52 protein-coding genes and 1 pseudogene (1 of these 53 running past the window's edge) are annotated in these 55,889 nt (G+C 69.6%); 15 read left to right on the forward strand and 38 right to left on the reverse strand.

Going from position 1 to position 55,889, the window contains the following annotated elements; translation table 11 throughout:
* Window positions 1-155: 155 nt before the first annotated feature.
* The 9 genes from GXY35_06955 to GXY35_06995 form a co-directional block, all read right to left on the reverse strand.
* Window positions 156-1,754 carry a PQQ-like beta-propeller repeat protein gene (locus GXY35_06955; GenBank protein ID NLW94311.1) on the reverse strand — a complete coding sequence of 533 codons (1,599 nt, stop codon included), beginning with the start codon at window positions 1,752-1,754 and terminating at the stop codon, window positions 156-158.
* A gap of 315 nt (window positions 1,755-2,069) precedes the next feature.
* Window positions 2,070-3,623 carry a PQQ-like beta-propeller repeat protein gene (locus tag GXY35_06960; protein NLW94312.1) on the reverse strand — a complete coding sequence of 518 codons (1,554 nt, stop codon included), beginning with the start codon at window positions 3,621-3,623 and terminating at the stop codon, window positions 2,070-2,072.
* 533 nt (window positions 3,624-4,156) lie between these two features.
* A complete protein-coding gene (locus GXY35_06965) occupies window positions 4,157-5,758 on the reverse strand; it encodes a 4Fe-4S binding protein (protein NLW94313.1) in 1,602 nt (533 codons plus the stop codon).
* A gap of 91 nt (window positions 5,759-5,849) precedes the next feature.
* Window positions 5,850-6,779: a DUF362 domain-containing protein gene (locus GXY35_06970; GenBank protein ID NLW94314.1), complete on the reverse strand. Its 930-nt coding sequence runs from the start codon at window positions 6,777-6,779 to the stop codon at window positions 5,850-5,852.
* 68 nt (window positions 6,780-6,847) lie between these two features.
* Window positions 6,848-8,410, reverse strand: coding sequence for a hypothetical protein (locus GXY35_06975; GenBank protein ID NLW94315.1), 1,563 nt, complete (start codon window positions 8,408-8,410; stop codon window positions 6,848-6,850).
* Between the two features lie 81 nt (window positions 8,411-8,491).
* On the reverse strand, window positions 8,492-8,926 hold the full coding sequence (locus GXY35_06980; GenBank protein NLW94316.1) for a biopolymer transporter ExbD: 435 nt from the start codon (window positions 8,924-8,926) through the stop codon (window positions 8,492-8,494).
* Window positions 8,923-9,543 (reverse strand): MotA/TolQ/ExbB proton channel family protein, encoded by a 621-nt coding sequence (locus GXY35_06985; protein ID NLW94317.1) that lies wholly within the window; start codon window positions 9,541-9,543, stop codon window positions 8,923-8,925. Before GXY35_06985 ends, GXY35_06980 begins: the two co-directional genes overlap by 4 nt.
* Before the next feature lie 22 nt (window positions 9,544-9,565).
* Window positions 9,566-10,336, reverse strand: a complete 771-nt coding sequence (locus tag GXY35_06990; protein ID NLW94318.1) for a hypothetical protein — start codon at window positions 10,334-10,336, stop codon at window positions 9,566-9,568.
* Between the two features lie 15 nt (window positions 10,337-10,351).
* Entirely contained in the window at window positions 10,352-12,475 is a 2,124-nt protein-coding gene (locus tag GXY35_06995) for an APC family permease (GenBank protein ID NLW94319.1), read from the reverse strand.
* Between the two features lie 231 nt (window positions 12,476-12,706).
* Here GXY35_06995 and GXY35_07000 point away from each other — a divergent pair, with 231 nt between their 5' ends.
* Entirely contained in the window at window positions 12,707-14,068 is a 1,362-nt protein-coding gene (locus GXY35_07000; protein NLW94320.1) for a NupC/NupG family nucleoside CNT transporter, read from the forward strand.
* Between the two features lie 28 nt (window positions 14,069-14,096).
* Here GXY35_07000 and GXY35_07005 read toward each other — a convergent pair whose 3' ends face one another.
* The 6 genes from GXY35_07005 to GXY35_07030 form a co-directional block, all read right to left on the reverse strand.
* Window positions 14,097-15,464, reverse strand: a complete 1,368-nt coding sequence (locus GXY35_07005) for a hypothetical protein (GenBank protein NLW94321.1) — start codon at window positions 15,462-15,464, stop codon at window positions 14,097-14,099.
* Window positions 15,465-15,484: 20 nt separating this feature from the next.
* Window positions 15,485-16,483: a DUF4931 domain-containing protein gene (locus tag GXY35_07010; GenBank protein ID NLW94322.1), complete on the reverse strand. Its 999-nt coding sequence runs from the start codon at window positions 16,481-16,483 to the stop codon at window positions 15,485-15,487.
* A 125-nt stretch (window positions 16,484-16,608) separates the two neighbouring features.
* Window positions 16,609-16,917: a hypothetical protein gene (locus GXY35_07015; GenBank protein NLW94323.1), complete on the reverse strand. Its 309-nt coding sequence runs from the start codon at window positions 16,915-16,917 to the stop codon at window positions 16,609-16,611.
* A gap of 85 nt (window positions 16,918-17,002) precedes the next feature.
* Window positions 17,003-17,818, reverse strand: a complete 816-nt coding sequence (locus GXY35_07020; protein NLW94324.1) for a TonB C-terminal domain-containing protein — start codon at window positions 17,816-17,818, stop codon at window positions 17,003-17,005.
* Window positions 17,819-17,826: 8 nt separating this feature from the next.
* Complete coding sequence (locus tag GXY35_07025) at window positions 17,827-18,252, reverse strand: biopolymer transporter ExbD (GenBank protein ID NLW94325.1); 426 nt, start codon at window positions 18,250-18,252, stop codon at window positions 17,827-17,829.
* 16 nt (window positions 18,253-18,268) lie between these two features.
* Window positions 18,269-18,958, reverse strand: a complete 690-nt coding sequence (locus tag GXY35_07030; GenBank protein NLW94326.1) for a hypothetical protein — start codon at window positions 18,956-18,958, stop codon at window positions 18,269-18,271.
* Between the two features lie 179 nt (window positions 18,959-19,137).
* On the opposite strand from GXY35_07030, the gene GXY35_07035 reads away from it, so the two are divergent.
* Genes GXY35_07035 through GXY35_07045 form a run of 3 tightly spaced genes read left to right on the forward strand, consistent with a single transcriptional unit; the run spans window position 19,138 to window position 21,579 of the window.
* Complete coding sequence (locus GXY35_07035; protein ID NLW94327.1) at window positions 19,138-19,974, forward strand: TIGR02757 family protein; 837 nt, start codon at window positions 19,138-19,140, stop codon at window positions 19,972-19,974.
* The gene (locus tag GXY35_07040; protein NLW94328.1) at window positions 19,971-20,600 is read left to right on the forward strand and encodes a hypothetical protein; all 630 of its coding nucleotides are present in this window, start codon (window positions 19,971-19,973) and stop codon (window positions 20,598-20,600) included. The genes GXY35_07035 and GXY35_07040 overlap by 4 nt, the downstream gene beginning before the upstream one ends.
* 13 nt (window positions 20,601-20,613) lie before the next feature.
* On the forward strand, window positions 20,614-21,579 hold the full coding sequence (locus tag GXY35_07045) for a hypothetical protein (GenBank protein ID NLW94329.1): 966 nt from the start codon (window positions 20,614-20,616) through the stop codon (window positions 21,577-21,579).
* 42 nt (window positions 21,580-21,621) lie between these two features.
* Here the strand turns inward: GXY35_07045 and GXY35_07050 are convergent, their stop codons facing one another.
* Window positions 21,622-21,858, reverse strand: coding sequence for a DUF962 domain-containing protein (locus tag GXY35_07050; GenBank protein ID NLW94330.1), 237 nt, complete (start codon window positions 21,856-21,858; stop codon window positions 21,622-21,624).
* Window positions 21,859-21,942: 84 nt separating this feature from the next.
* On the opposite strand from GXY35_07050, the gene holA reads away from it, so the two are divergent.
* Window positions 21,943-23,124, forward strand: a complete 1,182-nt coding sequence (gene holA, locus GXY35_07055; GenBank protein NLW94331.1) for a DNA polymerase III subunit delta — start codon at window positions 21,943-21,945, stop codon at window positions 23,122-23,124.
* Here the strand turns inward: holA and dnaA are convergent.
* A complete protein-coding gene (gene dnaA / locus GXY35_07060) occupies window positions 23,114-24,433 on the reverse strand; it encodes a chromosomal replication initiator protein DnaA (GenBank protein NLW94332.1) in 1,320 nt (439 codons plus the stop codon). The genes holA and dnaA overlap by 11 nt on opposite strands.
* Before the next feature lie 342 nt (window positions 24,434-24,775).
* Between dnaA and GXY35_07065 the strand changes: the two genes are divergently transcribed.
* The 4 genes from GXY35_07065 to GXY35_07080 all read left to right on the forward strand — a co-directional run bounded on the left by GXY35_07065 (window position 24,776) and on the right by GXY35_07080 (window position 27,830).
* Window positions 24,776-25,447, forward strand: a complete 672-nt coding sequence (locus GXY35_07065) for a hypothetical protein (GenBank protein NLW94333.1) — start codon at window positions 24,776-24,778, stop codon at window positions 25,445-25,447.
* Between the two features lie 67 nt (window positions 25,448-25,514).
* Window positions 25,515-26,321 carry a hypothetical protein gene (locus GXY35_07070; GenBank protein NLW94334.1) on the forward strand — a complete coding sequence of 269 codons (807 nt, stop codon included), beginning with the start codon at window positions 25,515-25,517 and terminating at the stop codon, window positions 26,319-26,321.
* Window positions 26,314-27,027: a hypothetical protein gene (locus tag GXY35_07075; GenBank protein ID NLW94335.1), complete on the forward strand. Its 714-nt coding sequence runs from the start codon at window positions 26,314-26,316 to the stop codon at window positions 27,025-27,027. The genes GXY35_07070 and GXY35_07075 overlap by 8 nt, the downstream gene beginning before the upstream one ends.
* Window positions 27,024-27,830, forward strand: coding sequence for a hypothetical protein (locus GXY35_07080; protein NLW94336.1), 807 nt, complete (start codon window positions 27,024-27,026; stop codon window positions 27,828-27,830). The genes GXY35_07075 and GXY35_07080 overlap by 4 nt, the downstream gene beginning before the upstream one ends.
* Before the next feature lie 20 nt (window positions 27,831-27,850).
* Here the strand turns inward: GXY35_07080 and GXY35_07085 are convergent, their stop codons facing one another.
* The gene (locus GXY35_07085) at window positions 27,851-28,282 is read right to left on the reverse strand and encodes a hypothetical protein (GenBank protein NLW94337.1); all 432 of its coding nucleotides are present in this window, start codon (window positions 28,280-28,282) and stop codon (window positions 27,851-27,853) included.
* A gap of 81 nt (window positions 28,283-28,363) precedes the next feature.
* On the opposite strand from GXY35_07085, the gene GXY35_07090 reads away from it, so the two are divergent.
* Window positions 28,364-29,800 carry a M20/M25/M40 family metallo-hydrolase gene (locus tag GXY35_07090; protein ID NLW94338.1) on the forward strand — a complete coding sequence of 479 codons (1,437 nt, stop codon included), beginning with the start codon at window positions 28,364-28,366 and terminating at the stop codon, window positions 29,798-29,800.
* On the opposite strand, the gene GXY35_07095 is transcribed toward GXY35_07090, so the two are convergent.
* Window positions 29,751-30,431 carry an LON peptidase substrate-binding domain-containing protein gene (locus tag GXY35_07095; protein NLW94339.1) on the reverse strand — a complete coding sequence of 227 codons (681 nt, stop codon included), beginning with the start codon at window positions 30,429-30,431 and terminating at the stop codon, window positions 29,751-29,753. The two genes, GXY35_07090 and GXY35_07095, sit on opposite strands and share 50 nt — an antisense overlap.
* A 186-nt stretch (window positions 30,432-30,617) precedes the next feature.
* Between GXY35_07095 and GXY35_07100 the strand changes: the two genes are divergently transcribed.
* From GXY35_07100 to GXY35_07115, 4 genes are all read left to right on the forward strand, one after another.
* A complete protein-coding gene (locus tag GXY35_07100) occupies window positions 30,618-31,304 on the forward strand; it encodes a metal-dependent hydrolase (protein NLW94340.1) in 687 nt (228 codons plus the stop codon).
* Between the two features lie 85 nt (window positions 31,305-31,389).
* Window positions 31,390-32,625, forward strand: coding sequence for a hypothetical protein (locus tag GXY35_07105; protein ID NLW94341.1), 1,236 nt, complete (start codon window positions 31,390-31,392; stop codon window positions 32,623-32,625).
* 41 nt (window positions 32,626-32,666) lie between these two features.
* Window positions 32,667-33,185, forward strand: a complete 519-nt coding sequence (locus GXY35_07110; GenBank protein ID NLW94342.1) for a hypothetical protein — start codon at window positions 32,667-32,669, stop codon at window positions 33,183-33,185.
* A gap of 43 nt (window positions 33,186-33,228) precedes the next feature.
* The gene (locus tag GXY35_07115; protein ID NLW94343.1) at window positions 33,229-33,633 is read left to right on the forward strand and encodes a hypothetical protein; all 405 of its coding nucleotides are present in this window, start codon (window positions 33,229-33,231) and stop codon (window positions 33,631-33,633) included.
* Here GXY35_07115 and GXY35_07120 read toward each other — a convergent pair.
* The 19 genes and pseudogenes from GXY35_07120 to GXY35_07210 all read right to left on the reverse strand — a co-directional run bounded on the left by GXY35_07120 (window position 33,569) and on the right by GXY35_07210 (window position 54,980).
* Complete coding sequence (locus GXY35_07120; GenBank protein ID NLW94344.1) at window positions 33,569-34,738, reverse strand: radical SAM protein; 1,170 nt, start codon at window positions 34,736-34,738, stop codon at window positions 33,569-33,571. The two genes, GXY35_07115 and GXY35_07120, sit on opposite strands and share 65 nt — an antisense overlap.
* Window positions 34,739-34,927: 189 nt before the next feature.
* On the reverse strand, window positions 34,928-35,509 hold the full coding sequence (locus GXY35_07125; GenBank protein NLW94345.1) for a hypothetical protein: 582 nt from the start codon (window positions 35,507-35,509) through the stop codon (window positions 34,928-34,930).
* Window positions 35,506-37,143 carry a type IV pilus assembly protein PilM gene (gene pilM / locus GXY35_07130; GenBank protein ID NLW94346.1) on the reverse strand — a complete coding sequence of 546 codons (1,638 nt, stop codon included), beginning with the start codon at window positions 37,141-37,143 and terminating at the stop codon, window positions 35,506-35,508. The genes GXY35_07125 and pilM overlap by 4 nt, the downstream gene beginning before the upstream one ends.
* Window positions 37,140-38,432, reverse strand: coding sequence for a general secretion pathway protein GspK (locus tag GXY35_07135; protein ID NLW94347.1), 1,293 nt, complete (start codon window positions 38,430-38,432; stop codon window positions 37,140-37,142). Before GXY35_07135 ends, pilM begins: the two co-directional genes overlap by 4 nt.
* A 26-nt stretch (window positions 38,433-38,458) precedes the next feature.
* Window positions 38,459-39,259, reverse strand: a complete 801-nt coding sequence (locus GXY35_07140) for a prepilin-type N-terminal cleavage/methylation domain-containing protein (protein NLW94348.1) — start codon at window positions 39,257-39,259, stop codon at window positions 38,459-38,461.
* 42 nt (window positions 39,260-39,301) lie between these two features.
* The gene (locus GXY35_07145; protein NLW94349.1) at window positions 39,302-39,739 is read right to left on the reverse strand and encodes a prepilin-type N-terminal cleavage/methylation domain-containing protein; all 438 of its coding nucleotides are present in this window, start codon (window positions 39,737-39,739) and stop codon (window positions 39,302-39,304) included.
* 431 nt (window positions 39,740-40,170) lie between these two features.
* Window positions 40,171-40,278: pseudogene (locus GXY35_07150) on the reverse strand (prepilin-type N-terminal cleavage/methylation domain-containing protein).
* Window positions 40,250-40,621 (reverse strand): type II secretion system major pseudopilin GspG, encoded by a 372-nt coding sequence (gene gspG / locus GXY35_07155; protein NLW94350.1) that lies wholly within the window; start codon window positions 40,619-40,621, stop codon window positions 40,250-40,252. The pseudogene GXY35_07150 and the gene gspG overlap by 29 nt, the downstream one beginning before the upstream one ends.
* A gap of 46 nt (window positions 40,622-40,667) precedes the next feature.
* On the reverse strand, window positions 40,668-41,888 hold the full coding sequence (gene gspF, locus GXY35_07160; protein NLW94351.1) for a type II secretion system inner membrane protein GspF: 1,221 nt from the start codon (window positions 41,886-41,888) through the stop codon (window positions 40,668-40,670).
* Between the two features lie 49 nt (window positions 41,889-41,937).
* On the reverse strand, window positions 41,938-43,668 hold the full coding sequence (gspE, locus tag GXY35_07165; protein NLW94352.1) for a type II secretion system ATPase GspE: 1,731 nt from the start codon (window positions 43,666-43,668) through the stop codon (window positions 41,938-41,940).
* Window positions 43,669-43,699: 31 nt separating this feature from the next.
* The gene (locus tag GXY35_07170) at window positions 43,700-45,775 is read right to left on the reverse strand and encodes a hypothetical protein (GenBank protein ID NLW94353.1); all 2,076 of its coding nucleotides are present in this window, start codon (window positions 45,773-45,775) and stop codon (window positions 43,700-43,702) included.
* Window positions 45,776-45,804: 29 nt separating this feature from the next.
* The gene (locus GXY35_07175; GenBank protein ID NLW94354.1) at window positions 45,805-46,344 is read right to left on the reverse strand and encodes a hypothetical protein; all 540 of its coding nucleotides are present in this window, start codon (window positions 46,342-46,344) and stop codon (window positions 45,805-45,807) included.
* The gene (locus GXY35_07180; protein NLW94355.1) at window positions 46,341-47,060 is read right to left on the reverse strand and encodes a hypothetical protein; all 720 of its coding nucleotides are present in this window, start codon (window positions 47,058-47,060) and stop codon (window positions 46,341-46,343) included. The genes GXY35_07175 and GXY35_07180 overlap by 4 nt, the downstream gene beginning before the upstream one ends.
* Window positions 47,061-47,097: 37 nt before the next feature.
* A complete protein-coding gene (locus GXY35_07185; protein ID NLW94356.1) occupies window positions 47,098-47,655 on the reverse strand; it encodes a sigma-70 family RNA polymerase sigma factor in 558 nt (185 codons plus the stop codon).
* Entirely contained in the window at window positions 47,642-49,867 is a 2,226-nt protein-coding gene (locus tag GXY35_07190) for a tetratricopeptide repeat protein (GenBank protein NLW94357.1), read from the reverse strand. The genes GXY35_07185 and GXY35_07190 overlap by 14 nt, the downstream gene beginning before the upstream one ends.
* Window positions 49,868-49,911: 44 nt before the next feature.
* Window positions 49,912-51,399 (reverse strand): matrixin family metalloprotease, encoded by a 1,488-nt coding sequence (locus tag GXY35_07195; protein ID NLW94358.1) that lies wholly within the window; start codon window positions 51,397-51,399, stop codon window positions 49,912-49,914.
* 111 nt (window positions 51,400-51,510) lie between these two features.
* Window positions 51,511-52,626, reverse strand: a complete 1,116-nt coding sequence (locus tag GXY35_07200) for an NAD-dependent epimerase/dehydratase family protein (protein ID NLW94359.1) — start codon at window positions 52,624-52,626, stop codon at window positions 51,511-51,513.
* Between the two features lie 127 nt (window positions 52,627-52,753).
* Window positions 52,754-53,701, reverse strand: a complete 948-nt coding sequence (locus GXY35_07205) for a glycosyltransferase family 2 protein (GenBank protein ID NLW94360.1) — start codon at window positions 53,699-53,701, stop codon at window positions 52,754-52,756.
* 10 nt (window positions 53,702-53,711) lie between these two features.
* Window positions 53,712-54,980 carry an AmpG family muropeptide MFS transporter gene (locus tag GXY35_07210; protein ID NLW94361.1) on the reverse strand — a complete coding sequence of 423 codons (1,269 nt, stop codon included), beginning with the start codon at window positions 54,978-54,980 and terminating at the stop codon, window positions 53,712-53,714.
* 113 nt (window positions 54,981-55,093) lie between these two features.
* Here GXY35_07210 and GXY35_07215 point away from each other — a divergent pair, with 113 nt between their 5' ends.
* Window positions 55,094-55,889, forward strand: the 5' portion of a protein-coding gene (locus GXY35_07215) for a glycosyltransferase (GenBank protein ID NLW94362.1). Its footprint extends 152 nt past the window's final position; only the first 796 of its 948 coding nucleotides appear in the window; its start codon is at window positions 55,094-55,096; its stop codon lies beyond the right edge, outside the window.

Below are 55,889 nucleotides of genomic sequence, written 5' to 3' on the forward strand. Positions count from 1 at the left end.
GTTACGTGCGATGCCCCGCCTCTTCATGGAAGCACCTCACTCGATGCAATGCCGCAGTCTCGCTTCGCGGGGCACACGTTAGTGTGCCCTGCGATAGTATCGGGGTTTGCCTGCCCGCCATGCCCATCCGGCAAGGCGTATGGCAGGCGGGGGATTTATCTTACCTTCAGCTCCTCTTTGTCCACGGTGCCGAAGTAGACGAGGTTGTCGGCGGAGGTGGTCTTCGTCATATCCACCGCGCCGCCTTCCAGTATGTAGGTCCCCGTCGCGATGCCCGAGAAGCTCGCCGAGAGCGCCAGGTAGTCCCGGATGGGCTCGGCCGTCAGTATGGTCCCCGCCTCGAAGCCGAGGTACGGCACCGGCGAGGCCGTGAACCCGACGCCGGACTGGTAGTAGAGCGTCGAGCCGTCCGCCATCAGGATGCGGACGAACGGGTAGCACGGCACGGTCAGCGGCCACACGTCCGCCGTGACGGAGATCGAGTCGGCCGTCCCGTACTCCGCCTTGTCAGCCGTCAGGTCGATCGGCGGCGTCGCGGTCGGCTCCGGCGGCACGGGCGTGGCCGTGCGCGTCGGCGTGCTCGTCGGGGTGGGCGTGATGGTGGGCGTCGGTTCCTCCCTCAGGCAGTAGACCCTGTTGTCGTTGGAGCCGATGTAGATCATTCCGTCGCTCCCGATGGCGGGGGAGGAGTCGATGTCGTAGCCCGTGGCGAAGGTCCAGAGGAGCGTCCCGGATGAAAGGAACGAGTACACCTTGCCGTCCCAAGCCGCCGTGCACACCGTATCGTCGCTTCCCAGCGCGGCGGAGGAGCTTATCCCCTCGCCGATGTCGTAGCTCCACGAGAGCGCGCCGGACGGCGCGAGGGCGTAAAACCTGTTGTCATATGAACCGACGTAGATCATTCCGTCGCCGCCTATGGCCGGGGACGCATACACCTGCGCCTGCGCCCGGTACGACCACAGGAAGACCCCCGAGGGATCGAAGGCGCGGAGATGGCCGAAGGTATCTCCGTCGCCGTTGTCACCCACGTAGACATTCCCGTCCGTCCCGATCGCGGGCGAGGAGAAGTGCGCCGAGTTGGTCGCATAGTGAGACCAGGAGAGGCCGCCTGACGCGGTGAATGCGTACAGGCGCGAGTTGTGGTTGCCGATGAACACCCTCCCGTCCGTCCCGATGGCGGGGGAGCAGTAGAACCAATACCCCGTGAGGTAGCTCCAGGCGAGTGCGCCGTTCGATTCGACGGCGTATGCCCTGTAGTCCTGCGAACCGAAGAAGACCTTGCCGTCCGTTCCGATCGCGGGCGAGGATTCGACGTCGTCGCCGGTGCGATAGCTCCAGGCGAGGGAGCCGGAGGAGTCGACGGCGTAGAGGCGGTTGTCGTCGGAGCCGACGTGGACCCGTCCATCGTGACCTATCGCGGGCGAGGATGTGACGTCGTAACCCGTAAGGTAGCTCCAGCGGAGCGTCCCCGCGGAGTCGAACGCGTAGAGATGACTGTCGACCGCCGCATCATCGGCGTCGCCGGAACCGACGTAGATGGATCCGTCCGTCCCTATCGCGGGCGAGGAGAAGATCCAGCTTGCGGTCTGATAGCTCCATAGAAGCGCCACGGAGGAAGGGAACGCGTACGCGCTCCTCCCGGTATGGAGGAGGTTCCCCCTGAACATCGGCCACGCGGAGTTTGCGAGCTCAGCGGGGAGGGGGGACGACACGGCGAGCGGGACGAGCGCGATGAACGGCACAAAGCGTTTCATGCGAATGGCTCCTTTCCAGGCGTGGGCGATTCGCGGACCCGCGTCCATCCTCGGCGCCGACGGCGCCGTCCAGCCCCGTCGTCCCCCATCGGCGGGGGAGGGAACGCGGGTGAGCGACCGCCTGCGCCTCCTCCGGAGCAGAGCCTTAAGGCTCCGCACATTTTTCCCTCCTGCGGCGCAAAGCCGCGGGGAGGGCTGTTCACTCCCGCGCGACGGGACGGGCGGTTGCGGACTTCCTCGCCTCACCCGTCTGTTTACACGGGACAAAGGCCGGAATCCGAAGCCTCCGCTCCAATGCACACCGTGGGGGGACTCTCATCGAACCTTCAGCGCCTCCCTGTCCACGGTGCCGAAGTAGACGAGGTTGGAGGCGGAGGTGGTCTGTGTCATATCCACCGCGCCGCCTTCCAGTATGTAGGTCCCCGTCGCGATGCCCGAGAAGCTCGCCGAGAGCGCCAGGTAGTCCCGGATGGGCTCGGCCGTCAGTATGGTCCCCGCCTCGAAGCCCAGGTACGGAACGGGTGAGGCCGTGAACCCGACGCCGGACTGGTAGTAGAGCGTCGAGCCGTCGGCCATGACGATCCGCACGAACGGGTAGCACGGCACGGAGAGCGGCCACACGTCCGCCGTGACGGAGATGGCGCCCGTCGTCCCGTACTCCGTCTTGTCCGCCGTCAGGTCGATCGGCGGCGTCGCGGTCGGCTCCGGCGGCACGGGCGTGGCCGTGCGCGTCGGTGTGCTCGTCGGCGTGGGCGTCGGGCCGAGGCAGTAGACCCTGTTGTCGTTCGACCCGAAGTAAATCCTTCCGTCCGATCCCAGTGAGGGGGACGCATACACGTGTCCCGCCGTCTCGTAGCTCCAGGCGAGCTTGCCATTCGACTTGATGGCGTAGAGCCGGTTGTCCTGCGAGCCGACGTAAACCCTGCCCCCGCTTCCCAAGGCAGGCGAGGATATATCTATGGCCGCGCCGGTTCGATAACTCCAGTCGAGCGTCCCCTTGGGGTTGAGCGAGTAGAGGCGGTGGTCATTCGAGCCGAAGTAGCACCCCGCCCCGCTCAAGATGGCTGGCGAGGACCAGATGGCTCCTTCGGTCCGATAACTCCAGGTGAGCTTGCCGGTGGACCTGAGCGCGTAGAGGCAATTGTTCTCCGATCCGATGTAAACCCTGCCGTTGGTCGCGATCGCGGGCGAGGAATACACAGCACTGCCTGTCGCATAGGACCAGGAGGTGAGCCCGTCGGCAGGATCGCACGCGGTGATGATGCCTGCGTCCGTCCCCAGGCAGATCGGGCCATCGGGTATAATAGCGGGGGAACTGTACAGGTCGTGTGTCTTGCCTCTGCCCCACATCCTTTCTCCCGCGGGCGTGAACGCCCGGAGCCAATTGTCCTTTGAGCCAACGTAGATGGTCCCGTCGCTGCCGATCACCGGGGAGGATGCAATAATGTCATCGGCGAGGAAACTCCAGGAGAGCATGCCGTCGGACTTGAAGGCGTAGAAACGGTGGTCGCCGGATCCCGTGTAGACGGTCCCGTCGCTCCCGACCGCAAGGGAGGATTCGATCTCCCCCCCCGTCACGTAGCTCCAGGAAAGCGCACCCGCCGGGGTGAATGCGTAGAAACAGTTGTCCATGGAGCCCACGTAGACCTCCCCCCCGCTCCCGAACGCGACGGAGGACCATACGCTATCAGCGGTCGTGTAACTCCAGGAGAGAGTCGGGACGTTGGGGCCGCCGAACGTGCTCAAGCCCGTGTGCCGCGCGTCGTGCCGGAACATCGGCCACGCAGACGAGGCGGGCTGGGCGGAAACCGGGAATGCGAGGGAGAGAATGAGGAGGAGGGGAAGGAGCACTGCGATGACGGTTTTCACCACGGCACCTCCTGTCTAAGACGGCCATGCGCCTCGACCGCCATTGTGCGATCGCCGCTACACCCGTTCACCATACATACCTCACTCGATGTAATGCCGCAGTCTCGCTTCGCAGGGCACAGGTAAGTGCGCCCTGCGATAGTATCGGGGTTTGCCTGCCCGCCATGCCCATTCGGCAAGGCCTATGGCAGGCGGGGGATTTATCTTACGGTCAGCTCCTCCCTGTCCACCGTGCCCCAGTAGACGAGGTTCGAACGCGAGGGGCACGGGTCTCACGGTGCGATCACCCGGCGGCACACGTAATCATTCGCGAAGGCACCATGGAAATGCTATACCCGAAATACCCGCCGGTCAATCACCCGCGGGGGGGGATTTTTGAGGGGGTGCCGGGGGAAGCCGGGAGGCGTGACAGGCGGCGGACGGAGCGTACATCGCGCGAACTGTAACGCTTTTCCGGTCGGCGTAGCCGGGGACGGCGCTCTCGACGCCCGTCGGGCGAACGTCCGCGGAAACAGTTGCAGACGGCGTCTCGGCTACTCCGCACGAGACTCGCCGAGGGAATAGACCCGTATCGCCGCCTCGCCTTCGACCGGGCAGATGTGCTCGCAGCGGCCGCAGCCGATGCACTTGAACGTGTCCACGGCGGGACGGCCCACCGCGCCCCCGGCCGCATTCAGGCCGAGGCCCGGGCCGACGTCCTCGGTGATGGCTTTCGGGGAGACGGGGCAGACCTCCTCGCAGGCGAGGCACGGCATCCCCTGCGACCACGGGATGCATCTCGTCCGATCCACCACCGCGGTGCCCAGTTTCACCGGCCGCACCTGTCCGGACCCTTTCTTCTCCTCGGGCGTCAGCCGCCTCAGCGCGCCCGAGGGGCAGACCTGTCCGCAGAGCGTGCACGAGTAGACGCAGTAGCCGATGCGCGGGATGACGCGGGGCGTCCAGATCCCCTCGACTCCCGCCTCGAGGATCGTCGAGTGGATCGCGTTCTTTGGGCAGATGCGCGTGCATGCGCCGCACCGCAGGCAGGCGGCGAGGAATCGCGGCTCGGGCAGCGCCCCCGGCGGGCGGATGAGGCGGGCGCGGTTCGTGCGCCCGCGGGAGAGGCGGAGGAGGGGGATCGAGAGGAGGCCGCCCCCGATGCCCGCGATGAGCGCCCGGCGCGCGAGGTCGGGCCCGCGCGCGTCCGCGTCCTCGCGGAAGCCGAAGCCGAGCGCGTCCTCCGGGCAGGCGGCCTCGCAGTTGAGGCAGAGGAGGCACTCGGGCCCCCGCCACGCCGCCGCTCCTTCCGGCGACGCCCCCCCCTGGCAGAGGAGCGCGCACCGGCCGCACGTGGTGCAGCGCGGGTGTCTTTTGAAGAGGCGCACGGGCGAGCATTTCGAGAGGAGGCCGAGGAGGGCGCCGAGCGGGCAGAGAAACCGGCACCAGGCCCTCGGCCATACGAGGTTCGCGGCGAGGACGGCGGCGAGGAGCAGGCCGGTGAACAAGGCGGTCCGGTGGAAGACGATCTCGCCGACCAGTTCCCGGCGCTCGAGGAATGCGAACGCGGCCTCCGCCGAATCCGCGAGGTGCGGGAGGCCGGAGTCCGCGGTGGCGGAGAGGAGGCGCGCGGCGAGGAGGTGGACGGCCGGGAAGACGGAGAAGACGAGCCCCCGGGCGAGGATGCAGAGCGGGTCCAGCGCGGCGGGCTGGAGCGACGCGAACGCCCCCGCAACGAGCAGGGCGGCGAGGAGGCCGTACTTCATCGCCTGCGCGGGAAGGTGCGAGGCGCGGGCGAGGCGGCCTTTGCGCTGCGTCCGGGGGGCGAGACGCCCGCAGGCCTGGTTGAGCGCGCCGAGCGGGCAGACCCAGCCGCAGAAGAACCTCCCCAAAAGGAGCGTCGCCGCGGCGGTGACGAGCGCCCAGAGGAAGGCGGGGCGGATCGCGCGCGTGGAAACGAGGAGGCCGAGGGCCGCGAACGGGTCGAAATCGAGGAACCTCCCCGCGGCGGAAGGCGCCGCGACGTCCGGGGCGCCGAGATCCATCGCGTCGGACGCGTAGCGGGCGCGGAAGACGAGGGCGAGGAAGAGCAGGAGGAACGCGGCCTGCGAGAGCCGCCGCAGGCGGCGGAGGACGACGGTGCGGGAGCGTTTCATCGCAGGGGATTGACGGGTCGCTTCGCCGCGCCTCCGTGGGCGATCCGGGATTGCCGCATCATTGACGGACCCCCGCACGGCGGCGCGGGACTCATACGCGGGCCGTCTTGAGGGCCGCGTACTCCGTGGTGCCGAGGCCGCGCTTCTGCCCGAGGCCGAGGTAGCCGACGTCCGCGGCCTTCAGGCCGAGGAGCGAGGCGGCCCACGCGTCGAGGGCGACCTGGTCGGTCCCCGCGGCGACGATCCCGGGGTGGGTCAGGTCCTCCGCCCGCCCCCCGCTCGGGCCGTTGCGCAGCATCACCCGCGTGGCGTCGAGGACGACGAGCGTCGGTTGCGCGAAGGCGGCGAGGTCGGCGATGGTCTCGTGGATCTTCCGGTGCAGTTTCCCGCGCCGCCCCCCGACGATCCCGTAGAGGTTCTTCATCGCGGCGGTGAGCTTGCTGAGCCCGTGCTGCTTGACGACGGGGACGTTGATGAACTTGTCCGCCTCGAGGAGGGGGACCATCACCGGCCAGGTTCCGACGTCCCCGCCGACGGCGGTGTCGCGGAATGCGCGCGGGCCCTGGACGACCACCTTCGCCCCGGCCTTCTCCGCCGCGGGCCCGATCCCGCTCACCGCGAGGCAGCGCCGCGGCTCCTCGATGATATGGTCGAAGACCACGACCTCGCGCGCCCCCGCCTTCAGCGCCAGCTCCACAAGCGCCGCGACGATCTCCGGGTGCGTGTCGGCGCCGAGCTCGGGGGTGCTGTCCCAGGAGATGTTGGGCTTCAGGGCCACCCGGTCGCCCTTGGCGACGAAGCGCCCCATCCCGCCGATCGCCTCGACGGCGGCCCGCGCCTGCGCCCCCGGCGAGGAGCCCTTGGCGAGGGCGATCGCGGGAAGGGAGGGGGCGGGGGGGACGGAGAAGGAGAGGCGGCCCGGCGCCGCCTCCGACGCCGCCCGGAGCCATTTCGAGGAGGGGAGGAGCGCGAACCCCGCCGCGAGGCGGGCGCTCCACGAGAGGAACTGGCGCCTGTTCATCGTTTCACCCGCGGGCGGATGCGCGCGAAAGGCCCGGCGCGGCCGGCGCCTCGCCTCTCGCGCGGGGATCAGTCTCGCGCCTTCTCCGCGGCCGCCCTCTCCGCGGGGCCGGGCGCGGGATCCTTCGCGTGCTCGCGCTCGAGTTCCGCGCAGATCCGCTCCTTGAGCTCCATGCACTCCGCGCTCGTCTTGGCGAGGGAGGGATCGTTCCACATCGCCTCGAACTCGGCCAGGAAGTCCGTGACCAGCTTCCGGTCGGCCTCGCCGCGGACGATCAGCAGATTCTCGAGGTTCTTCGTCTCCGCGTAGTTGGACCAGTTGTAGGAGCCGGTGACGAGCGTCTCCCCGTTGATGATGGCGGCCTTGTGGTGGAGGAGGCTCGACTTGGGGTGGAAATGGTCGTAGTCGGCCTTGCCGCGCGCCGGCTCCCACGAGAACGAGGGGAACCATTTGTACTTCAACTCGATGTTCGGGAGCGGCTTCTGCCGGTACTCGCTCATGACCTGCTTGAACTCGCTCTCGACCGACGCGTTCCGCTCCTCCGGGTCCTTGATGAACGCCCTCCGGCGCTCGGCGACCGCGCGGTAGGCCTCGACCTTCCCCGAGGCGATCGCCTCGATGTCGGGCACCACGGATGTCGGTTCGCGGAAGAGCTGGCTCAGATTGGCGATGATGCGGATGCGGACGGAGGGGTAGTCCCGCGCGATGCGGAGCAAACTGTCGGCGAGGGTGGGCGAGGTGAAGGAGAAGGTCATTATGTCGATCGCCGCCGGCGCCCCTTTCTGCGCGCGCACGACCGCCTCGGAGAACGTCTCCTTGACGTACCTCTCGAGGCGCTCCACGCTGTTGAAACGCGACTCGATGCCCCCCGCCGCGCGGGCGGCGGGGGCCGGGGGCGCGGCCGCGGCCCGCTCCGGGGGCGCGTCGGCCCCGTCGTGCGGGTTGTGGACCCACTTCCCCATCGCCCAGAGGCGCTCGAACTCCGCCTGGTACTCCGCCGCGGCGCGGGGGTTGTTGAGGAAGAAGAAGCGGTCCTCGGCGTACTTGACGTTGGAGCCGATCTCGATATTGGCGCTGCCGGTGAAGACGTGCGCGCCGTCGACGACGCCGAACTTCTCGTGCATCGTCTTGAACGGGAGGCCGGTCGCCTTCTCGGCGAGGACCGGATCGATGACCTTGGCCTCGATCGGCAACCGGTCGGCCCTGATCTTCTCGATCACTTCGTTGATGACGGGGACGCCGTCCTTGTCCTTGATCGACTCGTCGAGGAAGAGGCGGACCTTCACCCCGCGTTCGATCGCCCTGACGATCGCGGCGTGCTCGCCGGTGTAGACCCCGTACAGGTAGCAGGCGATGTCGATCTTCTCCCCGGCGCGGTTGATCAGGTCCATCAGCGGGAAGCTCAGATCGCCGGGGCGCGTCGAGAAATTCTTTCCGTCGCGGTCGAGTATGCGCACCTTCTTATTGTAGTTGACCGGCGAGTAGCCGCAGAACGGCGACATGAAGACGAAGTTGCCGGTCTCGGGCGGCGGCGGGGGAGGGACCTTCACGACCTCCGCGGCCGGCGGCGTCGCGAGGCCGGCGGCGGATGACAGGAGCAGAACGGCGAACGTCAGGACGGGTATGCGCATGGTGCAGGCCTCGGGTGGATAACGTAAAAAGAATACCCTCCGCGTCACGCAGGGTCAAGGCCCAAACGGCGCGTGCGCCCCTCACCTTCCCCGCCGCGCGGCGGCCTTCTCGTGCTCCGTGGCGAGGATGATGCGGCTGATCCCCGCCTGGAGGGCGGTGTCGATGACCTGGACGATCGCGTCGTAGCGGACGTCCCGGTCTCCGTTGATGACGATGGAGGAGTCGCCCGCCGAGGCGGAGACCTCGGCGAGGCGCGCGCCGAGCGCGGCGCCGTCGTCGGGGAACCGGTAGCGCCGCTCCTCGAACGCCACCTCCCCCGCGGCGTTGACGGTGACGGTCACCGTGCGCGGGGGTTTCTGCGCGGTGACGGTCTTGGGGAGGCGGACCTGGATGCTCGACTGGTAGATGACCGGCGCGGCGACCATGAAGATGAGCAGGACCCCGAGGGCCACGTCCGTGAGCGGCGTGATGTTGATATCCGCGATCAGCTTCGCCCCCCGCGCGCGCCGCCTCATCGTTCCTCCGCCTCCATCGCCTCCCGGACCTCGGAGGCGCAGAGCTCCATGTCGGAGACGAACAGGTCGATCCTCCGGACGAAGTAGTTGTACGCCACCACCGCCGGCACCGCCACCACCAGCCCCGCCGCGGTGGTCAGCAGCGCCTGGGCGACCCCGGCGGTCACCGCGTTCATCGCCTCGCCGGAGCCCTGGGAGACGTCCCCGAACGCCTGTATGATGCCGAGCACCGTCCCGAGGAGCCCGAGGTACACCGCCACGCTCCCGATGGTGCCGACGATGCTGATGCGGCGTTCGAGCAGCATCGTCTGGAGCTCGATCTCGCGCTCCATCGCGACGGCGGCGCCCGCGCCGGGGCGCGAGAGCCCGGCGGCGGCCACCCGCGCGAACGGGGCGGAGACCTTGGCGCAGACGGCGAGGGCCTCGTCGCGGCCACCCTTCCGCAGCGCCTTGACGAGGGCGGCGACGAACGTCCTCCGCGTGACCGGGGAGTTGATCCAGTAGCAGATGGAGCGCTCCACGATCACCGCCAACGACAGGACGGAACAGCCGAGCAGCAGGTACATCGTCGGCCCGCCCGCCCGCACCAGCCCGAGTAGTCCGTGTCCCTGAAACATACGCCGCGCCTCCCTTTCTCGGTCAGAAGTCGATGACGGTGATCTCCGGCCTGCAGAAGATCCGGACCGGCGCGTAGAAGGTCCCGATGCCCGGGTTGACGTAGAGGGGGCCCGCCGGGGTCCGGAAGAGGCCCTTGTCGTAGCGCCCCGTGCCCCACGGGAGAAACGGGGCCCCCCAGAACGGGATGCGGAGCTGTCCGCCGTGCGTGTGCCCGGCGAGGATGAGGGAGAAGCGGTGCCCCTTCGCCAGGTCGGCGAAGGCCGGGTAGTGCGTGAGGAGGAGCCGCTTTTCGCGCCCGGCGGCGGGGATGAAGCCGGCGTCGTGCCCCGCCGCGCCGACGATCGAGAGCGCCCCGTCCAACCCCTTCACCTCCCGGTCCACGAGCCACGCCCCGCCCGTGGACTCGAACGCCTCCGCGACCGGGGCGAACGACGCGGCGCACCAGTAGTCGTGGTTCCCGGGGACGCCGTAGAGGGGGACGCGGACGCCCCGCAGGATCTCGAGCGCCTCCGCGAGGTACCGCTCCTCCTCGACGATGTCCCCCGTGAAGCAGGCGAGGTCGGGCGCGCACGCGTTGAGCATCCGCACGACGCCCTCGAGCAGCGCCCGGTCGCCGCGGTAGTGCAGATCGGTGAAGTGGGCGAGGCGGCACGTCGGTTTCTTCCCCGGGATCCTGAGGCGCCGCACGGCGACCCACTCGGGTTCGATGAAAAGCGCGTCCACGATGCAGACGGACGGCAGCGCCAGAAGGGCGAGGCGGAATGCCCGTTTCGCGCCGATGCCGCCGAGCATGACGGTGCCCCTCTCTCAGACCCGTATGGGGACCACGAAGAACGGGATCCCGAGGTGGTGGAAGTTCTTCTGCACGGAGAAGATGACGTGGTTGTGGAGCCACCGCGACACGAACGAGTCCTGCGGGAAGACGAGCCGGCCGCCGAAGAAGACGGACTGCGGGTACCGCGCATGGATCATCGTCGCGGCGCGCGTGACCTCGTCCACGACGTCGGTGCCGAGGCACGGGAAGCCGTCGGCCCAGTAGCCGCGGGCCTTGACATAGGCGACGTAGCGATCGAGGTCCTCGCGCACCTTCGCCTGAAGGCGCTGGATGTCCTCCGGCCCCTTGAAGATCCCCGTGTCCACCATCCCGACCTGCACGAAGATGAAGTTCCTGAACGAGTCGCCGAACAGCCGGAACACGTTGAACAGGGTGTGGAGGCCCATCCCGCTGAATCCGTTGACGAGGAGCACCGCCGTCCTCGCCTGCGGGTCCGTCGGGCGGCTGACGGGGGCCCGCCCCGGGACGACCTCGACGCTCTCGCACTCCGCCGCCGCGACGAGGGAGTCGAGGCTGCGGAGCAGGCGCGCCGTGCTCCGGTAGTGCCGCTTGATGAAACAGACCGCGATGACCAGCGTCCCGGTGACGAGGATCGTGATCCAGCCGCCCTCGTTGAACTTGACCACGGTGACCGAGACGAGGATGGCGAGGCAGAGCAGGAGCCCGGTGCCGTTGACGAGGAGCTTGCGCATCCGGCCCCGCTCGCTTCGCGCACGCCACCAGTGCCTCACCATGCCGAGCTGCGAGAGGACGAAGGTGATGAAGACGTTGATGCTGTACAGGACGACGAGGAACCGCACGGAGCCGCGGGTGAGCAGCATCAGGAGGAGCCCCGCGCCCCCCATCAGCAAGATGCCGTTCTGCGTCACGAACCGGTCGCTGAGCATCGCGAAGCGCATCGGCACCCAGCGGTCGAGCGCCATACTGGCGAGGACGCGCGGCCCGTCGAGGAAGCCGGTCTGGGCCGCCACGAAGAGGATGGCCGCCTCGGCGACGAGCGTCAGGAGGACGAAGGCGTAGCCCGCCCGCCCCCAGCCGGCGGTGATCTGCTCGAAGAGGATCGCGTTCAGCGTCTTGCCCGGCTGCTCGCCGACCCCGCAGAGCAGGTAGGCGGTCATCAAACCGAGGACCATGAAGGCGAGCGAGACGGCCATGTAGCGCATCGTGCGCTTCCCGGTCTGGACCTTCGGCTCGCGCAGGATGGGGAGGCCGTTCGAGACGGCCTCGATGCCGGTGTAGGTCCCCGCGCCCATGCTGTAGGCGCGGAGCATCAGGAGGAGCATCCCCGCGAGGCCGAACTCGCCGATGGCGCCGCCGACCTCCGCCCCGGTCCGCTGTGCGAACGCGGGAAGCGCGGCGACGTTCGCCGCGACGGCCCAGAGGATGGCGAGGGCGTGCGTGGCGATGAAGACGAGGAAGACGGGGACGAGGGGCAGGATCGCCTCCTTCGCTCCGCGCAGGTTGAGGAGCGTCAGGACGACGACGCCGGCTGTGGCGAAGAGGATCCGCGCGGGGTACCAGGAGGGGGGGAGGAAGCTGAAGACGGCGTCGGCGCCGCACGCGACGGAGAGGGTGATGGTGAGGACGTAGTCCACGAGGAGCGCGCATCCGGCGACCATCCCGGCCGCCGGCGAAAGGAGCCGGCTCGCGACGAAGTAGCCGCCGCCCCCCGTCGGGAAGAGCTCGATGATCTGGGAGTAGGAGGCGCTGATGACGAGGACGGTCGCGGCGGAGGCGAGGGCGACGAAGACGGCGAGGTACGGGCGGCCGCCGAGCGCGAGGAACGCCTCCTGCGGCCCGTAGCAGGAGGAGGAGAGGCCGTCGGCCCCGAGACCCACCCAGGCGAAGAAGGCGACGAGGGAGACCCGGTGGAAGATGGCCCGGTCGCGGGGGCTGTAGGCCGCGCCCACGAGGATGCGCCTGAACCGCTTGAGCAGGGATTGGCCGGGTTCCAAATGCGCGGTGCCTTTCGGGGTGCGAATGTAGGGACATTCTAGCAGTCGCGGGCGAGGGGTGTCAAGAAGGGGGGCGCGGACGGGGGGCGACGGCGTTCCCGCATAAAGGCAGGGGCGGGGATGACGGCGCTTCTCCTTCATGCCCGCGGACGCGGGAATCCGGGCCCATGCGCCGTGAAGCCGGACCCCTGCGTTCGCCTCGATGACGAGACGGAACGGAGGGTCCCCTCGAAATCGCAGGGTCCCCATGGGACAGGGAGGGTTCCGCCGCCGGCCCCGTGCGCCCGCGCCCGTTTTAAAGGGCTTGCCTCGCGAGGGGCGTGCCGCTATCATCTTCACGTCGACTCGCTTCCGGACGAAAGGAGAGGGGGAATGGAGAAACTGATCAGTCTGACGGGGATGTTAGTCATCCTCGGCATCGCCTACCTGATGTCGAACAACCGCAGCAAGATCAGCCTCCGGGTGGTCGTCTGGGGGACGCTGCTCCAGCTCTTCTTCGCCGTCCTCGTCCTCCCGAACAGCCCGTTCAACACGGGCGTGAAGGCCGCGCTCGGCTGGCAGATGGGCCCCGGCGAGTGGTTCTTCAGCGTGATGAACGACGCCATCGTCAAGCTGCTGAGCTTCACCATCGACGGCGCGCGGTTCGTCTTCGGGAACCTCGTGAACAACAACGTCCCGCTCGGCATGGGCGAGCCCGGCAACGCCCCCCCGGGGCCGCTCCCCGGCGCCGTCGCCAGCATCGGCGCCTACTTCGCCTTCTCGGTCCTCCCGACGATCATCTTCTTCTCCGCGCTGATGACGGTCCTCTACCACCTCGGCGTGATGCAGAAGGTCGTGGCCTTCGTCGCGTGGATAATGAAGCGCTGTTTGCGGACGAGCGGCGCCGAGACCCTCTCGGCCTCCGCCAACATCTTCCTCGGCCAGACGGAGGCGCCGCTCGTGGTCAAGCCGTTCGTCGAGGAGATGACGCACTCCGAGCTGATGTGCATCATGGTCGGCGGCTTCGCGACCGTGGCGGGCGGCGTGATGGCGGCCTACGTCGGGATGCTCAAGGACTACTTCCCGGACATCGCCGGGCACCTGATGAGCGCGAGCATCATGTCGGCGCCCGCGGCGATGGTGATGGCCAAGATCATCTACCCGGAGACCAAGGAGCCCAAGACCAAGGGGGGCGCGAAGCTCTCCGTCCCCGAGACGAACGCCAATATCATCGACGCCGCGGCGAACGGCGCGGCGACCGGCCTCCAGCTCGCGCTCAACGTCGGCGCGATGCTCATCGCCTTCATCGCCCTCATCAGTCTGGCCAACTTCGGCGTCGAGAAGGTCGGCTCCCTCGTCAACCTCGTCCTGGGGACCTCGCTGAAGATCGACCTCCAGACGATCTTCGGCATCGTCAACGCCCCGCTCTGCTGGATCATGGGGGTCCCCTGGGTGGACTGCGTGACCATCGGGACGCTGCTCGGGGAGCGGCTCGCGATCAACGAGTTCGTGGCGTACCTCCACCTCGCCGACCTCGCGGCGAAGGGGATCCACCTCCAGTACCGGAGCTACGTCATCGTGACGTACGCCCTCTGCGGCTTCGCGAACTTCAGTTCCATCGCCATCCAGATCGGCGGCATCGGCGCGCTTGCGCCCGCGCGCAGGCACGACCTCGCGCGGCTCGGGCTGAAGGCGATGTTCGGCGGGCTGCTGGCGTCCTATATGACCGGCACCGTGGCGGGCCTCTTCGTCTGACAAAGGCGGCCCGGACAGATCGCGCGGCTCAGTTCGGCGCGACCCCGGCGGCGAGGAGCCGCCGCGCGACGTCGGCGAGCATCCCGGGCTGCCCCCGCGCCATCTTCCCCATATCGATCGCCTCGGAGTGGCTCACCCGGTTCGTCGCGTACTGGCAGAGGAAGAGGCCGTTCCACAAAACGAGCGCGGCGGTGAGCGCCGCGGCGAGCCAGCCGAGGCGCCGGACGCAGAGCCAGTCGAACGCGGCCGCGAGGCCGAGCGCGAAGAGCGGCAGGCAGTTGTCGAAGCGCCGCGCCCCGAACCCCGTCCCCGCCCACCAGTCGTCCACGACCGAGTTCAGGTAGAGCTGGAGCAGGAAGGCGGCGAGCAGGGACCAGCCGAGGAGCCGCTCCCCGCGGACGAACAGCGGGAACCCCAGCGCGCCGAGGGCGAGGGCCGGCGTCCACGAGAAGAGGCCGTGCCGGGAGGAGAAGAGGACGCTCAGGATCGCGGGCCTCCCCCAGTGCAAAAACCCCCCGCCCTGCGGGATGGTGATCCAGGAACCGCACGAGACCTTCCACGCGTACGCCTGCGGAAAAAAGGCCAGCGCGGCGAAGAGGAGCGTCAGGGCGGCGCTCGCCGTTCCGCGCCCCTTGCCGCCGTCCCGCGCCCCGGAGGCGGCGCCCGCGAGCGGGACGAGGAGGAAGATGAGGTTCTGCGTCCTGACGAGGCCCGCCAGCCCCGCGGCGAGGCCGAGGGCGCACCAGCCGATCAGGCCGCCGCGCTCCCGGACCCGGAGCCAGAGGAGCAGGAAGAGGCAGACGGAGAAGAAGGAGAGGGCGTGCGACATCGTCGGGTAGAGGAACAGGTACGCCGGCAGGAACGAGGCGAGCCAGACGGCCAAAACGGCCAGGAGCGAGGGGAGGGGGGGGAAGAAGCGGGCGCAGATCGAGAAGAGGAGCAGCGCCCCCAAAAAGCAGTAGACGTGCGTGCCGAGGGCGACGGCAAGGGCGTACGGGTGCGAGTAGCCGTCGGCCTCGATCCCCGGCACGGCCGCCTGCAGCCCCCGCGCGGTAACGTGTCCGAGGGCGAAGAACGGCGTCCAGAGGAGGGCGGAGCCGACGGGGGTGTGGTTCCACGCGTAGCCGGTGGGGGTTTTCAGGATCTCGACCGACTCGCGGCTCCCGGGGTAGTTGAAGCAGCGCTCGAGCTCGTTCGCGGTGTCGAGGTCGCGGTCGAACCAGGCGGAGCGGAGCCACGCGTAGAGGCGCGCGCCGTCGCCGTGGACGATGGTGTCGCGGTGGACCATCCGCGCGGCCCTGCCGGAGGCGACGAGGCGGGCGGTGCCGACGTTGAAGGCGGCGAGCATCGCCGCGAAGACGGCGGCCAGCGCCAGCGCGGCCCTGCCGTTGGGCATCGAACGCCGCCTCTCCGTCCTCACCCGCCGACCCCCCGCAGGAACGCGGCGCACTCCTCGGGCGCTGCGGTGTTGATGAACATCCCCGTTCCGATCTCGAAGCCCGCCGCCTGCGTGACCCGCGGGATCACCTTGGCGTACCAGTGGAGGAACGGCGCCTCGCGGCACTCCCGGGGCGAGGAACGGATGACGTAGTTGTAGTCGGGATTGTCGAGCCCCGCCCACAGGCGCCGGATCACGAGGCGGAGCAGGTCCGCGAAGTCGCGGGCCCCGGCGTCGTCGATGCCGCCGAACGAGGGTTGGTGCTCCCGCGGGAGTATCCAGGTCTCGAACGGCGTCGCGGCGGCGAACGGCACGAACGCGGAAAAGGATTCGTTCTCCGCGACGATCCGCTCGCCCGACCCGCGCTCCTCCTCCAGCATCCGGCAGAAGACGCAGGCGCGGCGCGCGCGCCAGTAGCCGAGCGGTTCCTCGATGCGGTGGACGAGGTGCGTCGGGACGATCGGGACGCCCGCGATCTGGGCGTGCGGGTGCGCGAGCGAGGTGCCGGCGCGCGGGCCGTGGTTCTTGAACGGGATGATGAGCTCCACCCGCGGATCCCGCTCCATCGCCCGATGGCGCTCGCGGTAGAGGAGCACGACCTCGCGCATCTGCGCGGGCTCGAACAGCGGCTCGGGCAGGTTGTGCAGGGGGGTCTGGATCACGACCTCGTGGTACCCGGCGGCCCCCATCGCGCGCGTGTACTCTCCGCCGCGCGCTGCGAGGTTCTCCGAGGCGGAGAAGGCGCCGTAGGCGTTTTGAACCACGCGGACCCTCCACGCCGCGCCCTCTCCCGCCTGCGCCAGCGTCGGGGGCGTCATCGCCTCGTTCCCCGGGCAGAACGGGCAGGTCGACAGGCGCGCGGGCGGCGCGGGTCCCCCGGGGCCTTTCCCCCGCGAGAACTCCTCCGGCCTCTTCGCGCGCTCCGCGGCGAGCACGACCCACTCGCCAGTGGCGAGGTTGCGCCGCAATTCAGGCATGGGGCACCGAAGCATCGTCCAAGCGGTTCAATCCGTTCAAACCGCGAGATGGTCCCTGCGGGACGGCGATGCACACGTCCGCCGCTTGAACGGCGTGCACTGTTGGAACCGATGCGTCATGGGTATCATTCCAGGTCGAACGGGCTCGGCGGCCTGCCGACGTCGCCGGACTCCTCGACCTCCTTCTTCTTCTCCTTGAAGGCGCGCTCGAGGCGCTCGAACTTGTGCCGCTCCTTCTCCTGCGCCTCGCGGAACATCCGCTCGCGCTCCGCCTCTCCCTCCTTGAACGCCTTCAGCCCCTCCGAGAGGGCGTCGCCGCCCTCCGGCATCTCCTTCGCCTCGAAGCGCCGGACGACCTTTCCGTTCTCCGTGTCTACCTCGAGCATCCCTTTGCAGAACGGGCAGTTGACGTACACCGTGCGCGCGCGGGCCATACCCTCGCCCTCCTGTCCCCGGGTCCTTCACACAAGGATAGCATAACGGTGGCGCGGCGGGTCGCCGGGGCGCGGGAGCCGCCTCTCACTCCTCGGGCACGGGGACGAAGGTCATCACCACCTCCAGCGACTCTCCGGTGAAGTCGTCGGGCAGGGGCGGGAGCGGGGAGGAGTCCTTGATCGCCTGCAGCGCCGAGGCGTCCAGCACCCCGATCCCCGACCGCTTCTCCACCCGCGCGTTCGACACGGCGCCGTCCCGCGCGATCGCGAATCGTATCACCGTCGTGACGTTCTCCTTGTCGGCGGGGGTCTTGCTCGGGGGCTGCCACGCCTGGTAGATGAGCGAGGCGACGGCGTCGTTGTAGGAGACGTTGAGGAAGTCGCCCGTGTTGAGGAGCCCGGCGATCCCCTGCTCGGCGACCTTGCCCCGGGAGGCCTGCGCCAAAAGCTCCTGCGCCTTGTCGGGCTCGACCCACCGGCTCTTCGACTCCTCCTCGATCTTCTTCAGCTGCTCCTTGATCTTCTCGGCGACCGTCTTCTTCGAGAACGCCGGTTTCTTCGCCGGTTTCTTCTCCGGCTTCTTCGCCGGCTGCTTCTTCTCGGGCTTCTTCTTCGGCGCTTCCTTCTTCCGTGGCTCCTCCTTCTTTACCTTGACCGCCTCCTTCTTCGGCCGGGGCGGGGCGGCTTTCGGGGGGGGCGCGGCGGGGACGCCCGCCGTCTTCTTCATCGTGACGGTTGCGGGGTCGATGAGGGCGAAGGTGTAGATCTTGTGCTCGACCTTCCTGCGCCGCCGCAGGGTGCAGTTCGGGATCGTGACGACGAGGACGAGGCAGAGGAGATGGGCGGAGACCGAGAGGACGAGGTTTTGGATGCTCCTGGAATGCGCGGGATCCCGGCGCATGGCGCACCTCATCTCTCCGGCTTCGCCACGGTGGCCATCCCCATCCGCGCGATCCCCGCGTCGGTGATCCGGTCGATCACCTCCATCACCGAATTGTAGGAGAGGTCCTTGTCGGCGCGCAGGATGAGGGTGGTTTCGGGGGCGCGGGAGGCGATCGCCTTCAGGCGCGTCTCGAGCTCCTCCATCGTCACACGCTCGTTGTCGAGGTAGACGCGCGACGAGCCCTCCACGTTCTTCACGTTCACCGTGAGGCTCTCGGGCTCCGCGATCTTCTTGGCGCTCGTCTCGGGGAGGTTGACGTTGATCCCGTATTCGACGATGGGCGAGACGAGCAGGAAGAGGATGAGCATGAAGAAGATGACGTCGATCATCGAGGTGAGGTTGATGTCGGCGAGGGGCGCGAGACGCGTCTGCGAGGAGCGTCTTTTTTTCATCGGGGGGCCTCCCTGCTCAGCGGGCGAGGAGTCGGCGCCGCATCGCGCCGAGCAGCTCCCCGGCGAAGTCGTCCATCACCGCGGCGATCTGCCGTATCTTCGAGAGGAAGATGTTGTACATCGCGACCGAGGGGATGGCGACGAGGAGGCCCACGACGGTCGTGATGAGGGCGCCCGCGATGCCGGGGGCGACGATGAGGAGCGACGGGCTCCCCGTGGCGGCCATCGCGTTGAAGGCGTTCATGATGCCCCAGACCGTCCCGAGGAGGCCGAGGAGCGGCCCCACCACGGCGCAGATGGCGAGGATGATCAACAGCCTCTCCATCGAGGCGGTTTCGGACGAGATGGTCCGCTGGACGGCCTCGTCGATCTCCTCGATCTGGGGCTCCGTGAGGAGGCCCCTCGCCTGGTCGAGTTCCTCCCGGTCGCCCGCGTGGCGCTTCGCCTCCTTGACACCCGCCAGGTACATCTTGAACGTCGGGCAGAACGCGGCCTGTTCCTTGGGGAAGCGCTGGGAGAAGACGTGCTCGCGGTCCCTGCGGTACTGCGCGAGGAACACCTCTGAGTTCCGCTCCACGGCCCGCAGGTAGCGCCACTTTTCGAGGATGACGAACCAGGCGAGGATCGAGAGGGCGAGGATGACGAGCGTGATGATCTGCCCGACGAGGTCCGACGTGACGAAGCTCTGGATGAGGGCGCTGTTCATACGTTTGCGTCTCCGGTCTGGTGGGGGCTGGGCGAACTCCGCCGCCCGGGGAAAACGATGGGGGGCACCGTCTTTCTCTTGCGAATACGGTAGCGAACGGCCACCGCGCTGTCAAGGGGGCCGACGCGGCGCCCGATAAAGCGGCTGCCCGTCGCGGGCCCGGTGTGCTATCATTCGGCATGGCCGCGGCGCCCGTGAAATCGCCGGCGCCTCCGGGCGCCGGCATCGGGGAGGCGCTGGAGGCGCTCTATCGGCGCCACAACGTGCGCCCCGCGATCGCCTCGGACCCGGTGCGGTTCGTGCACGGGCTCGACCTCCCCGACCGGGAGATCGCCGCGCTCGTCGCCTCGTCGCTCGCGTACGGGCGCGTGGAGGGGATCCTGCGCAGCGTGGCGCGCGCCCTGGAACTGATCCCCTCGCCCGCCGCGTTCCTGCGGCAGTCGTCGCGCGCCTCCATCCGCAGGGCGCTGCGGGGGTTCCGGCACCGGTTCACCGGCGCACACGACCTCGCCGCGATGCTTTGCGGCGCCAAGGCCGCCGTCCTGCGGCACGGTTCGCTGGAGCGCTGTTTCGCCGCCCGGCTGAAACCCGGAGACGAGACGGTCGTGTCGGCGCTCGGGGCGTTCGTGGAGGAGATCGCCCCGCGGAAACGGAGCGGGGGGTTCAGTCTCCTGCCCCCGCCCGCCCGCGGAAGCGCCTGCAAGCGGCTCAACCTGTTTCTCCGGTGGATGGTGCGGCGCGACGAGGTGGATCCCGGCGGGTGGATCCTCGTGCCGGCGTCGAAACTCGTCGTCCCGCTCGACACGCATCTGCACCGGATATGCCGGGCGCTGGGGTTCACGGGCCGGAGGGGGGCGGACCTTCGAGCGGCCCTCGAGGCGACGGCGGCCTTCAGGAGGCTTGTCCCGGACGACCCGGTTCGATACGATTTCACACTAGCGCACCTCGGGATGCGCGGGGATGCGGCGCGCGTCGTCGCCGCGATGGTCCGCGGGCGCGGGGAGGGGGACGGATGAGCGAAAGGGTGCGGTTGCCGGAGCTTCGGCGCGGCCTCTCGCGGTGGCCGCGCGGCCGGAAGATCGAGTGGTACTTCAACGACCGCCTCTCCCGCTGGCTCCTCGACAGCGTCGAGGCCGAGATGCAGGCCAAACAGCACCAGACCGCGATGCATCTGATGCTGCTCGGCATCGAAATCCTCAGCGGTTTCCGGGAGGGGCGGCGCCCCGACCTCGGAACCTTCGTCGCGTTCATCGATCGGTACATGAGCCCCGCCTTCCGCGCGCGCGCGCGGAATCCGCTGCTCGGGCGGGGGATCGCCCCCACCGAACTCGACGGGAAGGCGCAGCTCACCGCCGCCGAGCTCCTCTGGGCGTCGCTGCGGGCGGGGTATCGGGACGGCTGCGCGGCGTTCCCCGGCGCGTCGGTCGCCGCGCGGTCGCACTACTACGTGCGGCACTACGCGCGGATCGGCCTGCGCGTGGATATCCGGTCGTTCCGCAGCGATTTCCTCTCCGCCTTCCGGGCTTACTACGCGGACGTCTACAGCGACTACCTCGTGCGGCAGCGTTTCCTCGCGCGTTTCGACCAGCTGTTCGGCGGGGGGAAGACGGCGAGACGGACTACGGAGAAAGGGAAACGGTGAAAGGAATCCGCGCGTGAGAGACAGGATACTGGAGAGCGTCCGGCCGATCGTGGAGGATATGCGGCACCTGGAGATCGATCCGGAGCGGGTGGGGGCCTTCTGCCGCGAGAGGCCGGCGAAGGGGATCGCGCTGCCCGACTGGCGCAAAGGGTTCATCTACCCGTGGGAGGACGAAGGGGCGGCGGAGTTCTTCCTCCTCTTCAACTGCGTCAACTTCGCCTTCTGGGCGAAACCGGGCGCGGAGAAATGGTGGATCGACTACAAGGGGAGGCGCCACGACGGCGCCTACGGGTTGATGGGCGCCTTCACGCGCGCGATCGAGGAGAGGGTGCCGATACTCGAGGGGCGTTTCCTCGCCGAGATGACCGCCGAACGCCTCGGAAACATCCTCAGGGGCGGCGGGGAGCTGGTCCTCTTCCGCGAGCGGGTCGAGATCCTGCGCGAGGTGGGGCGGGTGCTCGTGGCGCGGCACGGCGGGAGGTTCCGAAACCTGCTCGCCGCGGCCGGCGGCAGGGCGGTCGGCCTCGCGGAGCTGCTGGTGCGCGAGTTCCCGTCGTTCAACGACGCCTGCGCGGTGGAGGGCCGGGAGGTCCTCTTCTACAAGCGGGCGCAGCTCGCCGCGGCGATGGTCTACCAGCGCTTCCAGGGGAAGGGCCCCGGCGCGTTCCCCGACGTGGACCGGCTGACGGTCTTCGCCGACTACAAACTGCCCCAGGCGCTCCGCCGGCTCGAGGTGCTCCGGTACCGGCCGGGCCTCGCCGCCAAGGTCGACGGGCAGATCCTTATCCCCCCGTGCAGCCGGGAGGAGGTGGAGATACGCGCCGCCACCATCTGGGCCTGCGACCTGATACAGCGGGGGTACGCGGCCCGCGGGCAGCGGGTGGATTCCGTGGCGCTGGACGCGTTCCTCTGGCTGCTCGGGCACGAGAAGGTGGAGGGGGAGAAGCCGTACCACCTGACGGAGACGATCTACTACTAGGGGCGGGACGGGCGACGCCACACGGCGGCCGGGAGGCGAGGCTCACCGCCGGCGGAGCAGTTTCTCGACGAGCAGTTGCTCGCCCGCCTTGTTCCCTTCGATCGCGTGGCCGAGGAACTGGAGCGCGTAGCCCGCGACGAAGAGCCCCGCGGCGGAGAGCCACCAGCGGCAGAGGAGCGCCGGGATCGCCGCGACGGTGAGCGGTATGCCGGCGAGATGCAGGAGGAGGTTGCGCCGATTCGTGTGCCGCACGGCCCAGCGCGCGTAGATGGACGCCATGGGGGACTCCTTTTTTCCCCATGATAGCACAAGGCGCGGGCGGCGGCCCAGCGGGTTGCGGGCGCCTCCCCGGGGGACGGGCGCATGGGATTTCCCGCAAGGAAGAAACTGTCCGGCGGATGGGCGAGGCGGGGCGGCGAATCCCCCCTCGAGGTCGCGCGGCGCGCGCTCGCCCTGCCGCGCGAGGGGCCTCCCCCCGTCTGCCTGCTCCACGGCGAGGAGGGGTACCTCGTCGAGGAGACGGCGCGCCGGCTCGCCGAGAAGCTCGTCCCCAAGGCGCAGCGCGAGTTCGGCATCGAGATCTTGAGCGGGCCCGGGGTCACCGCCGCCCAGCTCTCCGGCGCGCTCGGCTCGACGCCGCTCTTCGGCGCGGGGCCGCGTGCGGTCTGGGCCCGGGGGTGCGGGCTGCTCCGGGCGCGGGATCGCAGCGAGGCGGTCCTGCGCCTGGTGCCCGACAAAGGGCAGGGGATCACCCTCCTGATCACCGAGGAGGAGGTGGACGCGCGCCTCGCCTTGTACAAGGAGATCGCCCGGCGCGGCGCGGTGTTCAGGTTCGACCGGCTCTCCGACACCGACGACGCCCACCTGCGGAGTCTCCACGCCCTCGTCTCCGAGCGGCTGAAGGCCGGCGGGCACGGGATGGAACGCGACGCGCTCCTCTACCTCGTGCAGCTGGTCGGGACCGATCTCCGCGCCATCTTCGCGGAGATCGAAAAGCTCCAGCTCCACGCCGCGCCGGGAGCGAAGATCGGGAAGGGCGATATCGACCTGTTGGTCTGCCCCTCGCGCGAGTCGACGGCGTTCCAGCTCGCCGACGCGGTGACCGAGGGGGATCCGAAGCGCGCGCGCCTGCTGCTGCAGCAGGTGCTGCGGGGCGGCGTGCACCCTCTGGCGGTGCTGGCGACGCTCACCCAGCGCGTGCGCTTCCTCCTCCAACTGAAGGCGCTGCTGGACGAGGGGGGGGTGCGCGCCGCGTCGACCTACCCGGCGTTCAAGGCCGCGTTCGATCGGCTGCCGGATGCGTACCGCGAGGCGTACAAGGCCGCGGGGAAGAGGTATCGCGCCTACAGCATCTTCGGCCAGCACCCGTACGTCGTATTCAAGATGGCCGGGGCGGCGCGCAGGGGCCCGGCGTCGCGGCTGCGACTGCACCTCGACGCGCTCGTGAAGGCGGATGCCGAGCTCAAGCGGGAGGGGCGGCGGGCGCCGAGGGTGCTCGAGGACCTGGTGGCGGTGCTCTGCGGCGGGGGGGCGGTCAGGACCTGATCGAGGTGACGAGACCGTCGACCATCTCCCGGGCGTCCGCGTTCCGCCGGAGGAGCTCCTCGATCGCGGCGCAGGCGTGCATCACGGTGGTGTGGTCGCGTCCCGCGAAGGCGGCGCCGATGTCGGCGTAGGGGGAGTTGACGAGGCGCCGGCAGAGGTACATGGCGACCTGGCGCGGGAAGACGACCAGCCGGCTCCTGGAGGGCCCGAGCAGCGTGCCCAACCGGACCTGAAAGTGGGCCGCGACCCGCTGCTGGATCCCCCGCGTCGTGACGCACTGCGCGTCCCCGCCGAAGAAATCGTTCCTGAGCAACGCGTCCACCGCCTCGCGTTCCGGGACGCCGTCCCCGAACGATGCCCGCGCGGCGATCCTGTTGAGCGCCCCCTCCATCCGCCTGACGTTGGTCCTGATCTCGCTCGCCAACAGCATCAGCACGCTCCGCGGCAGCAGCATCCCCGCGCGCCGCGCCTTGCGTTCGAGTATCAGGAGACGGGTCGCGAGGGCCGGCTGCTTCAGCTCGATCACCGAACCGGATTCGAACCGGGAGAGGAGACGGCGGTGGAGCCGCGGGATCTCCCGCGGCGGCCGGTCGCTCGAGAGCACCACCTGGCCCCCCTTCTCCCGCACCGCCATGAAGAGCGCGAAGAACTCCTCCTGCACCTGGTTCTTGCCGGCGAGCGAGTGGACGTCGTCGACGAGCAGCAGGGTGAACGAGGAGAGGCGCTTCCGCACGCGCGCGATGGAACGGTTCCGGACCGCCTCCGTCAGCTCGTCCATCAACAGGTCGCTCGGCGCGTAGGCGAAGGTGCATTCGGGGCGCGAGGAGACGCGCGCGCCGATGGCCTGGAGGAGGTGGGTCTTCCCGAGCCCCACGCCGCCGCTGATGAAGAGCGGATTGTGCGCGGCGCCCGGCTTGTCGGCGGCGGAGAGCGCGGCGCGGTGCGCGGCGCGGTTGCAGGAGCCGACCACGAACTCCTGGAAGGTGTAGGCCGGGTTGAGGACGGAAACGGGCGTGCGGCCGCGCGCGCCCTGCGGGGCGGGAGGCGCGGGGGCCGGTTCGAGGCCGCCGCGGGAGCGGACGAAGCCGACCTCCATCGTCGCGCCGGTCAAGGCGCGGGCGCAGCGGACGATCACGGAGAGGTAGCGGTCGCGCACGATGCGCTCGTGGAGGCCGTTGGGCACCTCGAGCAGAAGCGTTCCCGGCGGCGCCGGGAGCGGCCGCAGGGGCGCTATCCAGAGGGACATCGCCTCCCGGCCGAGGTTCCCCTCGAGGAGCTGCAGCAGATCAGTCCACAACGCGCGATGCATCGCATCCCCCCGTGACGGATCCTCGGCGAACGGCCCGGGGCGGATCGGCGGAAGACGCGCCGCGTAACGACCCGGCGCTCAACGGGATGCGGCGCGGCGCTGGAAAAACCGCCGCTTCTCCACAGCTTATCAACATCCGCATCCCGTCTCTCCGCTCACCGCGGCGGATTATAGCCGCGTGGGGCGGGACGTCAAGGGGAAACAGAAAAAAGATTGCCGGCGCACATGGGATGGCGGAGGCGGACGCACGACAGCGAATAGTTTTACATTCCGATGACAACCCGCCCCGCCCGATGTGCGACGCTGTGTTCGAAAGGACGGGGGGCGGAGAGGAGGGGCGTAATGAATCGGCCGTGGTGCGGGGCGGCGGCGGCGTTGCTGTTCTGCGCCGCCGCACGCGGGGAGACGGGCCTTCCGCCCGGTGCCGCTCCCGACGGAACCGAAACGACGCCCCCGCCCGGGGCCGCGGCGATCGACCGCCCCCCGCGCGGGGAGGATGAGGGCGCGTATACGCTGCGGGACGGCGCGATCCTGCTGGAGGAGCCGCGTCCCCCGACAGGATTGAAGCCGGACCGGGGTGTCGAGGAGGGGCCGGGAGCCGCGCCCGGCGGGGAGGGGGACGTCTTCATCATCGGCTTCGGCGGCGGAAGCGCGGCGGAGGAGGATCGCGAGGTGCTGAGACTCCAGCGGGAGCTGCTCGAGAGCCAGTTGGAGATGATCCGCGCGGCGCGCCTTCTCGCCGACCGCCATCTGCGTCTCGGCAGGCGGGCCGCCCGCATCGAGGGCGGGGCGCGAAACGTGCACGCCGGGATGATCGCCTCGCGGCAGGAGATCGACCCGCTGCGGGGGGAGGGCGCGCAGATGAGCGTCCAGACGACGCTCGTGGCGGAACGCACGACGCGCACCGCCGAGGCGGTGGAGGAGATGTCGGAGGCCCTCTCGGAATGCGCGGACGCGGCGGAGGATCTGGAGATGGAGTGCCATGAGACGCGCCGGGGGTTCCGAGGGGATTGAACGGGAGAGGCCCCGGGGAGAGGGGGCGGGCATGGCGGTTCGACGACGCGTGTCGGGAGGAACGGCCATGAGACATGGAATCCGTGCGGCGCTCGGCGCGGCGTGCCTCTGGGCCGCGGCGGCATCCGCCGCCGAATCCGCCCCCGCCTCGGCGGCCCCGCCGGCGCACCGCGGCGGCGACGCGGAGACGCAGCGGGCGTTCGAGGTGGTGGAGAAACTCCTGCGGGGCGAGCGTATCGGCGAACTCGAGCTGAAGAACCTCGACGACGCGATCGTCCGGATCGAGCCGGCGGGGGGCGGCGGGGGGATCTCGGTTCCGCGTGAGAACGGCGGCGGGGCTTCGAGAAACGTCTACATCCTCCGTTTCGATTCCGCTTCGTCCGGCGAGCGGCGGATCCAGCTCCTCGGGCTGCAGCGGGAGATACTGAAGAACCAGCTCGTGCTCTTGAAGTCCCTGAGCGCCATCGCGAACTACCAGGTGAACCTCGGGACGCGGACCGCCCGTGTCGAGAACATCATGCGGGACGTGACGCTCGGGTTGAAGGACTCCGGGGTCGAGATCGGGAAGATCGCGGGCGACGTCGCCGGGGCGTCGGCGAAGATGACCGACGTCGCGAGCGCCAGCGCGGATATGGCCGAGGAGATGAAGAAGATGGCCAGGAGCATCGACGACATCGAGGGCGCCATCGACAACGTTGACTCGATGATCAGGAGGATGGCGAGCGGCATCGAGAGCCAGGCGTTCAGCGATGGGGTCGCGATGCACAGAATCGGCCACGACATCGAGTCGGGGATCGGCTCCTTGGCGGACGGTATCTTCGATGAAAGCGAGGAACGGATGGACGAACTGGATGAACGGTCTCCGGATGAATGAACGGCAGGAGGCGGCGAGGATGGCCCGGATAACGGGAATCGCGGCGGGGGCCGTATGCGTGGCCGGGGCGGTTTTCGCCGTCCCTCCCGACCCGCCCCCCGCGGAGACGGAGGCACCGGTGCGGCGGATCGTCGAGCAGGCGCTTGACCGGGGGAGCAGGGTGATCGTCAAGCGGGTCGACTACCGCGCCGGGGAGGGCGGCGAGGCGCCCGGGGTTCCGGAGGCGCCGGTGCGGAGCAGGACCTACATCGAGATCGATACGAGGCCCCCCGGCGCCGCCGGCGACCGGGAGCTGCTTGAGTCGCAGGTGCGGATCGAGGAGCGGCAGCGGGAGATCGGCGACTCCGTCGAGGCGATCGCGGCGGGACAGGAACGCGCCGCGGGGACCCTCCGTTCGGTCGAACGGCTCGGGCATGAGGTCTCCGGCGGGATGGGACGCGCTGCGGCGGAGGCCGATGCGCTCCGCGGGTCCGCGGCGGGCGCCGCCGTCCACGCGGGGGAGACGGCGGAGGCGGTCGCCGAGACGGATACGATACTGCGGCAGATCGAGATCGAGGCGAGGGAGCTCTCCGGGTCGATCGACGCGCTCTCCGACAGGATCGGGCGGGAGGGGCGGAGGGCGGGGGTCCGCGCGCCGCCGATCCTTGGGGACGCGGCCAAAGGGTCGGCGTTCCGGTTCGAGGGCGACGGAGGGACGGGGAGATGAACGGGATCCGGGCAGGCGCGGCTGCGGTCGTCTTTCTCCTGTGCGCGGGGGCGTCGTCGGCCGACGACACGATGCGGCGTTTCAGGGGGGACGCGTTGAACGACGGCGTGATCGGCGCCTATACCCTCGTCAACCGGCAGATCCTCGTCACCGACTTCATGGGGGAGATGCAGGCGAACTTCACGCCGGCGGAGCGGAAGCGGGGGCTCCGCGGGCCGTACTACTGCAAGTTCAACCTGCGGGACTCGAAACTCCGCTGCTTCGTATCGAGGTACGACTCCAAGAACTTCCCGCGGCTGATGGCACTGAAGAAGAACGAGCGGGTGAGCGTCATCGGGCGGATCGAACAGCTCGCGCCGGGGGCCCGGGGGGTGCACAATCCGTACTACATCCTGCGGATCGGCCGGATCCGGCAGGGGTGGCTGCTCGAGGAGGACCAGGAGATCTTCGCGGACCTCGACGAGGCCGTCGCCTGCACGGATGTTTCGCCGCAGGAGATCGCGGCGCGCCCGGAGGAGTACGCGGGCGAGTACCTGCGGGTCAGGGACGGTTTCTCGATCCCCTCGACGCTCTTCACCGGCCTTGAGCGCGACCTCAACCTGGATCCCCGACGCGCGCTGAAGTTCTACCTCGAGAACTTCGCGACGCCCTGCTACCTCTTGAACACCCCGGAAAACAAAAAAGTTCTCGAGGCGCTCGCCTCCGGCGACCGGGTGACCGTCTCGGGGCGGCTCAACTGCATCCCCGCGGCGGACGACGTCCTGTACCTGTTCTCGGTGCGCGAGATCAGACCGGGGTGGTGAGTTGTCGCACGGCGGGGACGCTACCCGCGCGCGTGTTTGCGGACGACCTTGCAGATGCCCCTGCCGAGCCGCGCCAGCAGGCGCTGGAACGACCGGTCTCCGCGGAGGAGGGCGAAATCGTCGTCCCGCACGAGGTGCGCGAGGTCCCGGTAGCCGAGCTCTATCGACCGTTCGAGACTCTCGAGCGCCTCCTTCTTGCGGGAGGTCAGGCAGTAACTGCAGGCGAGATTGTAGTGGACGATCGGGTCGTTCGGGCACAGCGCGCTGAGCCGCCGGTCGATCTCGAGCCCCTCCGCGTAGAGTCCCTTGCGCGTGTAGGCCTCCCCGAGGAGCATCAGCGCATCGACATATGCGGGCGCATGCGCTACAATACCCCCGTAGAATTCGATCTCGAAGTCGAGGCAGGCCCCTTCGCCCGGGGGCGCGGGACCGCGGCGTGCGATGTCTCTCACGACCACCTCCAGATTGATGGTTAGCACGGATCGGGGGCGATGTCAAGGAGACGGGGCGGGCCGGGTGCCGGGAGCGTTTCCATGACGCCGCTCGAGTCCTATCTTGCTTCACAGCGGCAACGGTTCCTCGGCGAACTGAAGTCGCTCTGCCGCATCCCCTCCACCGAACACGACCCCCGCGCGCTCAGGGAGGCGGCCGCCGCGGTCGCCGGCTTCCTCGACGCGGCGGGGGCGCGGGCGCGCGTCATCCCGGTCAGCGGCGCCCCGCCGATCGTCTACGCGGAGGCGGGGGAGGGCCCCAGGACCCTCCTCGTCTACAACCACTACGACGTGCAGCCGGCCGATCCGCTCGAACTGTGGCGGAGCCCCCCGTTCGACCCGCAGGTCCGCGGCGGGCGCCTCTACTGCCGCGGCGCGAGCGACAACAAGGGGAATCTGATGGCGCGCGTCCACGCCGTGCGCGCCTGCCTGGCGCTCGCGGGCCGGCTCCCCCTCAAGGTGAAGTTCATCGTCGAGGGGGAGGAGGAGACCGGCTCGGCGCACCTCCGCGGATTCATCCGGGCGCACGCGCGGATGCTCCGCGCCGACGGCTGCCTCTGGGAACTCTCCTGGAAGGATCCGGGCGGGCGCCCGATTCTGAGCTGTGGCGTCAAGGGGCTCTGCTACGTCGAGCTGCGGGTTCGCGGCGCGCGCCACGACCTGCACTCCTCCTACGCGAGCATCGTGCCCAACCCCGCCTGGCGGCTCGTCTGGGCGCTCGCGAGCCTCCTCGATCCCAGCTACCGCATCACCCTCGACGGCTGGACGGACGAGGCGCGCCCCCCCGGCGAGTCGGTGCTGCGCGCGCTCCGGAAGGTTCCGTTCGACGCGGCGGGGTTCCTGAAGACGCACGGGCTCACACGGTTCATCCGCGCCTTCTCCGGCGAGGAGATCCCCCGGGAGTTCCTCGCCGCGCCCACCTGCACGATCTGCGGGCTCAACGCCGGCTACACGGGCGAAGGGTCCAAGACGGTGCTTCCGGCCGGCGCCTCCGCGAAGCTGGACTTCCGCCTCGTCCCCGGGATGACCCCGGAGAAGCTGCTGCGCGCCCTGCGGCGGCACCTCGACCGGCGCGGCTTCGGCGACATCGAGATCCTCCGGCTCGGCGGCTTCTTGCCCGCCGCGACGGACTGCGGCGACCCGGTCGTCACGGCGGGGCGCGACGCCTGCCGCGAGGCCTCCGGCCGCGAGCCGATCCTGTACCCGGTGGCGCCGTGGAGCGGGCCGGTCCACGACGTTTGCGCGGCGCTCCGCATCCCGGCGGTCTCGTTCGGCGTCGGGAACGCGGATTCGTGCGATCACGCCCCGAACGAGAACATCCTGATCGACGACTATTTCGAGGGGATACGCTGCATGGAGTCGTTCATGCGGCGCTACGCGGAGACCGGCGCGCGCCGGGGGGCCGCGGTGATCGGCCGCCGGCGGCGGGTCAGTTGTCCTGGACGTTCCGCGGCGGGCGGGCGATCAGCTCGCGGATGATACGCGCCTGCCGCACCTGCTCCTCGAGCAGGCGGGTCAGGCGGTCGTACCGTTCCGGGAGGTCGATGGTCTCGAGCAGGCGCTGCTTGGCGTGCGGGTCGACGTCGAGGCCCGCGGAGATGAGGTCGGCGGCGGCCCCGGGGTCGGGCAGCCCCTCGACGCGCGCGAGGAAGTTCCGCGCCGTCTCGTCGGCATCGCCGGCGAGCTGGCGGAACAGGGCGACGGTGCGCCGGCGGGCGGCGTCCAGGAACCCCGGCGCGACCGGGGCCGGGGCGAGCGGTTCGATCTCCGCGACCGGGTAGGGGCGCCGCTGCGTGTAGCGGCGGATCGCCACGCGTGCGACGCCGCCGAGGAATATCCGCGAGGTGGCGTCCGGCATCCGCAGCACCGTCGCCACGCGTCCGAGCCCCGCGACGGTGTAGGCCGGGGCGTCAAGGAGGCTCTTGGGCGACCCTTTCCGCAGCAGCACCACGGTGATGAAGCCGCCGCCCAGGAGGCAGTCGTCGAGCATCAGGCGGTAGTGCGGCTCGAAGATCTGGAGCGGGAGGAGGGTGTTGGGGAAGAGGACCGAGCAGGGGAGGGCGAAGACGGCGCTCCTGGCGGGCATCGTGTCGTGCGGCATCTCCGGCATCGTGCGCCTCCCCTGATCCACTATACACCATGCGCCGGCGGAGTCAAACCGCGCGCGGCGCGGTGCCGCGGCGCGGCGGAAGCCGAGGGGGTGCGTCGGGTACAGCCGCCGGCCGGTGTGCCGCGTCTCCCTCGCCGTCTCCCGGCTCTCCCCGGCATCCGCCGGGATCTCGAAAGGAGGTCTGCCATGCCGACGCTCACCTTTCTCGGGCACTCGGCCTTCACCCTGGAGTCGACGAAGGCGCGCCTTGTCATCGACCCGTTTCTGAGCGGCAACCCGCTCGCGCGGCTGAAGCCGGAGGCGCTCGCCGCCGACTACGTCCTGCTCACGCACGGGCATCCCGACCATGTCGGGGACGGGCTCGCGATCGCCCGCCGCACCGGCGCGACGATCATCGCCCCGTTTGAACTGGCCGTCTGGTGCCAGGGGCAGGGGGCGGCGGTCCACCCGATGCACATCGGCGGGGCGCACGACTTCCCGTTCGGCCGCGTGAAGCTCACCATCGCGGTCCACGGGTCGGGCTACCCGACCGAGCAGGGGATCCTGTACATGGGGAACCCGTGCGGTTTCCTGGTCACGGCGGAGGGGAAGACCGTCTACCACGCCGGCGACACCGGCCTCTTCTACGACATGAAGCTGATCGGGGAGATGCACCGGATAGACGCCGCCCTGCTTCCGATCGGCGGCAACTTCACGATGGACGCCGCCGACGCCGCGAAGGCGGCGGAGCTGCTCGGGGCCGCGTTGAGCATCCCGATGCACTACGACACCTTCGACCTGATACGGGCGAATCCCGCGGAGTTCGTCCGCGACGCCTCCGCGAAGGGGCTGCGGGCGAAGGTCCTCGCGGCGGGGGAGTCGCTCGCGCTGTAGCCGGATGGACGCCTCGCCCACAAAGTCCGTGACACCGCCCGCGCGCGTGGATTACAATGGCCCGACAGTACGGGGGGAGACGACGATGAGGGAAGGGAATGGACCGGTTGCGCTGCTGCTTGTGCTCGACGCCGTTGGCGTGACGACGCTCGACTACCTGTTGGGGAAGAGCGCCCGGCGGGTCTCGCTGCCGAACCTCGCGGCGCTGGGACTCGGGAACATCCTCGACGGCAGGTTCCGCGGGGAGGTCCCTCCGAACCCCCGCGCGCAGTTCTCCCGCGCCGTCTCGCAGGCGTCCGCCTACCCCGACAGCACGATCGGGCACCGCGAGATGGTGGGGGTGATCGACCGGCGGACCTACCGGCTGTTCCCCGACGGATTCCCCGGTGAGTTCGTGGAGGCCCTCGAGAAAAGGATCGGCAGGAGGGTGCTCTTCAACCGGATGGCCGGGGGGATGGAGGCGATCGAGGAGAACCGCGAGGAGCACGAGCGCACCGGCCGGCCGATCCTCTACGCGAGCAAGTGCGACCCGGTCCTCCAGCTCGGGATGAACGAGACGGTCATCGCGGTCCCCGAGCAGCACCGGATCGTGGATGCGGCGTTCGCCCTCGCCCGGCAGATGGACGTGAACATCACCCGCGTCATCGGCCGCTCCTACGTCATGAAGGACGGGGCGGTCTTCCGGACCCCCAATCGGCACGACTGCACCCTCCCGCTGGAGCAGCCCACGCTCGTCGAGATCGCCGCCCGCCGCGGCGTCCGGACGGTGAGCGTGGGGAAGACGGCGGAGCTCGTGGGGGCGGAATTCGACGAGAAGATAAAACTCACGGATCCGGCCTCGCTCGATCCCGCCTGCGGCTGCCGGTTCGTGGACGCGAAGCGGCGGGACGCGAACCCGTTCTCGATCCAGGGCGCCGTGAACGCGCTCGACGCGGCCCGACGAGAGCGGCGCCCCGCGGGGAGCTTCATCTTCGTCAACCTCGTGGACGCCGACAGTCTGTTCGGCCACACGCGCGACGTCGACGGGGCGCTCCGCGCGGTCGAGGAGTTCGACCGCCAGCTCCCCCGGCTGACGGCGCTCCTGGCGCCCGGCGACCTCGTCATCGTCACCGCGGATCACGGGATGGAGCACCGTCCCGATTACGGCTACCACAGTCTCGAGCCGCTGCCGATGCTCGTCGAGCGCGTCGAGATGCCGTTCAAATTCTCCCTCTTCAAAAAGGAGACGCTCGCGCTCGCGGGCTACCTCGTCGCGCAGCTGTTCGGCTGCGCGGAGGAGTACGTGAAGACCTGCGGGCTCGGGGCGTTCGAACGCGACTGACGGTCGCGTGCATTGTGCGGGCGCAACTAAGGAGGTGCGTGATGATCCATGGTGCCGTTCGCGTCCTTGCGGCCGGGGCGCTCTGCGTGCCCGCCCTCGCCTTCGCCCAGCCGCGGGTGAAGGGGGCGGAGGGCGTGGCCAAAGCGGAGGCCATCATCGAGGCCGGGAAGGTGGCGCCGGCGGAGTTCAGCAAGGCAGCCGAGGTCATCAAGGCCGGGAACGAGGCGCTCCAGAAGGGCGATGAGGCGAACGCCTACTGCTACTTCGAGGAAGGGGTGATGCGGCTCAACGAGCTCAAGAGCAGGTTCCCCGACTGGGAGCGGGACACGGTGATGAAGCAGATCGTGAACACGCTCGAGGTGAAGAACAAGCTCGTCGCCACCACCTGCCAGAACCTGGAGGAGATGAAGGAGGCCCGCTTCCGCTTCGAGGTCTGGCAGCGCCAGGTCGTGATGCTCAGGAAGCTCGACCTCATCCAGGAGCAGCTCAACCGGATGGAGAAGCTCCAGGACAAGCACGACGAGTACATAAAGGATATCAGGGACACGCTGCGGCGCTAGCCGGTACGCGGTCCCTCCCCGCGCAGCGCCCCCCGCCGCGGGCGTGGGGCGCGCGTGTCCGCTCTCCGCCCCGCGTGCAGCCCCCCGCCTCCGCCGCGACACCGCGGCCGCCTCCTACCGGTTCGCCGACGCGGCGATGCGGCTCCACAGCCTGAAGACCGGGCCCCCAACCCGTGAGCAGGGGATGGTGAGCCGGCGGATCGACAACAGGCTCGAGGTCGGGGGGCGGCTCGCCGCCGCATCGGAGAAACCGAGGGAGCGGACGGAGGCCCGCGTTTGTCGCGAGGGCCGGGAGCGGCGGACCAGGATCCTCGGGGCGCGCAAGGCCCTCCAGGAACAGGCCGATTGGATCGAGAAGGCCCGGGGCGGCGACGGCACACAGATCAAGGAGACGCGAGAGGCGATGCGCCGCTCCCCGCGGCGGTCGGGCGCGCGTGGCGGGGTCTGAGCGCCTCCCGGATCCTCCGCAGCGCCGGCGAGCGGCGCAGCCGCTGCCGCAGGCGGCCCCGTTCGAGGCGGAGGGCCGTTTTCAGCAGGTCCCCGCGCCGGCGCCTGGTCCACGCCTGTCCGGTGCAGCTCCTGCACATCGCCGGAAGGTCCCCCTCCAGCAGCGCGCGGCGGAGCGCCCGGTACGCGTCGCCGCGCCAGATCTCCTCGAACGGCTGCCGTGTCAGGTCGCCGAACGGAACGGGGCAGGAGCAGCAGGGAAAGACCTCCCCGGTGGTCGCGATCACCGCGCGATCCCACGGGAAGACGCACTCCCTCAGGAGGCGCCGTTCGGCCTCTCCGGCGGAGGCGCCCGCGGGGGCCTCCGCCGAGAACTGATCGGGCGGGAAGAGTTCTATCGCCACGCCGAGCCGCCGCGCCTCGAGGCGGGCGGCCTCGAGCATCCGGCGCCCCAGCGCGCGGTGCGCGCCCGCCGCCACCGATTTTCCCTTCACCGCCTCGTATTCTCCCATCGCCTGCAGGACCACGGTACCCACCCCCAGGGAACGGGCGAGGCGCACGAATTCCGGGAACTCGGCGATCGTGTCGGTCATCCCGAGGAAGAGGAGTTTGAGCGCCGGCAGCCGTCTCCCCGACCGCTCCCTGTGCCGGACGACCGCGCGCACCCCCTCGAGCACCTGCGCGAGCTCCCCGCCCCGGCGCACCCGCCGGTAGGTCTCCGGGCGCGCCGCGTCGATCGAGATCTCGAGGCGGTCGAGCTTGAGCGCCACGAGGCGCTCGGCGACGGCGTCGGTGATCAGGGTCCCGTTGCTGACCGTGTGCACGCCGATGTACCGCCGCTTGAGGCGCGCGAGGATGTCGAGGTAGAGGTCGGGGAAGAGGAACGCCTCGCCCCAGAGGCCGCTCAGATCGGCGCCGTCCACGGCGCCGAGGATCGGCTCGAGGCGTTCGACGACCTCCGGGGAGATGACGCGGTCGGGGGCGGTGTTCACGAAGCCCGCCGTCTTCGGGCACATCACGCAGCGCAGGTTGCAGCGGGAGGTGACCTCGATGGAGAGGATGCGGGGGAGCGGGACGAACCGTCCGGCGAGGTGGCGTTTCAGCATGGCGGTCTCCCGCCGTCCGCTGTCTGCCCGGCCGCGGACGCCTAGTTGCTCCCCTCGAGCAGGAGGTCGTGTGCGCCGTCCACCGTCTTGCGTATCTGCCTGCCGGTGTTATGGCAGCCGGCGGCGCACAAGGCGGCGAGCAGCGCGGCGGCGATCAGTGCCCTTCGCATCGGTTCACCCCGTGATTGTTCAGCGTCTCCGAGAACGCGGTTTCTTCGCGGGTGCATCCCTGTCGTCGGCCCCGTCGCGTCGCTCCGCCTTCGTGATCGTGGAGGCATCGAGGGCCACGTCGAGCAGGTGCGAGTCGGCGGAATCAACGCCGATCGAGAGGACCTTGACCGTCATCAGGTCGGGCGAGTTCTCGATGCGGTACAGGTACCCGACGAGCCTGGCGAGGGGGACCCGTTTGAGCGTGACCCTGGCCGTCTCCTCCTGGAATCCTCCCTCCAGCGGTTTCTTCTCCATCTGGATCGCCTCGGTGGAGAGCCCCTCCTCCCGCGCGATCTCGCTCAGGGAGACGTACGGGTTGAATTCGTTCGTGCGCTGGGCGAGCCGGGCCCGGATGTCGCCGATCTCCCGGTCCAGGGCGCCGAAACGGGCGGCGCTGCGGCGCGCGAGGCGCACATCCCGCCGCATTGCGGGCGTCTCCGTGCGTATCCGGTCGTAGTAGCCCAGAAGCGGGCTCACGGCGAACTGGATGAGGAGAAACAGGGCGATTGCGACCGCGGCGGCGGCGATGAGCTTCTTCTCGCGCGGGGCGAGCTTCTTCATCGCGCCGCCGCCTTTCGTATCGTCGCCATGAGCTTGAACTTCTGCTTGGCGCCGCTGGCGGTGGTGGAGGGGACATCCACCGACTCGAAGTAGGGCGACGTCTTGAGCGCCATCTTGATCTTGTCCGCGTCGCCGGCGTTGTCGATGAGGCCGGTCATCTCCACCTCCTCCTGCCCGATCGTGAGGTCGGTGACCCACGCCTTCAGATCGGGCGGGATGCGCTCGCTGATCTCCCGCAGGATCTCGAGCGAGGAGACCCCCGTCGGGGCGAGGGAGAAGAAGCTCTTGTGGGCCTCGCGGTACTGTCTGATCCTCTTCTCCATCTCGTCGGCGACGGCGGCGGGCCCGACTGCGGGGCCGTCGGGGAACGTCTTGCGGTAGATGCGTTCGAGCTCGCCCGCGAGCGCGGCGTGCTCCTGCCGCACCGCGGTGAACGAGGCGGCGAAGCGCCAGCCCGCCACCCCGGCGAGGAGGAGGAGGAGGAGCGCCGCGACGGCGAGCGGGCGCCCGGCCCTGCCCAGCCCCCCGCCCCAGGAGAACTCCTCCCTGCGGAGGTTCACCTGCGCCTTCTCGAACCCGAGGCCCTGCACGGCGAGGCCCGCGGCGACCGCCGCCGGGCACATCTCCTCGTCGGGCGGCGATCCCGCGAAAGGCGAGAGGGAGGAGAGGTAGTCAGCGCGGCAGTTGAACTCCTTCGCGAAGAGTTCGCGCGACCCCCGGAGCAGCGCCCCGCCCCCGGAGAGAAGGACGCGCGACACCTCCGAGCCGGTCAAGGTCGCGGAGATGGAGCGGAGGCTGCGGTCGATCTCGCGATTGAGGCGCGTGAGCACCGGGTTGATCGCCTTCTGCATCCTTGCCTCCGCCGGCGGCGTGTCCGCCCCCGGCAGCGCCCCCCCGCGCTCCCTCTTCAGCGCCTCGGCGGCGGAGAAGTCGAGTGTGCACTCGTTCTGGATCGCCTCGGTGACGTCGTCCCCGCCGACGTTGATGTTCCTGGCGAGCAGCACCGTCGTTCCCCGGACGATGACCAGCAGCGTTTTCGTCGCTCCGATGTCGACGAGCATCGCCAGTTCGTCCGCCGGGACGTCCCCCGCCCTGAGGAGGTAGTTGTTGGCCAGGGCGAGCGCGTCGAGGCCGACGATCTCCGGGTCGACCCCCCCGTCGGCGAGGATCTGGAGGTGCCGGGCGACCAGCTCCTTCTTGGCCGCGATGATGAGGACGGGGGTCCTGTTCTCCTCGGCGGCCCGTGTTTCGTGGAAGTCGACCAGCACCTCCTCGATGGGGAACGGGATGAGCGGCTCGGCCTGGAACCGTATCACCTGGCGGATCTTGCTTGTCCCGCGGAACGGGACGACCGTGTTGCGCACGAGGGCCGAGTAGAGAGGGAACGCGCTGACGAACCTGTCCGCGCGGATCCGGTGCTCCTTCAACAGCGCCGCGACCGCCGCCGAGAGGGCCTCGAGGGAGGGACGCGCCGCCGTCTCGCGCGGGATCGCGGCCGTGTAGACGCCGGTGATCACCGCGCGCCGCCCCTTCCGCCGCATCGACACCGCCTTGATGCCGTTGGTCCCGAGGTCGATGCCAAGCGGCATCCGGGCGCCTCCGCCCGACAGCCATTCCATTATCCGCGCCTTCACCGGTCCACTCCCCAGAACAGCACCCGCGTCACCGCATCGTCGTCGCGCCGGACGTACGCGCGCAGCTGCGCGACCGAATCGTTCACCTGTCCGCGGGAGATGATCTGCACGCAGTCGCTCCCGACGCCGATCTTGGCCCTGAAGCTCGCGGGCACGTGCTCTCCCATCTTCTCCGCGAACTCCGCCAGATCCTTGAAATAGTCCCTGCGGGTGTGGGCGACGATATCCCTGACGAGGGACTCGTTCTCCTCCGGGAGAAGCGCCGCGAGCACCTCCGGCGGGGCGGTGTTCACGTTCACCTTGCTTCCGGAGAAGACCGTGAGACAGTCCTGAAGGCCGGTCCCGCCCCGCCGCGGCCCCCTCCGCTCCATCTCCGCGCCGAGGTCGACCGTCTCCGGCCTGCCGGGGCCGAAGAACAGGTCCCCGGTGACGCCCTTGATCATCAGGAGTTCGGAGAGCACGTCGAGAGGGGCGTTTTTCGGAGGCGGTCCGTCGTCGTAGGCGTCGTCCTCCCAGTCGCCGTCGTCGTTGGAATCCATCCAGTCGACGATGGCGGCGGTCACCTTCTCCTCGTCGACGCTGCGGACGTCGAGGCTTTTGATGAGCTTCATGATATCCTTCTCGGCGTTCTTGTCAACAACATAGCGCACCGGCTCCGGCGTCGGCGTCCCCTCCGCCTGCTCCGCCGCCTCCTCGCCGGTTTTGTCCGGGTCCTTCTGTCCCCAGGCCCGCGGCGGCGGCTTCGGCGTCGCCTCCGGGGGAGGGCAGTCCTCGCACGGGGTCGGCGTGGGGGTGGCGGCGCGCGGCATCGGCCGCTGCTCCTTGACGAGCGTGTTGACGTTGAACTTGCCGCTCTCGTCGACGACCTTGAGCGTGAGGGATCCATCCCCGAACGGTTCCTGGACCCGCTCCCGCGCCCACTCCTCGCCGTAATGGTCCGGGAACGGGACGTCGCGCAGGACGCCGCCCGGGGAGCGTCTCCCCGCCGTCACCTGCTCGATGAAGGAGCTCCCCGTCTCCGACGGCCGTCCCTTCTCCTCGTCCTCGCGCTCCTTCTCCTCCAGTTCGCGCAGGCGGTCGTCGCGGAGCAGGGCGACCGTCTCATGGACCCCGGCCAGGGCGATGCCGAGGGCCAGCAGGTCGTCGCGGCATGTCGAGGCGATATGGTGCTCGACGCGTGTCGCGTAGTTGAACTCCAGCGCCAGGACGGTGAAGAGCGTGACGATGAAGAGCACCATGATGAGGATGACGCCCCGTTCGCCGCGCCTGGTATGCGTTGCATCGGGCATAAGGTCGTCCCTGTCGGCGTCCTGTCTCAGTCCGGTCTCGGCGTGGGCGTGAGCGTCGTCCCCGGGGCGGGCGTGGGCGTGGGCTCCTCTTCCTCCTCCCAGCTCCCGCCGAGGGGGATCGATGTCTCGGTGCGGAACGTGCTAAGGCGCACCGCCTCTTCGCCCGCTTCGCCGCCGCCTTCCCGCCCGGTCGCCATCGTGAGTGTCACGCGGACGGCGCGGGGGAGGGAGTCGTCCACGCGCGAATCCCACGACGCAACCCACCCGCCGTCGCCGAGGTACTCGAGGTCGAAACCCGCGACCCCCTCGCCGATCGCCCTCGTCTCGCCGCCGGAGAACGGATCCTCGTCGAGGGACGGGTCCTCCCGGCGCAGCAGGTACCCCTCGGGGTCGAGGGAGTAGGCCACCTCGGAGAGGACGCTCTCGCGCGCGTCCCTCTCCGAGCGCAGGTGCGTGGCGGCGATGAAGGTCACCGAGTCCGCGCCGGGCGCATCCCCGCCGTCGTCGCCCACGAAGACGAGGTACTCCTTTCCGCCCCGCAGGAAGGCGCAGGAGAAATCGCCGGATATGCGGTCGAGCATCAGCCGCGCCATCGTCGTCTGCTCCATATCCTCCTGGGACGCATAGATGATCCGCAGGGCGCCGCGGTAGGATGCGTAGATGACCCCGGCCACGATGCTGGTGATGAGGATCGCCACCAGCACCTCGGCGATCGTGAACCCGGAAGAGGGGCCGAAGGGGAGGCGGGGACGCCTGCGGCCGGGCGCGCACCGGGCGCGCGCGGCCCCTCCGGCGTCTGGGCGGGTCATGCTTGAACGGTGCCGCATCGTCTCCTCCGGATCCCGGACGGCGCGCCGATGCGCCATCCTTCAGCCCGCCGCCTCCGCCAACTCCTCCTCCTCGATCTCCTCCTCCCCCGGGTCCGCCACGCAGCTGGTGACGGTGACCCCCCCGATCGCCGGCGCGTCGCCGTCGCCGCCGGCGGGGATGAGCGCGACCTGGACCGTCACCTCGCGGAGCCCCTCAAGGGCGGTCTCGCGCACGGTGACGAGGTAGCCGTACCCCTCGAGGTCGCCGAAGGTCCCCTCCTCCTCGCCCGGGGGGGGGAACTCCCCCGAGAGGATCTCGGCGAGCTTCTGTCGGGCGAGGAGGGTCGAGACGGTCGTCGCCTTGGCCTCGGCGTAGGTGCGGGTGCTCGCGGCCTGCGTCGCGAGGAGGGCGCCCATCGCGATGGCGACGATCACCGTCGCCACCATCACCTCGACCAGCGTGAACCCCCCGGTGCGGCGCGCGGCCGATCGCATCATAGCCCCCCGAATGTGCGCGCCGTCGACTCGTCGTCGTACACGGCGGTCCGGCCCCCGTACGGCTTCAAATGGATCGAGCAGGACCGGCGCCGGGCCTGGTCGCCGAGACGGAGAACCGCCTCCTCGTTTTCGCCGCGGGCGAAGAAGCCGATGCGCCGCGTGCCGCGCGACCGCCCTCCCCCCCTCCCCACCACCTCCACGCCGCGTATGAGGATCCCCGGGGCGAGGAGGTGCGGGCGGGCGAGGGCGGTGGAGAGCTCCGCCTGCCTGCGCCCGCCCTCGTCGACGGTGACCCAGTAGCTGTCCCCCCCGACGTCGAGGTTCAGGTAGTGCGCCCTGCCGGTCCGGGCCGCCTCGCTGCTCAGGTAGCGCGCGGCCGCGGCGAGCCGGCGCGCCTCGCTGCGCAGCCCGCCGCGCGTGAGCATCCCCCCGTAGCGCGGGAGCGCGATCGCGACGACAAGCGCCACGATCAGCAGCGCCACCGCGAGCTCGATGAGGGTGAAGCCGCGCCTAGCGGAGGTAGTTCGCGATATCGTCATCGCCGCCGATGGAGCCGTCCGGTCCCCCCGACACGATGTCGAAGTCCTTGTTGTGCGAGCCGGGGAAGGCGTAGGTGTACGGATTCCCCCACGGATCCTTCGGCACCTCGTCGAGGTAGTCGGGGACGAGCGCCTCGAGCGAGGACGGGTAGACCGAGTTGTTCTCGAGGTAGTAGTGCTGGAGCGCCTGCTCGAAGTTCGCGATCTGCACCTTCGCGGTTTGGATCTTCGCGGGCTTGATGCGGCGCATCACCTTCGGGGCGACGAGCCCCACGAGAAGGCCGAGGATCACCATCACCACCAACAGCTCGATGAGCGTGAAGCCGTTCCTGCGTTGCGTCATCGCGCACCTCCTTGGACTTGAAGCCGCCCCGCGTCTGCGGCGGCGGTCACTGCACCATCTGGTTCATCTCGAAGATCGGCATCAGGATCGCGAAGACGATGAATCCCACGACCCCCCCGAGGGCGATGATCATCGCGGGCTCCAGGAGCGACACGAGGGCCACGACGGAGTTCTCCACCTCCCCGTCGTAAGAGTCGGCGACGTTCTGGAGCATCTCCTCGAGGCGGCCGCTCGTCTCGCCGACGGCGATCATGTGCGTCACGATCGGGGGGAACACCCCGCTGGCGGCGAGCGGCTCCGCGATCGACTTGCCGGCCCCCACCGCCTCGCCTGCGCCGTCGAGCGCGCGCGCAAGCACCTCGTTGCCGACGACCTCGCGGACGATCCCCATCGCCTTGAGGATCGGGACGCCGCTCGCGGTCAGGATCGAGAGGGTGCGGGCGAGGCGCGAGACGGCCATCTTGCGCGTGAGGGGGCCGAAGACGGGGAGGCGGAGCTTCAGCCGGTCGGCGAAGAGGCGCGCGGCCGGGCGGCGCACGATCCGCCTGAAGAGGAAGACGGCCCCCGCCCCGGCGGCGGCGAGCGCCCACCAGTAGCCCTTCATGAAGCCGCTCACCGCCAGCAGGGCGAGCGTCGGCCCCGGGAGCTGCTGCTTGGTTTCCACGAAGACCTTGGTGATCGTCGGGACCACGAAGGCGAGGAGGATCCCCACCGCCAGCACGCCGATCACCGCCATGAAGATCGGGTAGACCATCGCCGAGCGCACCTTGTTCTGCAGGGCGAGGCTCTTCTCGTTGAAGACCGCCAGCCGATCGAGGATGACGTCGAGGGCGCCCGCGGACTCGCCCGCCCGCACCATGTTCACATACAGGGGGGTGAAGATCTTCGGGTGCTTCCCCAGGGCGTCGGCGAGCCCCACGCCGCGGTTCACCGCCTCGCGGACCTCGATGATGGCGGGCCTGAAGGGGCTGTCGCCGAGCTGTTCCTCGATGGCCTGGAGGGAGCGGACGAGCGGCAGCCCGGCCTTGAGGAGCGTGGCGAGCTGCCGGGTGACCACGGCGATCTCGCGCGTTCCGACGCGCCTGAAGAGCGCCTTCAGGTTCACCTGCGTGCTGAGGCTGATCCCCTTCTCCGTCTCGCGCACCTCGACGGCGAAGAGCCCCTGGGCGCGCAGGCGGGCGCGGGCGTCGCGGGCGGAGTCGGCGTCGATCACCCCGGCCGCCGACTTCCCCCCTTCGTCGAGCGCCTTGTACTTGAATGCGGGCACGGGCCTACCGTTTCTGGTTGCTCGTCTCTCGTTGGCAAAGGAGAGGGGCTCAGACCTCGAAGACCTCCTCCTGGGTGATGCGCAAAACCTCCTCGATCGTCGTGATCCCCTTGGCGACCTTCTGCGCCCCGTCGCCCCTGAGGGTGAGCATCCCCTTTCCGAGCGCCGTCTTCTTGATGACGTTGGAGGAGATCCGGTCGAGCACGAGCTGGCGTATCTCGTCGTCGATGACGAGGAGCTCGAAGATCCCGCTCCTGCCGCGGTAGCCGGTCCCCATGCAATGGTCGCATCCCTTCCCGCGGGAGACGGTGCCGTCGGGAAGGTCCGCGGGGGAGAGGCCGAGCGCCCGCAGCGTCTCGGGCGGGGGGACGTAGCGCTCCCGGCACTTGGGGCAGATCACCCGCACGAGCCGCTGGGCCATGATGGCGATGACCGAGGAGGAGACGAGGAACGGCTCGACCCCCATGTCGATGAGGCGGGTGATCGCCCCCGCGGCGTCGTTCGTGTGGAGGGTCGAGAAGACGAGGTGGCCGGTGAGCGAGGCCTGGATGGCGATCTCGGCGGTCTCCAGGTCGCGGATCTCCCCCACCATGATCACGTCGGGGTCCTGCCGGAGTATATGGCGGAGGCCGCTCGCGAAGGTCAGGTTGATCTTCGGCTTCACGTGGATCTGGCCGATCCCCGGTATCTGATACTCGACCGGATCCTCGATGGTGAGGATGTTCCGGTCCTCGGTGTTGATCCTGCTGAGGGCGCCGTAGAGGGTCGTGGACTTGCCGCTCCCGGTGGGGCCGGTGACGAGGATGATCCCGTACGGCAGCGCGATGAGGCGGCTGAACCGCTCGAGCTTGTCGGGGCTGAACCCCATCTCCTCGAGGCCGTAGAACATCGCGCCGCGGTCGAGGAGCCGCATCACCACGCGCTCGCCGTGCACGATCGGGATGGTGGAGACGCGCAGGTCGATCTCGCGGTCGGGCATCTTGATCTTGATCCTGCCGTCCTGGGGGAGTCGTTTCTCGGCGATATTCATGTTGGACATGATCTTCACGCGGGAGATGATCGCCGACTGGTAGCGCTTCGGGGGGCTCAGGGTGTTGTGGAGCACGCCGTCGATCCGGAAGCGTATCTTCAGCTCCTTCTCGTACGGCTCGATGTGGATATCGCTCGCCCGCGATTTGGCGGCCTGGTAGATCATCAGGTTGACGAGCTTGATGACCGGGGCCTTGTCGTCGAGGTCCATCAGGTCCTCGGCCGCCTGCTCGGAGAGGTCGAAGACCCTCTCCCCCCCCGCCTCCTTCTCGGCCCCCATGTCCTCGATGAGTTCCTCCGCGGCGCTCTCGGCGTGCATGTAGACGGTGTTGATCAGGTGGCTGATCTCGGCCGCCCTGGCGATCGCCACGTGCGTCTCGCACTCGAGGATGAGCCCGATGTCGTCGAGCGGCTGGGTGTTGAGCGGGTCGGCGGTCGCCACGACGACCGCGTCGCCCTCGCGCCGGAGCGGGACGATCTGGTGCGCCTGGGCGAAGGTGCGCGGGACGCGCCCGATGAGCTCGCGGTCGGCGCTCTCGGGGGGGAGGGATTTCAGGAACGGGAGGCCGAACTGCTCGCTCAGGGCCTGGAGGAGGTCGTCCTCCTTGATGTAGGAGAGGGCGATCAGGATGTCGCCGAGCCGCTTGTCGGAGTTCTCCTGCTTGGCGAGCCCCTCGTCGAGCTGGTCGGGGGTGAGGCAGCCGTTCTTCAGGAGTATCTGCCCGATGAGTTTCCTGCTCGTCGCCGACATCGCCCCCCCCTCCGCGGCCCGCGCACGCCGCCTAGATCCCGTACGGTCTCGCCGATTCGCCCGCGGGCGGCATCTGCTTCACCGGCTCGTCCTTCACCGACTGCATGAACATCTCCAGGAGGCGGACCGGCTGGCCGTGCGCCTCCTCGAGGAACTCGTCGCCGCGGTCGCGCGTCTTCTGCGTCACCATCGCGAGCTCGGTCGGGTTGCGCACGATGCGCGGGGTGATGAAGATCATCAGGTTGATCTTCTGCATCGAGTTCTTGCGGAACCTTGCCAGGAGCCCGGCGATCGGGATGTCGCCGAGGATCGGGACCTTCGACTCCTGCGTGGAGTAGGAGTCGCCGATCATCCCGCTGATCACCACCGTGTGGCCGTCCTTGACGTTGATCACCGTGTTGGTCTTGCGCTTGATCGTCGCCGGGGTCAGCGGTCCCTGGATGTCGGCGAGCGACACGCCGACGAGCTGCTCGATCGACTGGTCCACCTCGAGGCGGACGAACCGGTCCTTGCTGATATGCGGGATCAGCTTGATCTTCGTCCCGACGTCGCGGTAGTCGATCTGCTGGATCGTGTCGGTGCCGGTGGTGCCGGAGCCGGTGGTGAGGGTCGAGCTGAGGACCGGGATGTTGTCGACGACCTCGAGCGACACCTCCTCGTTGTCGGAGGTGAGCACCTGCGGGGCGGCGAGGACGTTGATCTCGGTGTCGGCCTCGAGGGCGCTGAGGAGCACGCCGAAGGGGCCGAAGAAGTTCTTGTCGCTGTCGGGGGAGAAGACGAACCCGTAGTTGAGCCCGCTTCCCGCGCTGATCGGGTACCCCTTCTCGAGGTCGTTGATGATCAGGTTGCGGAGCGACGGGTCGAATTCGGTGCCACCCCAGTTCTGCGTGTTGTCCCATCCCTTCTGCTGGCCGGAGGTGGGGTTCCAGTTGATCGTGCTCAGGGTCTGCGTCTGGAATTCGGCCGAGAGGGAGCGGGCCAGGTTCACCTCCGTGATGATGACCTCCACCATCACCTGGTCGCGGGGGATGTCGAGGTCCTCGACGATGCGCTGGAGGAGGTCGTAGTCCTGCGGCGAGGCGTCGATCACGATCGCGTTGATGGCGGGGAAGCTGGTCACGGTGATCGGCGGCATCCCCTCGCCGGTGCGGCTCGCGGTGAGGGAGGTGAGGACGTTCGCGATGTCGTCGGAGTTGGAGTAGGAGAGCCGTTTCACGCGAACCCGGGTCTTGCTCTCGGGGGTCTGGCGGTCGAGCTCCTCGACGAGGGCGAGTACGCGCTCGGTGTCGTCGGGGCTCGCCACGATGATCAACGCGTTGGTACGCTCGTCGGCGAAGACGCGGATCGCGTCGTCGCCTCCCGCGGGGGCGGCGGGCTGCGCCGGTCGCCGCCCCGGGCGGCGGGCGGGCGCGGGGCGCCCCGCCGCCGCGCCGCGCCCCTGGATGATGCTGAGGACCTCCTCGGCCATGATCGACGCCGCGGCGTACTGGAGCGGCACCACCGTGATGGTGGATTCGAGTCCGGGGACGTCCACCTCCTTGACGATCTTCATCAAACGGTCGATGTTCGAGGCGGAGTCCGAGACGATCAGGATGTTCCCGGGGGGGTAGGCGATCACGCTCGCGTTCTTGCCCGCCAGCGCCTGCGCGAGGCCCTTCACTTCCTCGAGCGCGGCGTACTGGAGGGGGATGAGCTGCGTCACGAACGCCTCGTCGGGGACTCGCTCCCGCAGCCCCTCCTCGGTTTCGAACTCCACCGGGCTCTTCACCGCCTCCTGCCGGGGAACGATCTTGATGATGTCGCCGACCGGAACGGCCGCGAGACCGCGGACCTCGAGGATCGATTCGAGGATCTTCGGGAGCCCCTCCACGGGGATCTTCATCGGGGACATCACGGAGACGTTGCCGCGGACCTGGTCGCTCAGGAGGAAGTTCTTGCCCATCAGATCGCTGAAGAGCTTGATCACCGTCTTGATCTCGACGTTGTCGAGGTCGAGCTGCACCAGCGCGGATTCGTCTTCCGCGCCGCCGTCCGCGAGCGGTTCCGCGGCGAGCGGGTTCGCGGCGAGCGCCGCGCACGCGGCGGCGAGAAGAAGCAGTGCCTTCATCGGTTGTCCCTCGCGGTGTCGTTCCAGGATCATCGGCGGATCGTCCGCTCCCCCGTCCCCTGCGGGATCGTCTTGAGCTCGGGGGGGTAGCTCTCCAGCGATTCGCTGGTTCCCTGGCGGTCTATGACGACGCGGTTCCTGATGATCTCGACGATCTTCGCCCCGCCCGTGTCGGGGATCACGTCGTTCTTGACGTACGTCTCCGTCTTCCGGGTCTTCTTGTTGTAGATGATCGCCCGCACGATCTTGTCGCGCGGAGAGACGGTGGTCCCCTGCAGTTGGAGCTCCATCGGCGGCAGCGGGACGGGTGTCGGGGGGATCGGGGTCGGCTCGGGCGGCCTGGCGACGACGTCCTTGTTCCTGAAGATGTCCGCCTGTTCGATCACCCCGTAGTCGCCGCGCGGACGGCGCGCCGCCGCCCCGCCTCCGCCCGGAACGGCGGCCGGCTCCTCCGCGCGCTTGGCGGGGATAGGCGCGGGCGGCGGGGAGACGAAGGCGCCCCAGCAGGCCCAGACGAGGGCGAGGGCGAGGGCGATATTCACAAAGTGGATCGGTCTCGGGGCGATCACCGCGCCCCCTCCTTCTCCAGCCGCCCCGGCAGGTCGGCCCGCTTGATCTCCCGCCCCAGCATCCGCCCCTCGGCGGCGAGGCGCGACGGGGGCCACTCGTCGATCGCCCGCGCGAGGCGCGCCGCGTCCGCGGCGAGCGCCCGCCGCCCGGCGGCGAGGTTCTCCGCCGAGGAGAGGCGTTCAGCCCTCGAGAGGAGCCGCCGCGTCTCGACGCGCCTCTTCACCCCGAGCCAGCACGCTTCGTCGCCGGCCTCGGCGCAGCGCAGCGTCTCCGCCACGACCGCCCGAAGGTCGCGGAGGAACGGCTCGACGTCCCCCCCCCGGGCGAAGGTGCCGCCCATCTCCTCGACCGCGAGTCCCGCGTCGCGACGGGCGGCTCCGGGGCCGAACGCGAAGCGGAGGACCGCGATGCAGACGAGACAGGCCGCCGCCGCGCCGGCAAGGAGACGGGGGCTGAAGAAGCGGCCTGCCCGATCCGGGGACGCCGCCGATCCCCGGGACGCCTCCGCCGCCTCGCGGACGCCCGCCCACACCCGCGCGCCCGGTTCCGCGCGCGGAAGGGCCCGGAGCGCCGCGCAGAGTTCCTCGGCCTTGCCGGCGGCCCGTCTGCAGCGCGGACACCCAGCCGTGTGGCGGCGAACCTCCTCCGCCTCGCCCTCCGCAAGCTCGCCGAGCGCGCAGGACAGCAGTATATCAAAATCGAGCGGACAGTTCATATCCGCATCCCCTCTCGCGGCGCGAGTCGCGCCCGTATCAGTGGAACTCGGCGAGTCTGTCGCGCAGCGCCCGCACGCCGGCGTGGAGGCGGGACTGCACGGTGCCCATGGGGATGCCGAGCACCCCCGCGATCTCCGCGTACGGCATCGACTCGAGGAAACGGAGCGCGACGACCTCCCGCTGCTCGTGGGGGAGCGCGGCAACCTCCGCGACGAGCCGGTCGCGGAACTCGCGGCCCGCGGCATCCGCCCGCGGAGAGGCCGTGCGGGCAACCGGCTCCGCCGCCCCGAAGACGCCCTCCGCCCGGAAACCGAGCCGTCTCCGCCGCCCCGCTTTCCTGATCTCGTCGCGGCAGAGGTTCGCCGTGATCGCGTAGGCCCAGGCCGAGAAACGTTTCCCCGGGTCGAAGTCGCCCGCGTGCCGGTGTATCCTGATGAACGCCTCCTGGAGCACGTCTTCCGCCAGGGCGCGGTCCCCCACGGCGTACAGCGCGTAGGTCATCAGGCGAGTCCGGTACCGGTCGTACAGCTCCCGCAGGGCGCCGACGTTTCCCGCCGCCGTGTCCGCGAGCAGTCCCTCGTCAGTTCTGTCCATTGGATGGTACGTGTGAGGCCGGGATTTGTTCGCCGCGGCCCGCCCGGCGGGCCTCGAGCGCGGCGAGTTTCCTCCGCGCGCTTCCGTGGGAGGGGTCGATCAGGAGCGCCTCCTCCAGGAGCAGGATCGCCCCGTCGACGTCGCCGCCCCGCTCGCGGAGCAGGGCGAGGTTGAAGCGGGCGGCGAACGAATCCGGGGAGAGGAGGCGCGCCTGCCCGTACGCGGCGGCCGCCCCCGCTTCGTCCCCCTCCCGCTCGCACAGCACGCCGAGGTTGGACTGGTAGTCGGCGGAGCGTGGATCGATCCTCGCCGCCTCCTCCAGCTCGCGCCGGGCGGCTGCGGCGTCCCCCGACGAGAGGAGGGCGAGACCGAGCGCCTCGCGGGCGCAGGCGTTTAGGGGGGCGATCCGGAGCGCCACACGGGCCTCCCGGACCGCCCCGGCGAAATCGCCGCGGAGGCGGAAGATCTCCGAGAGGTTGATGCGGGGCTCGGCGTAGGTGCGGCTCATCGCGGCCGCCACGCGGAACTCCCCCTCCGCCGCGGCGAGGTCGCCGTCCTGCGCCGCCATCACCCCGAGGAAGGTATGCGCCTCGGGGAGGCGCGGGCGTCGGGCGAGGGCGTCGCGGAAGAGGCCGCGCGCGCGATCCCTCTCCCCGACCCTGAAGAGGAACTCGCCGAGGCGGAGCTCGGCGAGGGGGAACGGGCCGCGGGACGGGATTCCCGGGAGCGGGCAGGAGGAGGGATCGATGCGCGGGAAACGCGGCAGCGCGCCGTGCGGCAGGAAGACGACGCTGCGGTCGTCCGCGTAGACCGGCCGCCAGCGCGGACTGCGCCAGAGCGCGGGGAGGAGCGCCTTGACGTCGCGGGAGGTGTGCGTGAAGAGGAGCGCCTCGACGCCGTACTCGTCCGCGAGCGCGTCGAGGGAGCGAAGATCGCCCATCGCGTCGAGGTAGCGCCTGAGGAGCGACTCCCCGTAGACGAGGTTCCGGCCGTCGATGAAGATGGCGCGCCGCGGATGTTGGACGCTCGCGACGTAGCTCCCGATCTCGTAGTTGCAGAAGAGGTTGCCGCCCGCCCCGGCGGCGTCGAGGAACGCCAGCGCCTCGTCAGGGTAGGCGATCTCGGATTTCCCGAGGCCGAACCGCTTCAGGCTGCGCTGGCGGAAGTAGAGGCCCCCGGTCACCGCGTCGCGGGAGAGGGCGACGAGCGCCGCCGCGAGGGCCGCGGTCCACACGCCGGCGAGGAGAAACGAGAGGCGGGGGGCGCGTCGCCGGAGTCGGGTCCACAGGCAGCCGAGGTTGTAGGCGAGCCCGGGGGCGACGAGGACGGCGAAGAGGGGGAGGTGGCGCCTCGATTTCAGGGAGAGCGCCGCGAAGAGGACCGCGATCGCGAGGTGCGCCGGACGGATCCGGAACGCGTTGAGGAGGAAGGCGGCCGCCGTGGCGGCGGCGGCGATCTTGAAGAAGAAAAACGAGGAGGGGGAGGGGAACGCCGCCGACGGCGGCGTCCATGGGATGACGGTTTCGCCGAAGAGCGGCGTGCCGACCTGGCGCCACGGCTGGACGAGGACCGCGGGGCCGTACGGAGTCGCGAAACAGGCGAGGAGGCATGCCGCGAACAGCGCGGCGTGCCGCCGCCGTTCCCCGCGGGGGGCGAGCCGCCCGTCGGCCCAGTAGAGGAGGACGAGCAGGGGGCCGAGGGGGAAGGAGGGGTGCATGTTGACCCAGAGCGCCTGGAGGGGGACGAGGATCCACGGCGTTGTGCCATGCCGGTCGAGGGAGGCGACGAAGACCGCCGCGAGGAGGAGGGCGAACAGCTGCGGCTTCATTAGGAAGCCGTCCTGGGCGACGAGGAGGGCGAGGGCGAGCACCCCGCACACGAGCGGGGGAGGGGCGTCGCGGCGGCAGGCGCGGTAGAGGCCGGCGAAGATGCTCGTGACGAGCGCGAGGCGGAGGAGGCAGAGGCCCGCCGCGCCGCCCGCCCGCCAGGCGATCCAGAGGGCGGCCTGCGCGAGCCAGTGCACGTCCACCCACGGGCGTCCCGCGGCGCTGTAGGAGAAGCTGTCGAAACGCGGGAGTTCGAAGAGGCGGCAGATCCGCTCCCCGACGCGCAGGTAGAGCCACAGATCGGTGTCGATGAGCCGAAAGCAGCCGAGGGCGGCGACGGCGGCGAAGAGGAGGGCGACGGGAACGGAGGCGACGAGCCGCTTCATTAGACAATAATTGTAGCACAGGGCAGCGGCCCGATGCAGCGCGGTCACCTGGCGATCAGGGCCGCGAGCCGGCGGCGGCCGGAGCCGTCCGGCGGGAGGGCGGCGATGCCGAGGGCGTCGCCGGCGTCGTCGAGGGCGGACGCGTCGGCGCGGAACGCGGGTTCGACGGGGGAGCCGTCCGCGGGCAGGAAGGAGAACGGCGCGGCGTAGAAGAGCATCTCGAGGCGGCCCCGCGCGCCGCGCGCCAGCGCCGCGATCTCGCGCCGCCCCCCGAGCCCCTCCAGCACGGCGAACCCCTCGACGCGCGCGCAATCGGGCGCCGTCCACGAACGCAGGAAGGACAGGACGAACCCGCCGCCGGGGCGCCGGGCGGGCAGGAGATGGGCGACGGAGATCAGCTGGTCGCCGGTGCGTTGCTTCTCGAAGACCGCGAAGGCGTCATCGAACCCCTCCCCGGCCGGGCCCAGCGGGGCGAACGCGACGACCTCATCGGCCCCGTCGAGCGGAAAGAGGCGCATCGTGATGCCGTCCGCGTCCCCGGATTCCGGGGGTATCGCGCCGAGCGCGAGCGCCGCGCCCTGTTCAGTCGAGACGATCGCGGCGAGGCGCGGCCCCTCGCCCGGCCGCGCGGGCGGGAGGGCCGACACCGCCCGCACCCTGCCCGGGTTGAGGCCGCCGGCGTGGATCGGGATTTCGCGCGCGCCTGTTCCGTCGGCGGCGGGGAGGCGGAGGGCGAAGACGCCGCCGGCCGCGAAGACGACGCCGGGGAGGGCCCCGGGGAACGGGCAGGGGGCCGCGAAGATCTCCCCGGCGCGGAGCGGGGGACTTCCGCCGAGGGGGCGGAGCGCCCCGCCGCGGAGGTCGAGGGAGAAGGTCTGGATGGAGAGGGCGGCCTGCGGAAGGATCCGCGGATAGGCGGCGCGGAGCCCCTCGAGTTCGTCGTCGGAGAGGAACGTCTTGTCGCGCTCGTCGAGGCCGATGTACTCGTACATCGTTCGCCCGGGGGTCGAAACGTCGTCGAGGCCGAGGAAGTGCCCGATCTCGTGCGTCGCCGCGTTTCGGATGTCGAGCGTCCCCGGCGTGCCGTCCGCGGACCAGCGGTAGTCGCGGGCGTTCAGGAGGATCTCGGCTTTGACGATGGCGCCATCCTCGCGGCGGTAGTGGAGACGCGTCTTGGCGATGGTGAGGCGGTCATACGGCCAGTCATCCCGCAGCCAGATCACCATGCCCGCGGCGGCGGCATCGGCATCAGGCGCGATGCCGGCGAAGCGAAACCGCACGTCCGCCGTGCCGACGCCTTCCCAGGCCGCAAAGGCGTCCTGGATCGCCCCGACCGCGCCTTCGTCGGGGATCTCGTTGCCGCCGGGGCACACGATGGCGTAGGGGATCGGATCAGGCGAACGCTCCCAGCGCAGCGGGGTTCCGTCGGGCGCCCGGCGGAACTCGTAGCCGGGCGACGGCGCGGCGGCGCACACGGCCGCCGCCGCCCATGCGGCAACGATGCCGCCCCGCCCTGTCGCCTTCCAGCCCATTTGGGGTCAGGTCCTTATTTATTATTTTAGCACGTTGAATCCTGGATGAAAATTCGATCGCAGATACGTGGTACACTAATAAATAAGGGCCTGACCCCGCCGGGGGGCGGATCAGTCGACGATGCCGCGGGCCCGGAGTTCGGCGGTGGCCTTGTCCACGAGGTCGATCGCGACGGCCTGTTCGCTCCAGCGGATCAGCTCCTCCATCCCCTCGCGGAACGAGACCCTCGCCCTGAAGCCGAGCGTTTCTTGTATCTTCGCCGTGTCGGCGATGCAGTGGCGGACATCGCCCTTCCTGAACTTCTTCGTGATCTGCGGCGTGATCTTCTTCCCGCAGATCTCGGCGATCGTCTCGGCGATCTCCAGGATCGTGGTGACCTTTCCCGAGGCGACGTTGAACATCCGGTAGTCGGCCTTCGGGTTCTCCAGGGCGAGCATGTTGGCGCGGACGATGTCGTGCACCGAGATGAAATCCCTCGACTGGAGCCCGTCCTCGAAGACGATTGGGGGCTTGTCGTTCTTGATGCGGCTCATGAAGATCGCCGCGACCCCGGTGTACGGGTTCGAGAGGGACTGGCGCGGGCCGTAGACGTTGAAGTAGCGCAACGCGACGGTCGGGATGTCGTAGGTGCGCCCGATGTTGAGGCACATATCCTCCTGCACCATCTTGGTGATGGCGTAGATCGAGTTGACCAGCCGCTCGTCGGTCTCCCGGATCGGCACCGGCGTGAGCGCCCCGCCGCAGCCGGGGCAGCGGCACTCCCACTCCTCCCGCCGGAACTGCTCCTCGGTCCTGAGCGGCGGCCGGACCCTCCCGCATCGTGCGCAGGAGTAGACCCCCTCCCCGTAGCTGCTCATCGAGGCGGCGACGATGAGCTTCTTCACCCGGTGCGGCCGGTTGGCGAGGATGTCGAGGAGGTTCCCCGTGCCGCTGAGGTTCACGTCGACGTAGTATTTGATCGCGTACTGCGACTGGCCGACCCCCACGGCGGCGGCGTGGTGCGAGACGGCGTCCATCCCCTCGACGGCCTTGTGCAGGGCGTCGTAGTCGCGGACGTCGCCTTTGACGAACTCGGCCTTCGGGTTCAGGTGCGCGGGCGGCTTCCCCCCCGGGTGCACCTGCGGGTCGAGGTTGTCGAAGATCCGCACCGTGTGCCCGTCGGCGATCATCCGATCCGTCAAGAAGCTCCCGATAAACCCGGCGCCGCCGGTGACAAGTATTCTCATCTCTCCTTCTCCGTTGTCCGTGGGTTCAGGTCCTTATTTAGTATATTAACCGCGTATCCGGCCTGGTCTTTGACCGGTTTCACGCCTGTTAAAATAAGAAATAAGGACCTGACCCCACATGCGATGCTCACGGTTTGCCGCCCAGCTCCATCTTCCGCACCCGGTAGAGCGCGTCCTCGATCAGCCGGCGGTTCGAGGAGATGATGTCGGCGACGAGGCCGATGAGCAGGACCTGGAACCCGACGATGGTGAAGATGGCGGCGAAGATCAGCGACTGGAGGTGCCCCTGGCCGCTCCCGGTGAGGTAGAAGAAGAGGAAGCGAAGGGCGAGGAGCGCCCCGGCCCCGAGGCCGATGGTGCCGATGAAGATGAAGACCTTGAACGCCTCGTACATCGTGTAGATGCGCACCATCGTGCTCAGCGAGCGCTTCACGTACTCCCCCATCGACGAGAAGAGCCGCGACTCGCGCGCCTCCCGGTTCGTCCGCACCGGCACGTGGGCGATGGCAAGGTTCTTCTTTCCCCCCTGGATGATCGACTCGAGGGTGTAGGTGAACTGCGAGACGATGTTGATCCTGAGCGCCGCCTCGCGGTTGTAGGCGCGGAAGCCGCTCGTGCAGTCGGGGATCTCGGTGCCGGAGATCCGCCGGACCGCCCAGCTTCCCCAGCGCTGGAGGAACCGCTTCAGCGGGGAGAAGCGGGGGAACTCGTCGATCCGCCGGTCGCCGACCACCATGTCGGCCTCCCCGTCCAGGATCGGCTTGATGAGGGCCGGGATGTCAGCGCCGCAGTACTGGTTGTCCGCGTCCGTGTTGACGATGATGTCCGCGCCGGCCTTGAGCGCGGCGTCGAGGCCCGCCATGAACGCCTGGGCGAGCCCCTTGTGCCCCCGGAAACGGACCAGGTGCCGCACGCCCGCCTCGCGGGCGACCTCCGCGGTCCGGTCGGTGGAGCCGTCGTCGACGATGAGGATCTCGACCTCGTCGACGCCGGGAACGCCGCGGGGGATATCGCGAATCGTCGAGGCGAGGAACGGCTCCTCGTTGTAGCACGGGATCTGCACGACAAGTTTCATCGGAAAGATACTACCCGTTTTCGTGTGAATGTTCAACGCCGGGGATGAAGAGGAGGGAGGCCATCCCCGGCAGCGTGAGCAGGCAGACGAGGACGAAGAAGGCGGGGTAGCCGAGCCGCTCCTGCAGGAAGCCGCTCGCCGCGCCCGGGAGCATCATCCCGAGCGCCATCAGGCCGGTGGAGATGGCGTAGTGCGCGGTCTTGAACGGCTCGCGCGCGGCGTACATCAGGAAGACGGTGAAACCGGTGAAGCCGAGGCCGTAGCCGAACTGCTCCAGCGCCACGAGCCCGAAGACCCGGGGGAGGGACGGCCTCGCCGCGGCGAGGTAAACGTAGCCGAGGTCGGGGAGATTGAGGGCGAGCGCCATCGGCCAGATGCAGCGCCGGAAGCTGAATCGGGCGATCAGCAGGCCCCCCAGCACGCCCCCGGCGAGGAGGCTGCAGGTCCCCGCCGTTCCGTAGATGAGGCCGTACTGTTCCGTGGAAAGACCGAGGCCGCCGCGCGCGGGCGCGTCGAGGAGGAACGGTCCCGTCATCTTGACGAGCATCGCCTCCCCGAGCCGGTACAGGAGGATGAAGGCGAGCACCGCCGCGACGCGCGGCTGGGCGAGGTACGAGCGGAAGACGGCGATGAACGCCCCGGCGTCGCCGGGCGCCCCGCGTCTGTCCGCCGCGGGGCGGGGGAGGTACCAGGCGTGGAAGACGGCGAGGGCGACGAACAGGGCGCCCGCCGCGGCGAGGGCGGCGATCCATCCGAGGGACACGGTCCCCGTCATCCGCTCGATGCGCCCGGCGAACACGACGAGGCCGCCCGAGGCGAAGAGCATCGCGATCCGGTAGGCGGTGCTGCGGACCCCCGCGAAGAACGCCTGTTCCCTCCGGGCGAGGCCGAGCATGTAGAACCCATCCACGGCGATGTCGTGCGTGGCGGAGGCGAAGGCGATCAGGGCGAAGACGGCGATGGAGAGGGCGAAGAAGAACGGCGACCGCAGGGCGAGCGCCGCGCCGCAGAAGCCGGCGGCGAGGAGGAGCTGCGTGCCGACGATCCACCTCCGCTTGGTGAGGCGCGTGTCCACGAGCGGCGCCCAGAGCATCTTGACGACCCACGGGAGGTAGAGGAGGCTGGTCGCCAAGGCGTTGAGGCGGTTCGGGATCCCCATCGTCTTGTAGAGGGCGATCGAGACGGTATTGACGACGACATACGGGACCCCCTCGGCGAAGTACGCCGTCGGGACCCAGACCCAGGGCGAACGCCGCGGGGCGGATGGAACGGGATCCATGGCGCGGACACTATAGCATAGTCGCCCCCCTTCCCCGTTCGTTCTTGAAACAGGTGGGGGCAGGCCGTATACTTGCGCCGCGCGGCGGGGGTCCGCCCGGGGGAGGCGGGGAGATGGGCGACGGCGGCGTGTCGGTGATCATTCCCGTGAAGAACGCGGCCCGTTACCTGGACGCGCAGCTCGGCCGCGTCTTCTCCCAGGAGGGTGCGCCGGTCCCCGAGGTGCTCCTGATCGACTCGGGTTCCGCCGACGACACCCTCTCCGTGGCCGCGCGATACCCGGTCAGGGTCGTCTCGATACGGCCGGAGGAGTTCAACCACGGCGAGACCAGGAACCTCGGCGCCCGGGAGTCGCGCGGAAGGTTCCTCGTCTACCTGACGCAGGACGCCCTGCCGGCCGACGCCGCGTGGCTCGCCGGCCTGCTCTCGCCGCTGCGCAAAGACCCGGCGGTCGCGGGCTCGTTCAGCCGGCACGTCCCGCACCCCGGCTGTTCGCTCCCGCTCAGGCGCCAGCTCGAGGAGGGGTGGCCCCAGGGGGGCGGGCTCGAGCGGATCGTCAAACGCGTCGGTTCCCCGGAGGAGCTCGAGCGCCGGAAGCCGCACTACGTCTACTTCGCCAACACGAGCTCCTGCCTGCGGCGGGAGGTCTGGGAGCGGTTCCCGTTCCGGCACGTCGAGTTCGGGGAGGACGTCGACTGGGCGGAGCGGGTGCTCCTGGCCGGCTACGCGCTCGTCTACGAGCCGTCCTCGGCCGTGATCCACAGCCACGACTACCCGCTCCGCGAGCAGCTCCGGCAGCATTACGACTACGGGCGTTTCGTCCGGCAGGCGCGCCTCGCCCCGAGGATCGCGGCGGGGCAATCGCTCAAGACCGCCCTCGTGGCGGTGAGGGACGATCTCCGCTACGCCC

It is taken from the genome of Chlamydiota bacterium, from assembly GCA_012729785.1.
Classification (GTDB): Bacteria; Auribacterota; Tritonobacteria; order UBA1439; family UBA1439; genus UBA1439.

Excerpts from the sequence above, each read along its gene's own strand:
- GXY35_07020 (NLW94324.1), bottom strand. The coding sequence starts at position 17,818 with ATGCGCCGGGATCCCGCGCATTCCAGGAGCATCCAAAACCTCGTCCTC.
- GXY35_07000 (NLW94320.1), top strand. The coding sequence starts at position 12,707 with ATGGAGAAACTGATCAGTCTGACGGGGATGTTAGTCATCCTCGGCATC.
- GXY35_07200 (NLW94359.1), bottom strand. The coding sequence starts at position 52,626 with ATGAGAATACTTGTCACCGGCGGCGCCGGGTTTATCGGGAGCTTCTTG.
- GXY35_07015 (NLW94323.1), bottom strand. The coding sequence starts at position 16,917 with ATGGCCCGCGCGCGCACGGTGTACGTCAACTGCCCGTTCTGCAAAGGG.
- GXY35_07180 (NLW94355.1), bottom strand. The coding sequence starts at position 47,060 with ATGAACTGTCCGCTCGATTTTGATATACTGCTGTCCTGCGCGCTCGGC.
- GXY35_07145 (NLW94349.1), bottom strand. The coding sequence starts at position 39,739 with ATGATGCGATCGGCCGCGCGCCGCACCGGGGGGTTCACGCTGGTCGAG.
- GXY35_06980 (NLW94316.1), bottom strand. The coding sequence starts at position 8,926 with ATGAGGCGGCGCGCGCGGGGGGCGAAGCTGATCGCGGATATCAACATC.
- GXY35_06985 (NLW94317.1), bottom strand. The coding sequence starts at position 9,543 with ATGTTTCAGGGACACGGACTACTCGGGCTGGTGCGGGCGGGCGGGCCG.
- gspE (NLW94352.1), bottom strand. The coding sequence starts at position 43,668 with ATGTCGGCGACGAGCAGGAAACTCATCGGGCAGATACTCCTGAAGAAC.
- GXY35_07035 (NLW94327.1), top strand. The coding sequence starts at position 19,138 with ATGGCCGCGGCGCCCGTGAAATCGCCGGCGCCTCCGGGCGCCGGCATC.
- GXY35_07125 (NLW94345.1), bottom strand. The coding sequence starts at position 35,509 with ATGAAGAAGCTCGCCCCGCGCGAGAAGAAGCTCATCGCCGCCGCCGCG.
- GXY35_07065 (NLW94333.1), top strand. The coding sequence starts at position 24,776 with ATGAATCGGCCGTGGTGCGGGGCGGCGGCGGCGTTGCTGTTCTGCGCC.
- GXY35_07210 (NLW94361.1), bottom strand. The coding sequence starts at position 54,980 with ATGGATCCCGTTCCATCCGCCCCGCGGCGTTCGCCCTGGGTCTGGGTC.
- GXY35_06970 (NLW94314.1), bottom strand. The coding sequence starts at position 6,779 with ATGAACAGGCGCCAGTTCCTCTCGTGGAGCGCCCGCCTCGCGGCGGGG.
- GXY35_07080 (NLW94336.1), top strand. The coding sequence starts at position 27,024 with ATGAACGGGATCCGGGCAGGCGCGGCTGCGGTCGTCTTTCTCCTGTGC.
- GXY35_07190 (NLW94357.1), bottom strand. The coding sequence starts at position 49,867 with ATGAAGCGGCTCGTCGCCTCCGTTCCCGTCGCCCTCCTCTTCGCCGCC.
- holA (NLW94331.1), top strand. The coding sequence starts at position 21,943 with ATGGGATTTCCCGCAAGGAAGAAACTGTCCGGCGGATGGGCGAGGCGG.
- GXY35_07135 (NLW94347.1), bottom strand. The coding sequence starts at position 38,432 with ATGCCCGATGCAACGCATACCAGGCGCGGCGAACGGGGCGTCATCCTC.
- GXY35_07110 (NLW94342.1), top strand. The coding sequence starts at position 32,667 with ATGATCCATGGTGCCGTTCGCGTCCTTGCGGCCGGGGCGCTCTGCGTG.
- GXY35_07100 (NLW94340.1), top strand. The coding sequence starts at position 30,618 with ATGCCGACGCTCACCTTTCTCGGGCACTCGGCCTTCACCCTGGAGTCG.
- GXY35_07030 (NLW94326.1), bottom strand. The coding sequence starts at position 18,958 with ATGAACAGCGCCCTCATCCAGAGCTTCGTCACGTCGGACCTCGTCGGG.
- GXY35_06955 (NLW94311.1), bottom strand. The coding sequence starts at position 1,754 with ATGAAACGCTTTGTGCCGTTCATCGCGCTCGTCCCGCTCGCCGTGTCG.
- GXY35_07185 (NLW94356.1), bottom strand. The coding sequence starts at position 47,655 with ATGGACAGAACTGACGAGGGACTGCTCGCGGACACGGCGGCGGGAAAC.
- GXY35_06965 (NLW94313.1), bottom strand. The coding sequence starts at position 5,758 with ATGAAACGCTCCCGCACCGTCGTCCTCCGCCGCCTGCGGCGGCTCTCG.
- GXY35_07195 (NLW94358.1), bottom strand. The coding sequence starts at position 51,399 with ATGGGCTGGAAGGCGACAGGGCGGGGCGGCATCGTTGCCGCATGGGCG.
- GXY35_06995 (NLW94319.1), bottom strand. The coding sequence starts at position 12,475 with ATGAAGGAGAAGCGCCGTCATCCCCGCCCCTGCCTTTATGCGGGAACG.
- GXY35_07105 (NLW94341.1), top strand. The coding sequence starts at position 31,390 with ATGAGGGAAGGGAATGGACCGGTTGCGCTGCTGCTTGTGCTCGACGCC.
- GXY35_07205 (NLW94360.1), bottom strand. The coding sequence starts at position 53,701 with ATGAAACTTGTCGTGCAGATCCCGTGCTACAACGAGGAGCCGTTCCTC.
- GXY35_07090 (NLW94338.1), top strand. The coding sequence starts at position 28,364 with ATGACGCCGCTCGAGTCCTATCTTGCTTCACAGCGGCAACGGTTCCTC.
- GXY35_07170 (NLW94353.1), bottom strand. The coding sequence starts at position 45,775 with ATGAAGGCACTGCTTCTTCTCGCCGCCGCGTGCGCGGCGCTCGCCGCG.
- GXY35_07140 (NLW94348.1), bottom strand. The coding sequence starts at position 39,259 with ATGCGGCACCGTTCAAGCATGACCCGCCCAGACGCCGGAGGGGCCGCG.
- GXY35_06975 (NLW94315.1), bottom strand. The coding sequence starts at position 8,410 with ATGCGCATACCCGTCCTGACGTTCGCCGTTCTGCTCCTGTCATCCGCC.
- dnaA (NLW94332.1), bottom strand. The coding sequence starts at position 24,433 with ATGCATCGCGCGTTGTGGACTGATCTGCTGCAGCTCCTCGAGGGGAAC.
- GXY35_07070 (NLW94334.1), top strand. The coding sequence starts at position 25,515 with ATGAGACATGGAATCCGTGCGGCGCTCGGCGCGGCGTGCCTCTGGGCC.
- GXY35_07050 (NLW94330.1), bottom strand. The coding sequence starts at position 21,858 with ATGGCGTCCATCTACGCGCGCTGGGCCGTGCGGCACACGAATCGGCGC.
- gspG (NLW94350.1), bottom strand. The coding sequence starts at position 40,621 with ATGACGCAACGCAGGAACGGCTTCACGCTCATCGAGCTGTTGGTGGTG.
- GXY35_07095 (NLW94339.1), bottom strand. The coding sequence starts at position 30,431 with ATGCCGGAGATGCCGCACGACACGATGCCCGCCAGGAGCGCCGTCTTC.
- GXY35_07120 (NLW94344.1), bottom strand. The coding sequence starts at position 34,738 with ATGCTGAAACGCCACCTCGCCGGACGGTTCGTCCCGCTCCCCCGCATC.
- GXY35_07010 (NLW94322.1), bottom strand. The coding sequence starts at position 16,483 with ATGCCTGAATTGCGGCGCAACCTCGCCACTGGCGAGTGGGTCGTGCTC.
- GXY35_07025 (NLW94325.1), bottom strand. The coding sequence starts at position 18,252 with ATGAAAAAAAGACGCTCCTCGCAGACGCGTCTCGCGCCCCTCGCCGAC.
- GXY35_07040 (NLW94328.1), top strand. The coding sequence starts at position 19,971 with ATGAGCGAAAGGGTGCGGTTGCCGGAGCTTCGGCGCGGCCTCTCGCGG.
- GXY35_06990 (NLW94318.1), bottom strand. The coding sequence starts at position 10,336 with ATGCTCGGCGGCATCGGCGCGAAACGGGCATTCCGCCTCGCCCTTCTG.
- GXY35_07005 (NLW94321.1), bottom strand. The coding sequence starts at position 15,464 with ATGCCCAACGGCAGGGCCGCGCTGGCGCTGGCCGCCGTCTTCGCGGCG.
- GXY35_07075 (NLW94335.1), top strand. The coding sequence starts at position 26,314 with ATGAATGAACGGCAGGAGGCGGCGAGGATGGCCCGGATAACGGGAATC.